Origin of the sequence: Alteromonas sp. KUL150 (assembly GCF_009811475.1) — a bacterium.
GTDB classification, from domain to species: domain Bacteria; phylum Pseudomonadota; class Gammaproteobacteria; order Enterobacterales; family Alteromonadaceae; genus Alteromonas; species Alteromonas gracilis.
In genome coordinates, this window is sequence record NZ_BLIJ01000065.1 from 57,672 (window position 1) to 115,342 (window position 57,671).

Genomic DNA, 57,671 nt, shown 5'->3' on the forward strand with positions numbered 1-57,671 from the left:
CAAGCTGCAATTCGACCAATAACCATGGCGAAGATACTTAAACCAAGCGGTATGACGTAAAGCGCTACAATTAATTTTCCGGCTGGTGTGACAGGAGACAAGTCGCCATAGCCTACCGTTGAGGCGGTTACCGCTAGCCAGTAGACAAAGTCGGTATTGGCAATGAGATCGTTTTCGTTAGCAGCGTACAGCAGCCAGTAACTTGTTACTGCGTAAAAAGCAGTGGCACCAACTATGGTGTACCAACGTGATTCTGCAAAATATTGCAGCATGATTTTTCGCAGTTTTATCCATGGAGACATAAAAGAAACAGCCCTTGTTATGCGTGCCTTTACTCTGCCTTGAAGTGCTTGATTTGTCTAGGTTAGGTTATCACCATAAGGTGAGTTTAACTGTATGATTTTGTAACAAGAATTAAAAATGGGAGCGTTAAAGCTCCCATTTCACATAGTTACTTGCCAAGAATTCGCGCTAGCTCGTCATCGGCTGAGGTTTTACTGCCTTTAATACCCGCTTCGGCTAAGCGCTTTTCAAGATCGCTGCTCGACTCTTCGCTAGCAAGTTCTTCCGCGGCTTGTAGTTCAGCGTTGCGCATCTTTTGCTTATCCTGAATGCGAGACAATGACTCTGTCGCCGTCTTCATTTTGCTATTCGCGCCCATGTGACGTGACGACACAGCAACTTGTGCTTTCTGAACGCTTTCAGTGGCCTTTACCATATCAACCTGTTGTTCAAGTCGACGCAAATTTGCTTTAGCCTGCTGAATATTATGTGCAAGTTGCTTTTCTGACTGCTTAAACTGGTCAAGGTAAGCTTGCTCTTGCTCGCGCTCTTCTTTCAGTTCAGCCACTTTCTGCGCGCAGTCTAGCGCGAGCTGACGATCGCTATCAATCGCCTTGCGAGCGTGCTCTTCATACTCTGCAATCGACGAATTAAAGCTATCGACTTTCTGTTGAGAAAGCTTACACTTCGCCAAAATTTGCGTACGTGCATGATCTGACTTGCGCAATTCTTCTTTGGCTTCTCTGATTTCTTGCTCCAGAATTCGAATAGCCTGACTATCTGCAACAGACTGAGCAGCTTCGGTAGCACCACCTTTTACTGCGGTAATAAGTTTTTTCCACACTGACATTCGCTTCTCCTTAAGAAGTAAATTTTAGTTAAGGTGTGTTTCGTAAGCATCTAGGAACGATGCAACATTCTGAAACAGGGTTTCAACTTCAATAACAATACTTTCGGCTTTCGACTGGGCACTTAGTGCACCAAAGGCGGTGTAGTATTCTTCGCCACCAATGTTTGAAATGCCTACTGTGGTAAGAGGAAATACCATATGGGTAGACAGAATTTCATGGTCTAACGCAGGTTTATCTTTCACATCAGAAGCAGCAAACAAGAGGCTTTCTACTAAAATCTGCTCTCCGCTGATAGCAAGCCATGCATCAATGCCGTCTTGATTAGCAATAAGCAGGCAGTTCTCCTCACGTGTTACCACAAAGTCATCGTGCTCTTTTAAGAAGCTCTCGATGCTCTCCAGTTCCCAGCTCATACCTTTCTCCTTTAATTATTGAAGCGATAATTTTGAAAATGAATGTCGTGTGTGGCGCTAACCCATTGTGCTTCTTTACTTGTTAAAGAGGACAATCAAAGGTGTTGACACCCGCTGTACTGTACCGACTATTTTCACTCTCGCCAATATCTTGACTTGCAGTGTAGACGCATTATGCCATAATCGTCAATATTAAATACGTGCTTTAAGTGTAAAAAAGTGTGTTTTTGTAAAATATACATCACAAATGTGTGGTTTTGGAGGCCGTCTTGACGACGATAAAAGCTAAAAATGCGTGGCGACAAACGGTGGCTAGAGTAGTGAAGTCTGAAATGTCGGTTCGGGGCGTAAAGTATCAAGCATTAAGCCAAAGGCTTGAGGAAATTGGGGTTGAGCAAAGTGCAGACAATCTTAGAAACAAAGTGAACAAAGGTATAATGGGCGCAGATTTACTGTTACAAATTTTGTATGTGTTGAAAGCGCGTCCATTAGATGCAGCACTTTTAGAAGAAATCTTAACTGACCTTGAGCGCTAAAACGCGTAAAATAAGAGGATATCGTTGGGCAGTAGAGATTTTGTTGACACAGGGCCAGGTTTATAACCAGATTTAAATTATGAAAGCGTGGATGATATATCGGCATTGCAGATAAAAAAATACCCAGCAAATGCCGGGTACAAATAATAAGGAATGTTATTGGGAGAACATCATCACTATCTGCGTTTATCTTAAGCGTTTAAGAAAAATGATGCTATCAAAGAATGATGGTCGCGCGTATCTCTTTTGATGCTTAGTTATTTGAAATTATACGAACCTATGTAGCTATCTGAAAAGTATGAGCTTTAAGATTTGTATTGCTTTCATTTCTGTAAGCTTTAGCCAATTCTTTAGCCTTTAGTATAAACTTAACGATACTTAAAATTGCACTTTGGCTTAACATTAACACCTAATATTGTTGTAACTATGAAACTATCAGATTTTAGCTTTGAGCTACCCGAAAAACTTATCGCCAAATATCCCACTCAACAGCGTACAGCTAGTCGCTTATTACACCTAAACGGTAAAAGCGGCAGCGTAGAACACACTATGTTTGCTGACATGCTGAAATTTGTAGAGCCTGGCGATTTGCTAGTTTTTAACAATACACGCGTGATCCCAGCGCGCCTGCTGGGTAAGAAAGAAACGGGTGGCCAAGTAGAGGTGCTCATAGAGCGTATTACGTCTGACCACACTGCGCTTGCCCATGTGCGTGCCAGTAAAGCGCCCAAACCGGGTTCAAAACTTATTTTAGAAGAGAAGGTGAATGTAACGGTCACCGGTAGGGACGATGCATTATTTATTCTGCAATTTGATCACGATGAGACTGTACTGTCGCTGTTAGAAGCTCATGGCCACATGCCACTCCCACCTTATATCGACCGCCCCGATGAAAACTCAGACAAAGAGCGTTATCAAACGGTTTACAATGAAAAGCCAGGTGCAGTGGCTGCCCCCACGGCCGGTCTTCATTTTGATGAAGCTATTCTAGCTGCGTTGAAAGAGAAAGGTGTGAATTTGGCGTTTGTGACTTTGCACGTTGGTGCAGGGACGTTTCAGCCAGTGCGTGTTGATAACATCCAAGAGCATAAGATGCATGCAGAGTTCGCGGAAGTACCGCAAGATGTAGTAGATGCAGTGCTTGAAACAAAAGCCAACGGCAAACGAGTCATTGCAGTAGGTACTACATCAGTGCGTTCCCTAGAATCAGCCGCTAAAGCGTGCGTTGATCGCAAACATAAAGACGTTATCGCGCCATTTAACGAAGACACTGAAATTTTTATCTATCCCGGTTTTGAATTCAACGTGGTGGACGCCATGTTCACTAACTTTCACCTACCAGAGTCCACCCTAATGATGCTGATTAGCGCGTTTGCAGGTAAAGACAATGTGATGAAAGCCTATCAAGAAGCCATAGAAAAAGAGTATCGATTCTTTAGCTATGGTGATTCAATGTTTATTGAGCGCGCTTAAAAAAATAGGCGTTTAATTGCCTCGTACTAGTTTAGTTACAGATAAACATAGATACGGGGCATGATCTCAGCCAAATTACTGGTATAATCTCCGCCAATTTATTTTTATACCCAGCGCAAACGCGCATCAAAGTGGGAATGCTTTCACATGCAATTTGAGTTGTTAAAAACCGAAGGCCGAGCCAGACGCGGTCGTTTGGTGTTTGAACGCGGTGTTGTTGAAACTCCAGCGTTTATGCCCGTAGGCACTTACGGTACGGTTAAGGGGATGACCCCAGAAGAATTAAAAGACAGCGGTGCACACATCTGTCTTGGAAATACCTTTCACCTAATGCTACGCCCTGGTACCGGCATCATTCGCCAGCACGGCGATCTGCACGATTTTATGAATTGGGACAAGCCGATTCTTACTGATTCAGGCGGCTTCCAGGTATTTAGCTTGGGTGACTTGCGTAAAATTACCGAAGAAGGCGTAACGTTCCGCTCTCCAATTAATGGCGAAAAGATTTTGCTTACGCCTGAAAAATCGATGGAAGTTCAGCGTGATTTAGGCTCGGACATCGTGATGATTTTTGACGAATGCACACCGTATCCTGCTACTGAGCAAGAAGCGCGTATCTCGATGGAAATGTCGCTTCGCTGGGCTAAACGTAGTAAGGAAGCCCACGGCGATAACCCAGCGGCACTGTTTGGTATCATTCAGGGCGGTATGTATGAAGGACTGCGAGATGTCTCACTTGCTGGTCTTGAAGCGATTGGTTTTGACGGTTATGCCATTGGCGGTCTTTCAGTAGGCGAGCCGAAAGAAGATATGATCCGCATTATCGACCACACTGCACCAAAAATTCCTGAAGATAAGCCGCGCTACTTAATGGGCGTAGGTAAACCTGAAGATTTGGTTGAGTCTGTGCGTCGCGGTATCGATATGTTCGACTGCGTAATGCCAACACGTAACGCCCGTAACGGTCACCTGTTCGTGACGGAAGGCGTAGTGAAGATTCGCAATGCGAAACACAGAAACGATACCTCACCATTAGATGAGAATTGTGATTGCTACACTTGTAAAAACTATTCTCGCTCTTATCTACATCATTTGGACAAGTGTAACGAAATCTTGGGTGCGCGCTTAAACACCATCCATAACCTTCGCTACTATCAGCGTGTAATGCAGGGTCTTCGCGATGCGATTGACGCAGGTACACTTGATGAGTTTGTACAAGAATTTTATGAACAAAAAGGGTTGCCGGTTCCGGCACTATAACAACGATATTATTTGGGGAATTTTATGAGCCTATTTATCTCTAACGCTTACGCACAGTCTGCTGGTGCGCCGCAAGGTGGCGGCATGGAAATGATCATCATGCTAGCTGTATTTGGTTTAATCTTTTACTTCTTGCTTTACCGTCCACAAGCGAAGCGCGTAAAAGAGCATAAAAATCTAGTATCTTCACTTAGCAAAGGCGATGAAGTGCTCACACAAGGTGGTTTGGTAGGAAAAATCACTAAAGTGTCAGAAGAAAAAGACTTCATTGAAGTTGCACTAAATGAATCAAACAACATTGTTGTTCAGAAGTCTTCAGTAACTGCTGTGCTGCCAAAAGGCACAATGAAGTCACTGTAAGTAACAACCGCCGGGGCCGGGACGCTTCCCGGTTTTGGCACGAAAGGATTATCCAGTGCTAAACAAAAACTCCATATGGAAGGTACTGAGTGTACTCATTGTTGTTGCAATGTGTGCACTCTATGCACTTCCTAATATTTATGGCGAAGATCACGCCGTACAAATCTCAGCAGGTCGTGATGCTGTAGTTACAAACGCTACGGTTGAGCAAGTAAAAGCGGCCCTTGCCGAAAAGAATATCTCACCTAAGCGCGTTGAGTTTGAAAACGAGCAAATTTTAGTTCGTGTTTCTGATTCAGATACGCAGCTTGTTGCTCGCGAAACCCTTGAAAAAGTGCTTGGCGATGACTACTACGTTGCCATGAACCTAGCGCCAGACACACCAGAGTGGCTTGAAGGGCTAGGTGGTTCGCCAATGAAGCTTGGCCTTGACCTTCGTGGTGGCGTTCACTTCCTAATGGAAGTAGATATGTCAGAAGTTATCACTAAGTCGCTTGAAGATGCAGAGAGTGGTTTCCGTACCTCACTGCGTGAAGAAGGTATTCGCTATCGCGGCGTAAAGCAGGTTGATGATCATATCGACATTACTTTTCGTGATGAAGAGACTCTTGATAAGGCTGAATTCTTTCTACGCAATCAAAGCCGTGATCTTACCTTCAATCAAATCGATGACCTAACCCTTCGCGCTGTTTTCGCTGAAAGTAAGCTTCAGGAAATTCGCGACAACGCGGTTAAGCAAAACATCACCATTATTCGTAATCGTGTGAACCAGCTTGGTGTGGCAGAGCCGCTTGTTCAAAAGCAAGGTGCAGAGCGCATTGTGGTTCAGCTACCAGGTATTCAAGATACCGCTCGTGCAAAAGAGATTCTAAACGCAACAGCGACGCTAGAATTTCGCATGGTTGATCAGAAAAACGATATTCGCGACGCATTGAATGGTCGTGTACCTCCTGGTTCTCAGGTTATCGAAGACCAACAAGGCATTCCTCAGCTACTTGAAAAGCGCATTATGCTTACTGGTAGCCATATTATAGATGCAAACAGTGGGGTAGATGAGTACGGTCTTCCAAACGTGAATATTTCACTGGACTCTGAAGGCGGTAACAAGATGTCTCGCTCGACCCGAGGCAATATCGGTAAGCCAATGGCGACTGTATTCATTGAATACAAATCCACGGGTGAGAGAAACAAAGACGGCAAGTTAATCTTTGAAAAAGAAGAGCAGGTTATCTCTGTTGCAACTATTCGTGCGCAGCTGGGCAGTAAGTTTCAAATTACTGGTCTTGATTCTCCGAAGGAAGCACGGGACCTTGCGTTATTACTTCGCGCGGGTGCATTGATTGCGCCAATTCAAATTGTTGAAGAACGCACTGTAGGGCCAAGCTTAGGTAAGGAAAACATTGAGTTAGGTATGCAGGCCATTGTTTATGGCTTAGCGGCAGTGCTTGTTTTCATGTTGATTTACTACAAAGCTTTTGGCGTTGTGGCGAACATTGCTCTTATTACCAACTTGGTAATGATTGTTGGCATTATGTCGATGATTCCAGGCGCAACGCTAACACTACCGGGTATGGCGGGTATTGTTTTAACCGTTGGTATGGCGGTAGATGCGAACGTGCTTATTTATGAGCGTATCCGAGAAGAGCTTCGCGACGGGCGTAGTCCACAGCAAGCTATTCATCACGGGTATGACAGTGCATTCTCAACCATCTTGGATGCGAATATCACTACTTTCATTGCTGGTCTTATTCTGTTCGCGGTAGGTACCGGCCCAATTAAAGGCTTCTCTATTACGCTAATGATTGGTATCGCAACTTCAATGTTTACCGCTATTTTGGTTACTCGCGTTATTGTTAACGCAGTATGGGGCGGCAAACGTGTAGAGAAATTAGCGATTTAAGGAGCGTAAAATGCAGTTATTAAAATTATCCGAAACCGTTAATTTCATGCGCCTTCGCATTCCTGCGATGGTGCTATCGACACTTCTCATTATTGGCTCATTTGTTTCTCTTGGAGTGAACAGCCTTAATTGGGGTCTAGATTTTACTGGCGGTACGCTTATTGAAGTGGGCTATGAAGATTCGGCTGATCTAGAAGCGATTCGCGTACAGCTTAACGAAGCTAACTTTGAAGATGCTATAGTGCAGAATTTTGGCAGCAGCCAAGATGTACTTATCCGCATTGCTCCTCGTGATGGTGTTAAAGCCGTTACTATTGGCGAGCAGGTGCTTGCAGCACTACGTGCTGACGGTACTGCGGTTGATATGCGTCGTATCGAATTCGTAGGTCCAAACGTAGGCGAAGAGTTAACAGAGCAGGGCGGCCTTGCAATGCTAGTCGCACTGTTATGTATCCTCGTTTATGTCGCGATGCGTTTTGAATGGCGATTTGCTTTAGGGTCAGTATCGGCGCTAGCGCACGACGTTATACTTACGCTGGGTTTATTTTCAGTACTTCAAATTGAATTTGACCTTACGGTACTGGCTGCGGTGCTTGCAGTAATTGGTTATTCACTTAACGATACCATCGTTGTGTGTGACCGTATTCGTGAGAATTTCCGCAAAATTCGTAAAGGTGAGCCAGTTGAGATTATCAACATCTCACTAACGCAAACCCTTAACCGTACTATCATCACGTCACTAACGACGGTGTTAGTATTGGTTGCCTTGTTCTATAAAGGTGGTGCACTTATTCATGGTTTCGCCACTGCGTTGCTATTCGGTGTAGTGGTAGGTACTTACTCATCGGTGTATATCGCAAGTTCAGTGGCACTTGCATTGGGTATTAGTAAAGAAGACCTAATGCCACCACAGGTAGAGAAAGAAGGCGCTGACTTAGATCCTATGCCTTAGTTTTACACGCTTGAAACGTACAAAAAACCGTATCTATGATGCGGTTTTTTTATGCTTTAACAAAAGTGGAATTTACTATTGATTGGGGGCTAATGCTTGTTTCAGATCATCTTTATATCGCCTTGAAAGCGCTACTGATTGACCGTTATTGAGCATTATTGTTCCATCCCCTGTTTCTTCATAACTTATAGACACAATGGCAGGTATTCGCACTGCGTGCGACCGGTGCACTCGCATAAAGCCTTGATGCGCTCCTTCTTCACAAAACCGGCCAAGGGTATAACGCAAAGGGTAAACGCCCACGTGAGTATGAAGGTTAATGTAGTTTCCTGAGGCTTCTACTCGCTGTATGTCAGTGACTTGAACCAAAAACTCCTTATTGAGCTTTTTCACCAATAAATAGTCAGGTAAGGTGCTGGCCACGTTGTCATTCGTTATCTGTGATGTGTCGCGTGTAATAGGTGATGCTTCACCAATTAAGCGTTGATAGCCAAACCGTGCAATATAGTAAAAAGTAATCAGAGTAATATAGCCCCATACATCCTTTCGATATTCGTAGATGAACTCATTGAGCCATATCCCAAAGTCATAATTGCGTTCAGAGAATAAATAAACAAGCTTTCGAAACGCTACCATTAATAATACATGGGCTACCGAAAATAAACTGGCGAAGGCAAAATGCCACCCAAGCCATGTCGCTCCCACTTTTACTTTCTGATCGAGTGTACGTATAGCGATAATTAGTGGGATGACGAGTAAAGCGGTGCTCAAAGCACTCGAGTATTCCCAAACGTACGGCTCCCAAAGTGCTACGCTGTTATTGTCGCTTCGAGAAAATTCAGTCCAACTAGACGCAGCATTGATTGAATTGTTAATAAACAAATAGGCTGTAAGCAAAACAAATGCAGCGTATTTATGTTTTGATTCAGAATCCCTAAGAAACTGACTCCATTTTTCATCCCAGTTATTCACCGCTTAACCCTTTTTCCCTTAATCTCGTCACTTAGGCGTTTGCTGTCGGACGTCTATCACATTAGATGCAACACGTTAGTTAAGCACTATTGAATAGGAGTGAGGACATTGACGCAAGCATATGTTGATCAGGAAGCAACGTTTGTTAATAGAACTTCAAAGGGGGAGGCGAGAGAGATGGCCGTGGTCGAGAGTCCTGTCACTCAGCGTTATTTCGAGTTGGATGCACTGCGTGTCACCGCGTTTGGTGTACTCATTTTTTATCACATCGGAATGTATTACGTTTTAGAGTGGGGCTGGCATATAAAAAGCGACGTGCAATTTCCACTACTGCAAGATGTGATGATATTGACCAACCAATGGCGTATGTCTTTATTATTTTTGATCTCTGCCATGGTATTTACTGTCGTGCTGCGCCGCGCTTATGACCAAACGACCTCTCGCTGGCGTGTATCACTTTTACTACTGGGGAAGAGGGCGTTGCGGATATTAATTCCTCTTGTTTTCGGTATGTTTGTTATCGTCGCGCCCCAAGTATACGTAGAGTGGACAGTAAGCGGAGCACTAGCCATGCCGTTTAGCGAGTTCTACGTTGCTTACATTAATCCAAATACTGACTTGTTTATCGACAAACAATCGGTAATTGGCTTACTGACGTGGAATCACCTTTGGTTTTTACCTTACCTTTTTGTGTATAGCGCTTTCATATTGCTGTTTTTCCCGCTTATCAGATTTGTGGAAGTAAGGGCGTTGAGAGTACTCGATAGTTTGGCGCTGTTTAGCGTGTTAGTGGTTACGATCATGACTGCCATATGGCTGGAACTACGAGTAGCATATCCCACGTCGCACGACTTGCTTAATGATTGGTATAGTCATGCAAAGTACTTTTTTGTGATGCTGGTAGGTATTGTGATTGTGCTTAGACCCGCATTGTATGCTGCAATTATGAGGTCCCGTTACGTAAGCTTAACCATTGCGATAGTACTTTACAGCGTCATAATTTTAGACCGGCACGACTTGCTAGGCCCTACAGGGCAGTTAATGGAGTCGTCGCCTGGGTTTCGTGTTTTGGTTGGTGTAATCGTTGTACTTAATCACTGGGCATGGTTGGCAGCAATATTGGGGTTCGGTCGAAAATATTTGTCTTACCCGAGTAAGGTGGTGAGCTATTTGAACAAAGGCGTATTGCCTTACTATATGGTGCATCAAACGATAATTGTGGTGGCGGCATTCTTTTTGAGCTCCCGTGTATCGTCGACACTCGGAGAATTTATTTTAATAACGCTAATAACCGGTGTGGGGTGCGCACTGACATACGAAGTCGCCAAGCGCTTTTTAATACTTAGATTTTTGTTTGGCCTAAAGTTAAACACGAGTCCGCATAGCTCATTAGCCACTCAGCGAGAGGTAAAATGTTCGTAATCGCGGTGTGTTACCGCAGGTATAACGAAACCAATAAGTGAGAAAAAGAAAAAGGCGCTATGCCACGTCATTCGTGTCATAGCGCCTTTACTGTTTAACTGTGCTTGGTTTATCGGCTCAGTTTATGTGCTTACGAGCGATTTATTTTAGGTGCTTAACAAGACCTTGAACTACTTTTGCACTTCCAGCAACAATTTCGCCTTTATATAGCGGGTCATTGTTACCTTTAAAGTCGGTTACCAAACCGCCCGCTTCACGAACAATCAGTTCACCTGCAGCGATATCCCAAGATTTGATCCCGCGCTCCCAGTAACCGTCGTGACGACCAGCAGCTACATAAGCAAGGTCTAGCGCTGCGCTGCCTGCGCGGCGAATATCGCCTACTTCATGGAAAATTTTGTTTAGGCTAAGTGCGTATTCACCGAATGCAGACTTGTTTTTGAACGGAAGACCGGTAGCAATGATGGTTTCTGAAAGATCACGAGGCTTAGAAGCGCGAATACGGTAACCATTAAGCTGCGCACCTTGTCCACGGCTAGCGGTGAATAGTTCACTGCGGATAGGGTCGAATACAACCGCTTGATCTAAGCGGCCTTTGTGAAGAAGTGCAATTGAAACGGCAAAATGAGGGATGCCTTTCACGAAATTGGTGGTGCCATCTAATGGATCGATAATCCACTGATAATCTGTCTCTTTACCATGAACCTCACCAGACTCTTCACCTAGGAAGCAGTGTTCTGGGTATGACTGCTGAATTTTATAGATAATCGCTTGTTCTGCTTCTTTATCAACTTGTGTCACGAAGTCGTTTAAGCCTTTCGACTCTGTTGCTACTTCGTTATGTTTTTCAAAACCGCGAACAATAACTGTTCCAGCCGCACGCGCAGCGCGCACCGCAATATTCAGCATAGGATGCATAGATAAACCACCAATTGTAAAAGACCAATGAAACGAACCAGCTGTTTAAAAAATAGCTAGTTGTTTTCGAAAACGGGCGGAGTCTACCAGAATCACAGTGTGATGCAAATGAAATCCCACAACAGAATGTGTTAATCAAAAAAGTAAGCCTGGATTAGATGACGAATACAGAAAAGCAAGAAGCGGCTGCGTTACAGAACTTTAAAAGGGACTAGCATATACATCCAATTCGTTAGTCTGGAGACAGCTCTGAATAGCCATCTATACTGCCGCTGTGTTAAACTTGCGTAATTGAAGCTAGTTAGGTGATGCGAAGTAAGTGAGTGTCATCTTTTAAAGAAAGTACGTAGGTATTGCAGGCATGCTCGAAAATATTCGCATCATTTTAGTTAACACATCTCACACTGGAAACATTGGCTCGACGGCGCGCGCCATGAAGACCATGGGATTAAGCAGCTTGTATCTGGTAGACCCGGTAAATGAACCCGACGGCCAAGCAAGTGCGTTAGCGGCTGGCGCTGGGGATGTACTAGCAAATGCCAAAATTGTTAGCACATTGGAAGAAGCGGTGAAGGATTGTGGTTTAGTAGTGGGAACATCTGCTCGTTCTCGCACGCATTCATGGCCCATGCTCGGTCCAAGGGATTGTGGTGAAAAGCTTGTTCAAGAAGTGGAAAAGTACCCAGTTGCATTGGTGTTTGGTCGCGAAAACAGTGGTTTAACGAACGAAGAATTGCAGCAGTGCCATTTCCATATGTGTATTCCGGCTAACCCTGAATATAGCTCTCTGAACTTGGCAGCTGCTGTTCAAACCCTGTGTTATGAAATTCGTATGGCATTTTTGAATCGTGAAACCTATCCAAGTGTAGAGGAAGAGTATCCGCTTAATGAAGATCTGGAGCGTTTCTACGTGCATTTAGAGTCGACGTTAGAAAAGACATCGTTCATTCGCAAAAGTCATCCTGGCGTTGTGATGACGAAGCTTCGCCGACTTTTCAACCGCGCTCGCCCTGAATCACAAGAGCTAAATATCTTGCGCGGTATTTTGGCGTCTATCGATAAGTCAGTGAACAATGCTGCCTCAGGTGAATCCCACTTTACTGAAACAAAAGAAGAGAAAAAGTAAACGCGTATGTTTGCCCGTATTAAAGATGACATCAAAGGTGTTTTTCATCGTGACCCCGCGGCTAGAAACACGTTTGAAGTGCTAACTAACTATCCTGGCCTTCACGCAGTCTGGCTGCATCGCATCAGTCACAAGCTCTGGAAAGCTGAATGGAAATGGTTGGCGCGCACCTTATCAACATTTAGCCGCTGGCTGACGGGCATTGAAATTCACCCTGGCGCCACCTTAGGTCGCAGAGTATTCATCGACCATGGTATGGGCGTCGTTATCGGCGAAACCGCCGAGATTGGTGACGACGTTACGCTTTATCACGGCGTTACGCTTGGCGGTACTAGCTGGAAGGCAGGTAAACGTCACCCTACACTCAAAAATGGCTCGGTGGTGGGAGCGGGGGCTAAAGTTCTAGGGCCCATCACCATAGGTGAAAATGCTAAAGTAGGCTCTAACTCTGTTGTGGTAAAAGACATTCCAGACGGCGCGACGGCGGTAGGGATCCCTGGCCGTATAATCATTTCCAAGCAAAAGGAAATCTCTGCGGCTACAAATCCGCAGCGCGACAAAATAGCGCAGAAATATGGTTTTGATGCCTATGCGGTTGCGCCTGATAATCCAGACCCTGTGGCAAATGCCATGGGTATAATGCTAGAACATATGCACCAAATGGACACAAAAGTGGAAGAGATGTGCAAGGTTATTCAGTCGCTCGGTGGTGAAGTGTGTACAGACAATTTACACAATATCAGCGCTGAGGATTTTGCTGAAACGGGTATCGAATTTAACGAGTCAAAACAAAAAGATGGCGAACACGCGTCATTCGACCCGGCGATATAGAATGTGGTAAAGGCCCATCCCAAAGAGTAATTGGGATGGGTATCCTTTGCTATTAGTTCTGAAGCTTTTTCAAAACGTTATGGTGGCATTGCTCGAAGCGTTCTGAATGCTTCTCCGTCATGCTCACTAATAAAATGGCGAGTGTACTCACTAAGAAGCCAGGTATAAGTTCGTAAACATCACTAGTGCTAAGTCCAAACCCTAGCGAAACGTTCATATTCGACCACAAGATAGTCGTTAGACCTCCGCATACAATACCTGCAATGGCGCCGTTTTTCGTCATTTTATTCCAATAAAGGCTGATAAGGATCAAAGGTCCAAATGCTGCCCCAAAGCCTGCCCATGCGTTTCCTACTAATGATAGCACGCTGTTACTTCTATCTTGTGCAAGAATAAGTGCGACGAAAGCTACTCCAACAACCGAAAGTCGTGCAACGATGACTCGTTCTTTTTGACTCGCTTTTTTTCTAATGAAAGCGTAGTAAACGTCTTCTGTTATCGAACTCGATGACACTAATAGCTGAGACGAGATAGTACTCATTATCGCAGAAAGGATCGCCGCCAGTAAAAAGCCCGTGACCCAAGGGTGAAAAAGCGTGGTAGACATCACGATAAAGATTGTTTCAGAGTCTGCTATGGTAAGCCCATTTGCCGCGGCGAAAGCAGCGCCCGTTAACCCTACACCAATTGTCCCTAGTGTGACGGTCAACATCCAGCTCATGCCTATTCGTCTAGCGGCAACCAGGTCTTTCAATCCACGGATTGCCATAAAGCGCACTATGATATGTGGCTGACCAAAATAGCCAAGTCCCCAAGCCATGGCTGAAACAACAGTAATAAGGGCAGTATCTTGAAAGGAGAGTAGGGAGGGTTGCAAGTTTTGTAACTGGGTTATCGTAGTGTTCACACCTCCTATTTCTAAAACCGCCACCACAGGCACTAAAACTAATGCAACCAACATAATACATCCTTGGACGAAGTCAGTAACACTAACCGCGGTAAAGCCACCGAATGTGCTATACGAAACCACAACTAACGCTGTGAGGTAGATTCCTGTCTCGTAGCTTAAACCAAATGAAGATTCAAACAGCTTGCCACCTGCAACTAAACCGGATGTGGTGTATATGGCGAAAAATACAATGATGACGGCGGCACACAGTACGCGGATTATGCGGCTGTTATCGTTAAATCGACGTTCTAAGTATTCAGGTATTGTCACGGCATCATCAAGTTGTTCTGTATACACGCGTAGCCTAGGGGCGAGTAGCCTGTAATTTAAATAGGCGCCTATGGTCAATCCGATGGCCATCCATATACCATTTATTCCGACTAAAAATATGAGTCCAGGAAGACCCATTAAAATCCACCCGCTCATGTCAGATGCACCAGCAGACAATGCTGTCACCGCTGGGCCAAGTTGACGTCCGCCAAGCATGAAGCCCGATACGTCATTTTTTGTAGAAAAGTATCCGTAAGCACCAATTCCTAATAGCACAATGAAATAAAGTGCCAACGATAGATAAACACTATCTAGCATAGTTTTCTCTTCTTTTTTGTATGATTAAATAGGGGCTCTCGAAACGAGCCCCTATGCTATATAGGTATGATTAGAAGTTTGCCGATAGTCTTAAGTAGTAACTACCACCACCAAGTCCAGCAGGGTGGTTAAGGGGATATATAGCACCTAGGAAGCCGCCATCTCTACCCGTAAAACCTGCGGTTTCCCATTCGTCAGGGAACTCGTCAAACAGGTTTTTGGCACCTATTGCAACAGACATATTCTCATTGATGTCGTAGGCTAATTCAGCATCGACAATAAACATACTGGGTGTGACCACCGGCAGCGTTTCATCATTGAAGAGTGACTCATAAACTTCACCGTAGTAATTAACGCGAATCAGTGCGTTAAATGGTTCGAAGCTATGATCAACCGTAAATGTTGTGCGATAGTCAGGCAAGGCGTCTTCTACTTCACGTGCCCTTGCATCTGATACGGTTTCACCGCGATTCGTTACTTTGGTATCGGTGTAATTCAATGCCAATGTGAATTTTGTAGATGAGTTGTCCCAGTTGATAGGGTAGTTTGCAACTACATCTACACCTGAGGTTTCTGTATCGAAGTCATTAACAAAGAAAGAGATTTGGCTTACAGTAGCCGCCTCAGCTACGCCACCTGCGACTAACTGGTCGCGTTGTTCTGGTGTAAGTTCGCGAGTAACTTGTGCAATTCGATCGTCAATTTTTATATTGAAATAATCAACGGTCAACGATAGGTCACCTAAAGATGTGGTAAAACCTAAACTCACGTTGCGAGCGTCTTCAGGCCCTAACTGACCTCCACCAAATAGAGCCGCAAATGGACTTGTAGTCGAAACGACTAATAGCTCTTCTAACTGTCCATTATTAAAGTTAGTTGCTGCTCTTTGTAAGTTAGACTGTCCAACACTAGGGGCCCTGAATCCGGTGCTTACTGCCCCACGTATTGCGAAGTCATCATTAACCATATAACGAGCGGTTAACTTTCCATTCGTCGTAGTACCAAAATCACTGTAGTCTTCGTATCTAATGGCGAGGCCAAGTAGCAAGTCATCGGTAACATCCGCTTCAAAATCTACGTATGCACTTGAACTATTTCTAGAAAAATCTCCAGAGATGCTTGGATTGAAGCCTTGGAAGCCGTTAGAGCCTACTGAAAAGCCTTGTGAAACGAATTCACCCGCCGTATAAGAAGCCTCGTCTCCGGGAGTTATTTCAAACGATTCATCATGATACTGAAGACCGAAAGCGACGTTTAAATCTGATGCGAATGCAGCAACTTCAACAACCTTTGAGAAATCTGCGTTGAAAACGGTTTCATTCTCAATTTGCGCGCCTAAGTAGAACTCAGTAGGAGAGGCAGAACCTAATGATGCGTTAACGGTATTGTAAATTTCATAAGACAAATTATTTTCGCCGTTAACAACACTCACGTCGTAGGTTAAGCCGTTATCTAACTCGCCCTTGAGCCCTAGAGCAATGCTGTAATCTTCCACATTTCCGCCAAAGCGAGGCGTAAATCCACCCGGGAACCATGAAAAGAATGAAAAGCAGTTATCGCCAGCACCATTTACAAAGTTCTGTGCATCGTCAAAGCTGGTCGTTGGAAGAGGTCCTGTAGGACAGCCTTCACCGGTAGAGTCGGCAAAAAGTGCGTCTGAACCGCTAGCGAAAACGCCTTGTCTGTTAGTTGGATTACGGTAGAAAAAGCTACCATCGACGTCACGAGTCGCGTAGTTTGCAAAGCCATAAGCTTGCACGTATTCATTGATGTCATAGCCGCTATTTACAAAAAATTTGTAATCGTCAGAGACTTCGGGGGCACCCCAGACAACCACCGGGTTTTGAATAGGAAAACCTGCAGCATCTAACGCAGTTGCGCCGCTATTGGTCCCTTCACCATCCTGAACGCCTCGGCTAGTTGGGCCTGAATCTTTTGCTTGAAATGATGCGACCAAGAAACCATCGTCACCCAAATGGAACCCATAAGCACCTGAAACCTCAAACGTTTCACCATCGTTATAATATGACTTACCATATTGAGCGGTAATCATTCTTGTTTCAGGATCATCTTGAAGTGCATAGTTTATTACGCCTGCGATTGCATCAGAACCATATTGCGCAGCCGCACCATCTCTCAAGATTTCTACGCGTTTTAGTGCCGCACCGAACAATGGCGTTACGTCTACGCCTTGCGCTCCGCGGTTAACACCAGAAACAAATTCGCCTACTACGGCGCCGCGATGACGACGCTTACCATTCACTAACACAAGGGTTTGGTCTGCTGCAAGTGAGCGAAGGTTTACTGGGCGCACCATACTTGCTGCGTCAGATATGGGTTCTCTGCTTGCGTTTAAGGAGGGGACAACAGCTGTTAATGCGTCAATAGCATTAGTGCTGCCCTGACGCATTAATTCTTGAGAATCCACAATGTCGATTGGACTTGGCGTTTCCATCGCCGAGCGTGCTTGCGCTCTCCTTGAACCCAATACGGCTATTTGTTCATAGTCAGCTGCGTCATCTGCTGCCTCTTCGGTTTGCGCGTATGCCTGTGCAGAAAGGTAAGCTGTCGAAGATAACGCTATAGCAATCGACAGCGGTAAGAACTTTCTTTTGTTGAAGTTATAGTTCATTTTATTTCCTCTACTTGTTGTTTATCATTTTCTTAATTGTTTTAGTTTTGGGTTAGCAGGCAATCGCTAGTAGCGATGCGTTCCCTCCTGCTGCAGTTGTGTTAATACAGACGTGTCGCTCAAAAGTACAGCATTTTTGTACCTCTTCTGGCGAGGTTGTGAGTGATAGTATTGCTCCTTCTCGTAGTGACAATGCTATTCTTATTTCTCTTAATCGATTTTTTTCACAGTGGATAACTACCCCGTAGAAGCCACTCAATTTAGTTAAATCGTTTGCTGAAAGGGTGCCATCGATAGCATTGGCCCCTTTTGCGCCTTTACAGATAATGAGAGGTATCGCCCCAGCTTGTTTAACCGCTTGAGACTGACGAACCGCTTCATCGAAATGTTCTCCAAGACACAAAATAACGCCCTTACCGAATTCTCTAAGTACATTCAATTCGCCTGTAGGTCCTGGCATAGTGGTTTCATTAAGTATGTGACGATTGTGAGTTTGGCCGAGGCTGTTAATCTTGTTTTGGACGACGTCAAAGGCTAGTGTTTCTTTATCAATGTCGTGAGACGCCAAATTCAGCATGGTAGATTCAGACTTAATGAATTTACTTAGGTAATGTGGTCCACCTGCTTTTGGTCCTGTACCGGAGAGGTTCTCTCCGCCGAAAGGTTGTGAGCCAACGATGGCACCAACCTGATCACGGTTCACGTAGATATTGCCAACGTTTAGGCTTGATACGAGTTTTTCTACGCGAGAATCGATTCTGCTATGAATGCCAAACGTTAAGCCGTAACCACTTGCGTTTACACGCTCTACTATTTGACCAATGTGCTTTGCTTTAAACTTTGCAACATGTAAGACAGGGCCAAAAATCTCGGTCTCAAGTGCATCAATTCCCGATGTTTCTATAACAGTAGGTGGAATAAAGTAACCATGATTTGGCACTTCACCTTCAAATGACACAACAATATTGTCTGCGTTATCGTTTATATAAGTACTTATGGTGTTTAGCGCTTGTTCGTTAATTACAGGCCCAATATCCGTGTCTATATGCCACGGGTCAGCGACCTTTAATTCATTAATTGCACCGCTCAGCATTGATATAAAGCTTGCGTAAATATCTTCCTGAATATAGAGCATGCGTAACGCTGAGCAGCGTTGGCCAGCAGATTGAAACGCAGAGCGCACCACGTCTTTTACTGCTTGCTCTAAAAGCGCGGTAGAGTCTACGATCATGCAATTAAGACCGCCCGTCTCGGCAATTAACGGCGCGTCAGGGGCGCAATGTTCAGCCATATTGCGGTTGATGCGTTGCGCGGTGAGCGTTGAGCCTGTGAAACATACACCGTCGATTTTCGGAGAAGCTGTTAACGTATTTCCAACCGTAGCTCCTTCTCCTGGAACCAGCTGAAATACGTCACGTGGTACGCCCGCTTTATATAGTAGCTTTGAGGCAAACCAAGCGGAAATCGTTGTCGTTTCCGCGGGTTTTGCTACAACAGCATTTCCACTCGCCAGAGCGGCGGCAACTTGGCCGATAAAGATCGCTAGCGGAAAGTTCCATGGAGAAACACAAGCAAAAATACCACATGGTTTCGATGCTTTTTGGTTTATCGCTTCCGCCGCATAGTAGCGTAAGAAGTCTACTGCTTCGCGAATTTCAGCGACCGCATCAAACGCATTTTTTCCCGCCTCGCGACAGAGTATGGCAAAAATTTCTCCGCTGTTTTGTTCGAGTAAGTCCGCGGCTCGATTAAGAATTGCACCCCTGGAGCGTACACCTTGTTCCTTCCAAATACGGGCACTATCGATGGCTCTAAGCACGTCAGACTCATCTGCAAAGACAACTGAACCAATAGCGTCATTATGGTTAGCAGGGTTTACGACTTCAAATGATGGCTTGTGAGAAACGTCATGCTTTACCAGTGGGGTAGCCTGCCATTGCGTATTCGAAAAGTGGTATCGCAATTCATTAAATGCATCTTGGTCTATGGGCTGAAAGAGATCGAATCCTTTAGAGTTTTTGCGATGTTCACCAAAAATGGCCTCAGGCATAGCAATAACCGATGTTTTGGGGACTTGAACTTGCGTAAGCGGATATTGTGTAACCTGTGATACTGGCACCGATTTATCGACAATTTGATTGACGAAAGATGAATTTGCGCCATTTTCCAGTAGTCGACGGACTAGGTATGCAAGCAGATCTCTGTGTTTACCTACTGGTGCATAGATTCGGCATTTTATACGCTCTTTTGATACAAGGTAGCGGTAAAGACTTTCTCCCATACCATGAAGACGTTGAAACTCAAAACCATTGTTATCATCTGTCATTTGTAAAATGGCGGCGACAGTACATGCATTATGTGTTGCAAACTGTGGGTAAATTACATGTCGCATATCTAAAAGTTTTTTAGCACAGTATAAATATGATGTGTCGGTTGCCGCTTTAGATGTGTAAACCGGGAAGTTTTTAACACCATTTACTTGCGCTTTCTTTATCTCCGCATCCCAATAAGCACCCTTAACAAGTCTTACTGTTATTTTGCGAGCCAATCGCGTTGAAAGTTCAAATAGCCAATCTAAAACGTGTGGGGCTGCTTTATTATAGGCTTGAACCACAACACCGAAGCCGTCCCACCCTTCTAAGCTAACATCACTTAATACGTCTTGAATAACCTCAAGCGACAGATCAAGTCGATCAGATTCTTCAGCGTCTATGTTTAGCCCTAAATTACCAGATTTGGCAAGTTGAGCGAGCTCCAGCACCTTTGGTGTAAGTTCTTCTAATACCCGTTCTTTGTTTATAGATTCATAACGGGGGTGAAGGGCTGAAAGCTTTATTGATATGCCCGCGTTTTGATGTATGTCGCCACTTCTAGACAGCGTGAGTAGGTGTTCAATCGCTTTTTTGTATTCAGCAAAATAGCGCTCAGCGTCGTGTTGCGTCAACGCAGCTTCACCCAACATATCATAAGAATAACCAAAGCCAGCTTTAACATTCGCTTGCCCGCGCTTCACTGCTGATGAAATAGATTCGCCTAGTACAAACTGATGCCCAAGCTCTTTCATTGCCATTTTTACGGCAACACGAATAGTAGGCGCACCAAGGCGCTTAACAAGTGGCTTAACTTTTTTAGTTATGCGTTTCTGCTCGTTCTTGCTGAGTACTTTGCCAGTTAGCATTAATCCCCATGTTGCCGCGTTAACTAAAGACGAACTAGACTGGCCTAGATGCTTATCCCATTCGGAAGAGGCTATCTTATCTTCGATTAATTCCTCGGCAGTAAAACCATCTGGCACTCGCAGTAATGCTTCAGCCAAACACATAAGAGCGATACCTTCATCCGTTGAAAGACCATACTTTGATAGGAACGTCTCCATTAAGCTTGGCTTCACATCATCGCGAAGGTGATGAACAAGCTTTTGCGCATATTCTTTTGTCAGCGCTTCATGGGCAATAGGCAGAGATAGCTGGTCGAGGAGCTTCTTAATCACAACAGATTCATCTTCTCTAATTGCGTTGTTGATATCGGTTCTCGAATGTAGTTTGCATACGTCAAGCATACAGTTAGGTCTCGTTAAAATGATTAAAGTCTGAGCATGATTCTACGCTTTGAGGTGTGGTTTTATTTCCTTTAATTAATCGATTAAGTGTGGTTTATTAGCTTTTTTATTGCTATTTTTAGTGTGTTTGGTTCGTAAAATGGGGTGTTTTAGTGAATTTGGATGCTTATGATAAAAAGATCATCAAGGAGTTATCTTCTGACGGCCGAATGTCCGTAAGTGAATTAGCAGATCGGATAGGGCTTTCAAAAACACCGTGTCAGAATCGACTAAAGCGACTTATAGAAAACGAATACATATTAGGTTTTAAAGCGATTGTTAATCATGCAAAGCTGGATATGGAAATGGTAGCGTTCACAGAAGTCACTATGTCAGATACAAAAGAGTCAGCGCTTGCAGCTTTCAATACAGCAGTCAGCAAAATACCTGAGATAGAGCAGTGTCATTTAATAGCGGGAACATTCGATTACCTCCTTAAAATACGAACTAGAAACATGAATCAATACCGTAAGATATTAGCGGAAACTGTTTCTGTTCTTCCGTTCATAGAGTCGACGTCAACGTATGTTTCTATGCAACCTATCAAGGAGCAAGGGTAAATAAATTTGGCATAGTCCTTAAGAAAGCGTTCAAGCATTGACGGAAGAACAACGGCAACATAGATTAACGTCATATCTTTTTTGATGACCATTAGAGACAAGCATGCAAAACACAGTGCCATTTTTAGATGTATTGATTGTTGGCGCGGGAATCTCCGGAATTGGCTGTGCTTATCACATACAAAAGAAATGTCCTGACTTGTCCTATTCGATTATTGAGGCACGAGGCGATCTCGGTGGCACTTGGGATTTATTTAAGTACCCGGGAATACGGTCAGATTCCGATTTATTTACCTTTGGTTACGACTTCAAACCGTGGAAAGAGAAAAAAGCAATTGCAGATGGTCGCTCAATAAAAGCTTATATAGAAGAGACGGCAGTAGAAAGCGGAATTAAAAAGCACATACGCTTTTTAACCCGTGTGGTTGATATAAATTGGCAAACTGACAAACAGTATTGGCTGGTAACGCTTGAGTCAGAACAAAGCGGGCAAAGTGAACAAGTAGCTGCAAGATGGATCTTCAATGCGTCAGGTTACTATCGTTATGACAAAGGTTACACGCCAGATTTTTCAGGGCAATCCCGTTTCAAAGGTCAGATTGTTCATCCTCAGCATTGGCCCGAAGATCTGGAGTACGAAAATAAACGAGTAGTTGTAATAGGAAGCGGTGCAACTGCGGTAACACTGGTGCCGGCAATTGCAAAAATAGCCTCACACGTGACGATGCTTCAAAGAACGCCGTCTTACGTATTGCCTGTGCCTGTAGAAGATCCTATCGCAAAGTATTTACGCGCGTTGTTTAACGACGATATCGCATTTAATGCAGCCAGACGGTTTAACATTGCGAAACAGCGCTGGGTATACGCATTTTGTCAGCGCTTCCCGAAACGAGCGCGAAAAATCATTCGTAGCCTAAACATTAAAATGCTGCCGGAGGGTTATCCCGTCGATAAGCACTTCAACCCGCCTTATAATCCTTGGGAGCAGAGACTTTGCGCTGTTCCAGGCGGAGACTTGTTCGAATCCATCTCTGAAGGGAAGGCCTCGGTTGCTACCGATACTATCGATACGTTTACCGAAACGGGTATTCAACTTGAGTCAGGCGAACATTTAGATGCAGATATTATTGTTACCGCCACAGGGCTGAACCTTTTACCGTTAGGGGGGCTTATCCCCAAGATAGATGGCGACCCCGTATCCCTTCCAACATGCGTTACGTACAAAGGCATGTTGCTTAGTGGTGTCCCTAACTTTGCTATTGCAGTGGGGTACACAGCGTCTTCTTGGACATTAAAAATAGGGCTTTTGTGCGAGCATTTTACACGGTTACTGAATCACATGAAGCATCACGGCTTCGTTCAGTGTACGCCTGTGGCAGAACCAGATATGGAGACACAGCCGCTGCTAAACTTCGGTGCAGGATATATTCAGCGTTCATTAGATAAGTTACCCCGGCAAGGCATGCATTTTCCCTGGTCGATGTCGTTCAATTATGCAGAAGATGTGAAGATTTTTCGCAAAGGTCGAGTTGATGATCCTGCGCTGAAATTTGAAAAAAGAAAAGAGCAAGACTGATAATTTTGTCGAAATTTCAAGAGAATAAATATGAGCTTAGCGCAGCATAATGAACAGTATATAACGCTTAAATACGGCGACAAATTTTGCTACGCAGAGCACGGAGCGGACAATAACGACACCTTAATTTTAATAGCTGGGCTAGGTTTACAACTAGTGTATTGGCCCAAGGCTCTTATTGAGCGGTTAGTTGAAAGTGGTTTACACGTAATTTGCTTTGATAACCGTGATGCAGGCCGCTCTGTTCGCTGCAATACTCCTCACCCCAGTTTATTGCAGCAGTTGCGGGGTAAAGCTCCCAAAGGTGCTTATGGTTTAGATAAAATGGCAGAGGACACCGTGCAGCTCATGTCAGCATTAAATGTTGAAAAAGCGCATATCGTAGGCATGTCGATGGGTGGAATGATAGCCCAAACGCTGGCTAGCGAATATCCTAAAAATGTTAAGTCTTTAACCTCGATTTTTTCTACAACAGGTAATAGACGGGTAGGGCAGCCCTCTTATTCAACACTATGGCGAATGGCCAGAGCAAAAGCGCCGATGAATGAAAGCGAGGCCATTAAAAACTATCACGCTATGATGACCCATATTGGCGATGGTGTGGCAGAAGATGCTATTAATCAGTGGCATCAATACGCGCGACTAGCATGGCAAAGAAATGGCGCAAAAAGTGATGCAAAAGCCATGTTTAGACAAATTGGGGCTATTATGAAGTCCGGCGACCGCACCACATCGCTTCAGAGGATCACCGCCCCTACGTTAGTGATACATGGTGATGTGGATCGCATGGTTCACCCAAGTGGCGGGGCCGCTACAGCCAAAGCAATATCAGGGGCAAAACATCAGGTTCTGCGCGGGTTACGCCACCAGATTGATACCCTTCAGTCTCATCGGATAGCCGACAGTATTCTCGCCCACATTCATCTAAACACTAAATAAGATGACCGCTTTTAAAGTAGTTTGGCCATATCAAGGAGTCTGAACTACTTTTTCTAATTTATAAATCCGATTTCACGTATCAATAATATGTCGTTTCCAGTCCAAAGCTGGAATGCGGCTTCTTGTGTTCACGGAAAGTTGATGGCGAGTTTCTAATAGCCCTCTTCAAAAGTTTCTAGAAAAAGACTGGAACGAAGTCATTTCTCCAGAACTGAAGTGGAATGAAGATATATCACTTAAAACCAGCTCAGCACTACGCGCACGGGATGTGAGAACAGGCGTCGCTATCCTTCAATATATATCGATGGCGGCTTGTATGCAAAGTAGATTTTTTTGAGGTGGTCAACAAAATTCAGCAATTTTTGCTGAATTGTCTCAGCGGGAGATAGGCGATCTTAAGTTCGAGTTGAACAAAATTTGATTAGTGAAAAGTGGCTGTTGCTTTAAGTATCATATTTTGAATTGTCAATTTTATCCCGGTGAAGTTTGATGATACGGATTCATCATTATTAGTTGATTTTCTTCACAGCATAAAAAATTCATCGAAACTGGATTTTTTCCATCGGCCTGCTGCATCCCTTCTATAAGCTCAATGACGCCGCTTAAGTACTTTTGAAATGCACTGGCTTGTTTTTCATCTTCTGTGCCAGTGCTCCATGTGAATACAATGGTTAAGTAGCCCGTCGCTTTATTTTCGGTCATCATAAACCTTTCATATGCAACTTCTCCCAGCGTAGTCATCCAATCCAACAGCGACTGCTGAGATTTTTGACATGCAGTCGTCGCTATAAGGTATTTAGTTATACCGGTGCCCATTGCCATCTCCTGAAAAATTGTTAAACAATAATCGAACGTTTTTAGACAAGTCGACCCGAGGTGTTGCAAAGTGCGCGAATCTTTTCGGGACATGTTGCATGCAACAGGGCGACAAGTCTGATTTTTTGAAAACGACAAAATCGGTTTTGGTTGGGTTCATGTATGCAGAAAGTATGGGTTTTACATTGCAACATGATGCAATCTTCTGCGCTATGTTTCGTGACCGACTAAATGTGGCTTTCCGGTTGACTAAGAGGTATTCATCAACAAACTTGCGAATCGAGTCGGCGTCTATCACTTCAGGGTTATTTGGTTTTACGCACAAGAGGCCTTGCTTGACTAAGTCGTTCACAATTTGAATGTTTGTCCGCAATATCTTGGCGGCTTTTGCTTTTGGACAATCTTGCAAGTCATCCCACGCTTTCTTCAGCAATGCTTTAAGACTTTCCGAAGAAACTTGAAGGCTGTTAATGTAGTGAACGGTTGAGTTGACACGAACCACCGATTTCACATCACCGGTCAGTGCTTTGTTGACCAGAGTCTCAGGCGTAAAGTCATAGAGCTCGTAAATGACATTTGGGATATCAGTTACATTGATATAGTCGTTGTTCTGGGGCGAGCCATCAATGTTACGTCCCGATAGTAACTGCTTTAATTCTCTAATATCGAATAATTGCTTGTCCGGTTGCTGACAAACATGAACCCCTTTTAGCGTGCCTGATTTCAGAAGCTCAGTAATTGTCTTCGGGGACACCCCTAATAGTTCAGCTGCCATTACGCCAGATATCAGGAAGCTAAACTCTTCAGGTTGTTGGCAATATTTATAACGTAATTGCTCGGTAATCACCTCTTTTGGGATGGGCGACATATGATAATCCATTAATAAAGTCTCCGGACTACCTTTATCGTCTTCAAAATTACGTTTTGGCCAGCAAGATTGTTTGATGACCGATTGCAAAGATGTCATCTCAATGTTCAATGCAGTCTGTCCGAGCACTGCCACGTCACGGCGATGTTTCACAACGAGATTTTGCCATAGGTCAAATAAATTAGTACTTCCGCCAAGATAGAACGCATCTTCCAATAGCGTGCTGATTTGTGACGGGGCAAGCTTGTTCCATCTGATAGACGTTGTGATAAAGTCGAAGGGTCTGACCATTCGTTCTGCCAGCGCTTTTAACGCGGACGTGAACGCTATTTTTTCCGCATCGCTGCCAAGGTTGTCGAGATAATATTCGTACTTTGGCATCGCTGCTGTCAGTGGCATAGATGTACAACACGCATTGCATTTCATGGCGTCAGTCCAACTCCTGTTTGCGTACATATGGGAGCAGCTTACCGTCAGAGGTGTACTATGTTTATTGCACATTGTTGATTCCACCGCTTGCCAATTAAAGTGGTGAAGTCCCCCTTCTTTGAGACAATATTTGCACACTTTCAAAGACTGAGAATGGGCATTTTTGTCATACACCGAGGCGTAATGCACACCTTTGAGCAGCCCACTAATCTCCATGTCGAGAGCAATGGTTTTATTTGAAAGCAATAAATCAACGGTTTCCTGCGAAAACGCATACCATTTTTTAGGTGTAATGATACCTAGGCTGGAAAGCAATCGAGCCGGGGATGTAAAGCCATAAAAATCCGCAATCGCCGCGCATACGCCCCAAGGAGTCGTCTGCGAGGAGGTTTGATTAGAGCTCATAGTTCACCCCCATATCTTTTTTCAACACGCTAAGCTGACGGCGGAAGGGGTTTACGACTTGTTTCTTTCCTGCGCTTGATGAGGGCACCCAACTGGCCTGAAAGTCATCTTTGATAAGCTTATCACGGTTGGCACGGCGGGCATGTTGGCATGCTTTCACCAGAGTGCGTGTTATGCCGCGTAAATCTCCATTTGTCGCATGTTGTATGGGTAGCACTATCGAAGCATGAGACAAATCAGTGCCAGCAATTTTATGAACGCTCTGTAGAGTAGTAAGGTAGCTAGCCAGTGTCGAGTAACTTTCAGGCGTACTGACCGACATTAACGATTTGTGAATAACGCGGTTACAGCGCGACTTAAATTGTTCGTTGGCATCGAGTATTTCAGTCACGCGCGGTGTTCCAGCAAATACCATGAATACATCGTAGTCATCGAGTAATTCTTTAAGATAATCAGCTTGTTGTCTAACCGATTTTTCACCTAGTTTTTCGACCACTTGTTGGAATTCATCAAATACAATCAGTTTAATGTTCTTATTTTTAATTTGCTGTGAAATACGGTGACGCATTTCATCTTCGGTTCCTCGGATCCTGCCGGGTTCGCCAAAAGCAGAAAGGATTTTACGCAGTAAATCCAAAGGTTTCATGTTCGAGGGCGAACGAACATAAACTCCTTTGTTTGGAACTTCTGAAGACTGATACATTGCATTGAACCGCTCTACGACTTTTTCAAGCAGCACCGTTTTGCCTGTTCCTGAGTCCCCAGAAATAACAGCACAAGCACCCCACTGTGTAATAATCGTATCTTCCGCATCATTAAGAATGTTCGTAATGTCATCGACTAGGGTGCCTGTACTTACCGTGCGATGTGGTAATTCTTTGATGGCATTGAGCATTGGACTGATGTTGCTCATAGTTCTTCTCCTACTTCAATGGAGACAGTAGTGTGGGTGGATTTTGACACTGTTTCAGTCACATTCTCTGTGGTTTGAGATGCCCAATCTTGAATTGCCTTATCTAGCTGCTCTTTAGCATCGAGGGCATCCGTATCGATGACTTGTGTATTATCAAACGTGCTAGGATTGCTCTTCGTCGATTGATCGGAATTAGTGGTATCCTCTGTGGTTGTAGATTTTTTAGATATGTTTTTAACACCTCCAGCGAATGTGTAGCGCACTTTACCTTTCCTCTCGAGATGGCTGTTTACGCCCTCACGAGCAGCATTTAACGAGGAGCGAAGCGACGTTAAAGGTTGATATGAGGTATCACGGCGTTCGGCGATAATGAATGATTTGCCGAGTGCTTTTTGATGTGCGGCCTTGGTGACCGGGATAACAACAGAAGAGGCCCCAATTCTGCTATATTGAACGGTGACCTTTCTAACACCTTTCAACCACAGACTCTTGAGCGCGTCGTCTCGATAAATCTCATTTTCAATTTTGACGTAACCCAGCTCATAGAGCGTTCGCTCAGATACCTGTATACCCCGGTAACTATCCATATCGTTACTGATATTTGGCAATGGAGGCACAAACTTATTTGCAATTTGTTCATTCCAAACATCATTTGGGCTGCGATAATTCAGACCCGCGTGCCCAGACTCGTGGTAATAATCTGTTATGAATTCTTCAAATTTTTCTCTAAATTCAGAAACGGTGAGTGTCGCGTGATTCTTAAGTGTGTCATCAGAATTAAGGTGACGTGTACTTCTAAAGATTTTTGAGCCCAGATAGCCGGGAAGTTCAGACAAAAACTCGATGCGCAAGGTAAGGAAAAAACGCTCAATAAACGGTTTTGCCCATGGTTCATGTGAGCGCACTGTTACTGGATGCGCCCCCAAATCAAATGCGGTTCTTTTAAATAAATTACTGGTGATAGAGGTGCTCGCGTCGTGCATAATCTTGGTCATAAGACCAAACATCGGCCAGTTTGGATTCTCCTTTTCGTAAACCGCATTTTTAATGCATTCAACTGCCAAATCTGCGGATTCGCTGGCTTTTTCGCCTACGTCTAAAGAGTAGCCGACTACCGCTCGCGTAAAAGTGTCGATAGCAACCATAACTACGGCGCTCCCCAGAAACGTTTTGCCATCGTCGTCAAGCAAGCCAATGGCGACATAAATAGCATCCATCTCTACCCGCTCCAGTGGATAATTGCCAACAAGCTCGCCTTTTAGCTTTCTTCGTAATCGCTTCTGTTCTTGCTTACTTAGCTGTTTCTGGGCCGCCATGAGGGGCTCTAGAGTGTCAAAACGGTTGTAGATAGTGGCTTTCGAGGGAACGACGCTGTATTTACTTGGGTCGCATGCCTTTAATTCTCTCAGGCGGGCAATAATAATATCAGCAACTTTGTTTTTTGAGTTTTCTTTCTCGTCTTTGCGAACGAGGTATTTTTCTACAATACATTCTAGAATGACGAGTTCTACGGCCTCCGGCAGTCGACTCTGGCCCTTATCACTCGCGCCACCCCAATTAACGAGAGAGCGAGGGTCTTGTTCAGAATGCACAAACGCTGATATTTTCGCTTGGCAGGTGCTTCGTCCGTAGGGGCTGAAGCCATAAGAATTCCAATTGAATAATTCTATTGATTCGTCTACTAAATCATTGGCCTGTAGTCTGGTCCCGCCACAACGTTCAATATGGAAATAATTGAAATCAAGCCACATCTGTTGTTGCTGAAGTTGCTTGTCCGTCAAACTCATGGAGGTATGGCGATGAGAGCGGGGGTCTAGAAAACAGGCCTGCTCGTTAAAAATCATCCGCTTAAGTTCTGAAGCGCTAAAAATAGGTGCATTTCGTGTATTTTTTGGCTTTCCTGTTTCTTGGTCGTACGGCTTACAGAACAGCTCTGTATCAGTCTTGCCGGGGTGTACGGCTTGAATGATGTAGTATTCATCACCCACTCTAAAAGGGGTGTCAGTTTTAAACATGTTGGCTTGCATAGTCAGTTTTCCTCACATTGTTAATGGATATTGCGGGTCAGTCGGGTGCATGAGCGCAGTGGCTGATTAAGGTCAAATTGATAGAGCTGCTTGTAAAGCAGGTAGTAAAGAACACAGGGATCGATTTGCAGCGCTTTGAGGGCCGTCGTGGCTTCCCCCAAGGTCGTGCAGCTTGGTATACATGAGAGCGCATCGTCAATCAGTGGTGAATTACTGGTAATGTTTCCCACCGATTTGTAGATGATTTCTAGGTTTCTAAGAGCCTGTTCCGACTTGAGGTTTTCTTCTGTGACGACCTCAAATTCGTAGCCCAGTCTTTTAAAGACGCGACGAATTCTTTTGTATTTATTACGCGTCGTTTTGTCTTTCATTGCAGAGCTGTGTTTTACCTCCTTAAACTTTTCTTGTAGCCCGTTATCAGAGCACTGTACTAAACCGATATCAGGTGTATAGAAGCGCTTTTTGCCTTCAAAATAGTAAGAGATTGATAATGGCTGGCTTTCTATCGTGACAATACTTGGGTCGAACTCATATTGATTAAAAAAGGCGTTTTCAAGGTAAGATTCAAAGAAAAGCCAATTTTCACCAAACTTTCCTTTTCGTGTTTTAAAAAGTCCGCTGATGTTGAACTTGCTGTATCTTCCAAGCATACGTCGCATATGCTCTTTACGGTAAATGTCTTTCATGTTTTGCTCCAAAATTATCGATCACGAAGATCAGTTTAGATCTAATTTCCGGATCTAGATCTAACATTTTGGAATCGATTGTCTAGAAATAAAGTGATTATTTTCAGGCTTTAATGTGCAAAATAAAGATAAACTGTCAAAATATGACATTTATCTCTTTTGGTTCTTGTTTAAGTAATTGTTTGTAAAGTTTTTATTGTTTAATTTTTTATGTGATATATCTTTTTTATGGTTTATTGTGCTTAGGAGCGATAGAGTGAAAAGTAATCAGCAGGTTAATGTCTATTTGAATAAAATATAAGCGATAAGGGATCGGGAAGAATCGATTAATAAGTTAGTGAGATTAGCGTGAGTGTTTTTAATCGCTTTCTTGGGTGTCGAATGAGGTGCAATGCGACTGGTGCCGATCTATAAAGAAGAGACACCGATAGTCACATTTGCAGAAACAGCAGCTCTTGCTATGACGACGATTTAACTAATCGAATGTGAAAATTGCCCAATTCAAGCTGTGACTTTTGTACAGTGGTAACCAGAAAAATAAAGAAGTAGGGGAGGAAGAACTTTGAGTTGTTTTAGTTCATGTACTTGTGATTGTAATGATGCTAGTGAGCAATTCGATGCCGTAATATCAGAAGAAACGAAGTTTGGTTTTAGTTTAGAGCAGATTACTAAGTCCAATATTGGCTGGTTCAACGACAAAACAGTTACCGAACACCACTTATCTCTATGGGAGCTTCAGCAGGAGTCAGGGCTTTATATCTTATGGCAAAAAGAGGACTACTGCGAAAAACATAATCGATTCCATATGAAAGGTCTTTACGTCGGTAAGGGAAAAGTTAACGCGCGATTACGATCACACTGGGCACAAAAGGACTTTTCCGAAGAGCTGTTAGTATATTTCTCATTTTTCCCGTGCAGTAACAGGCAGGCAAAGTACTTAGAGCAGCTGTTTCTAGACTTATATAATTTACCTAACAACGTTGCGGAAAATAAGGGGGTTTTACCTTTTTGTCAGCATTGGCGCCAAGAAGATGTTGATTAGTTTGCAATCTGATTTAAGGACTTTTCGTGCATTACAGCATTGAATATAACCAACAACATAAGAAAGCTCTGCAACTCAGGGCTAAAGTCTAATAAGGTGAACACATCTAGGCTGAACAAGTAGTCACTCAGTCCGCCAGATATCATCAACATAAATTAATCAAGTCTGGCTGTTGCGTATGTCCGACAGGCAGCTGTTCAAACTTTAGTGTTTAGACGGCCAAAACTTACGGATTACATTCACTTAGTTCTTTTCAAAAAAAATAGAAAATATAGTTTTTCAGCTGAAACGGATGCTACTATGAAATCTTAGGAATAAGATGTTAGCTTTTGCGGGTACTTGAGGAATATATTTCATATGGATGATTATCAGAATCCAAAAGCTGGAAAAACATACATAAGCCCAAGGCTTAAAGCTTTTGGCGATTCTGATAGAACGGTCCGCATCGCCTCGAAGGTGATTGATTCGCCTGATTCATATGCTTTTGCCAAGACCAAAGATGAAATTGTTCTTCGCCACAAAGAAAACGCGAAATCGTATATAGCCGCTAAGTTTCTCGAAGATACTCGAGGAATTTTCGTTTTAAATATACAAGGCTACACAGTCGCTACCGACAAGCCTCACAATGCAAGCTTTTCGTTTGTTGGAGAGGAAATTGGTAAGTTGCTTGAGTTCATTCGAAATATCCAATCGATTAATCTCGATAGTCCGTCACGGATAAATATTACCGACGAAGAGCTGAGTAGACTAGTCCTATCGAATAGCCAAGCAAAAAGTATTCTTCATGAGAACCAAGAGCTCTTTACCGAAGTTCTTCGTTCCGAGATTACAACTGAAGACATCGTCGCTGTTGGGTATCGAAAGAAGCAGCTTGACGTGTATGAAAAGCTACTAAATGATTCAATATTCTTTAACGACCTTAAAGAAAAAAAGAGAACCACTAATGAAGGGCTTTGGCAGAAGTACTTCGAGAAAAACCCATGGGTTTTCGGGTATGGTCTTGGCTACATATTTCTATCCGGCCTAGATAACAAGAAGTTAGAACAAGTTGTTCAGGGACATAGTGTTAATACGAATGGTAAGCGTGTCGATGCTCTCATGAAGACTAAAGGCATTATATCTAATCTCTGTTTTGTAGAAATCAAAACTCACGCGACTGAGCTACTTGATTCCAAACCTTACAGGTCAGGATGCTGGGCTCCATCAAAGGAGCTGGCAGGTGCGATATCTCAAGTGCAGGGAACAGTAGCGTCAGCCGTTGAAAACCTTTCAAGTAAGATTAGCTTAGACGATAAATCCGGCAATCCTACCGGAGAGGAGATATATAATTACCAGCCAAAATCCTATCTTGTGATCGGTAGTATGGCTGAGTTCTCAACAGAGAATGGCGTCAATAGAGATAAGCTTAGGTCGTTCGAGCTGCTAAGAAAAAATATATCAAATCCAGAAATTATAACCTTCGATGAACTATATGAACGTGCAAGGTTCATCGTGCTTCATAATCAAAGCTAACAAGCGCTGTTGTTGGACAAGTATCACGCTTTGCTCCATATTTGACGCAAATCGCGGCGTTATGCTTTAAGGAGAGAATTATTGGCCGAAGTTAATATTATAAAGTCCGTCACTTCTTCATTGGAGAGTGTTCCAGCACTATTAACGGCTTTAGAAAAGACGTTACAGACGCCATTTGGCTGGATTGTCTTGGCTGGAATACTGGTTTGGTTCGCATTCAATAAAGATGTTCTTTACCTATTCCGGCTTAAAGAAGAGATACAAAAGCGAAAGATTGACAGCTTTGAAAATTATTTAAAAGACTTTGATAATGCAGATCCAGAGACAAAGCAGGTTATAGCTGATTTTCGGAACTCTTATTATTTTAGGGTTGCGACAGAAATCTACGCAGAAGGAAAGTTAAGACGTCGTTTGATAAAGCTGCATGATATCACTTCAGCGGATGTTAACTGGAAAACAATTAAAAGAGCATTACCATTTCTCTCTTTAAATGGTGATGAAATTAAAATCAGACCGCCTAAAAAATCTGAAAAAATTGGAAAGTACTATAATGCTTTTGTTGGCTGGTTGTTTCTAGCGCTTTCAGCATCAATGTTTATAGTCATGATTACGGTAGCGAACAATGGATTGCTGACATTTCTTTCTTTTATGTGTATTTCTTTGCTTCTCCTAGCATTTGCACTTTTTGCTTTTTCACAGAACTTCCCGTTAAATGCGGCTTCAAAAATAAAAAAAGAGCTTGGTACTATCAAAAGTCAGTCAAATGAAACATAACAGCCGAGGGGACGATTACGCGTGGGCTCCCATGAATTTATAGTAGGAGTGAAAGAACGGGTTCTAATAAAGAAAATTGTTAATTTATTAGATATCAATGGGTTGAAAAGCAGTTTTTTTAACGTTATTTTGTTCATCGGCTTATGGGCAGATATTGGGTCGCGCTTCGCGGCCAGTGATAAAATTGTTAGAGGGGATTGCCCTCAAATTTCCTTGTGACGTCTTTAAGTACCTGATGTCCGAGCGTAGGAGTGCCCATAAGCCAATTCGACAAGGAATAATAAGAGTATGTCGCGGTTAGACAGGTTAAAAGCAGTCAACACAAAACCCCAATTCGCCAGACTGTTGGGCATTCATCCCTCACTTCTCACATACACGCTTTATAAGAAACGACCCGAGCACTGCTATCACGAGTTCAAGATACCTAAAAAATCTGGTGGTAAGCGCACTATAAATGCTCCTGATGAAAAGCTGAAAAGTATCCAACGAGCACTAGCGGATTTGCTGCTTGATTGCCTAGACGAGATAAATGCCGTTTACTTTCCATCCGCTGAAACGCTTAAACCGAAAGCCAAACATGCTGATATTTTGAAAGTAAAGTGCAATAGCGCACTGTCAAAACAACCTGCACTGTCTCATGGATTTGAAAGAAAACGATCAATCCTTACAAACGCTGTCATGCACCTCGACAAAAAACATCTACTCAACATTGACCTTAAGGATTTTTTCCCTAGTTTTAATTTTGGCCGTGTCAGGGGCTTTTTTATAAAAAATAATCACTTCAAGTTACATCCAAGTACTGCAACATTAATTGCCCAAATCGCAATCTTGAACAATGAATTACCGCAAGGCAGTCCTTGTTCACCTGTTATAGCCAACTTAATCACACATCATTTGGACATTAGGCTTGCTTCACTCGCAGCCAAGTATTCGTGCACTTATACACGCTACGCAGATGACATAACTTTCTCTACGAGACGCGCTGCATTTCCACGCCAAATAATGAACGAAAAAGATGGCGGTTACATTCCAAGCAAACGACTCGCGTCAGAAGTAAATAGAGCTGGGTTCAGAATTAATTCCCAAAAGACACGAATTTTATACCGCGACTCACGACAAGAGGTCACCGGATTAGTTGCAAACAAAAAAGTAGGCGTTAAGAAAGAGTACTGGCGCACACTTCGTGCTCAGTGCCATTCGTTGTTCACAACAGATAGTTTTACAAAAATTGTTGATGGGAAGAAAGTCGAAGGTAACATCAATGAACTTGAAGGTCAGTTAAACTTTGTCGATCAGGTAGATAGATACAACCGCTTGAGACAAAAACAACCCTTAAACCCACTTTTAGCACTAAGAAGTGAGCAGAAAAATGGCGATAAGAAGTCAAAACGTCATTTATTAAACAACCGCGAACGGACATTGAGTGACTTTTTGTTCTATAAGTTGTTTATTTCCAACAGTAAGACCACGATTTTGACTGAGGGTAAGACGGATAACACCTACTTAAAATCTGCAATTCAAGCTTTAGCAAAACGGTTTCCCACATTAGCTGAGACAAAGCCGTACCAGCCTTTAGTTCAATTTATGAATTACAGTGAAAGGACGCGATTCTTATTAGAGTTATTTGGAGGTTGTGATTATCTGAAAGCCTTCGCAGAAAACTACAGTTCTCGACGTAAAAAATATTTAAAAGAGAAGCCAACCAGTCCAGTGATCTTGCTGTTAGACAACGATCAAGGACCGAAGGACCTTATCAATAGGTTCAGCAAAGATAAATCCATCACGCTTTTACCGTCTACGAGCAAGAACATTAGAGACGCTGAATTTGTTCATGTTTGTGACAACCTTTATCTCGTTCTTACTCCAATTTCACCAAAGAGAAAGGAAACCGATATAGAGTACTTTTTTATGGCTAAAACTCGCCTTCTAAAAGACTCAAAGACAGGTAAGTGTTTCAATACAATTTCAAAAAGAGATGAAAAAAGAGACTTGAGTAAAGAAGCTTTTGCACAACTTGTGAAAACTAACAAAGGGTCAATTAACTTTAGCCGCTTCGGCCCACTTTTGACACGAATCACAAAAGTACAGAAGCATTATGCGGCCTTATGATTACCCAAAATTAATTGCCAAAATGCATAAATGTTTGAGACCGTCTGTTGTTTGTTTCCAACAGACCGTCCCAAGTGAGTTAGTCGATGTTCACAATTAGCTTGTATTTGTTTGTCAGTTGAAGTCCAAATCTATATACCGAAACTCAATATCAGATATTAGTTACTTCAGCTAAGCTATGTAATTATTAGCGTTTATTGAGCATTTTGACTGCTTCACTCTCGATGCTCTCCCAGCTACCTCGGTCAGAGATATAGCTTCGAAGCGGAATACCTTGATTTTTAATTTCTGGCCATAGGACTAATCCAGCATCAAGTGCATCTACGAGCTCGTTGTCGTAAACCCAGATACCAATATGAGCTCCCTTCTCTTGAAGTTTAGACACGAAATCTTTTGCGAAGGATAGGCCACCACCTGCCCCCTGTAATGCAATATTCCCTTTCGCCATAACGAACCACTCACGTGTTTTCTCGGATTCGATAACGACACAGGGCAAGTTGTAGGCGGTAGAAGGCTCGCGTTCTATGAGGATTGATACCAGAGGTTCATCTTCACGACTAATTACCTCGGGAATACCGTATCGGGCATCAAATGTTCTAAACATCCTAACTTTTTCCGCGCTATCATTTTTATCATCTGCTTTGATTTCAGGAATGATGGTCGCGTCGCTGTTATTATTAGGTTTGATTACATCAAGTTTGTTAGCGATGTAGCTCGCCAAAATACCCGTTACTAAGTCAATTGGGTTCATATCTATCCTTCTAAGATACTTAACGTTTAAAAATTTAGGCTAAAGAACGAAGAAGTGTTTTCCCCCTAGCCCAATCTTTATATGTGTATTTATACAGTGTATTTCAAGTGAAGTGGCATACAAAATTTAATCATTTGATACTAGGCGTGAGGTCTTAACTCAAGTTTTAACTAATCGTGCCTTACAATAATAACCAGTAAAGTCAACACAATGTGTTTACTGATGGTCATCATTATTTGTTGAACAAACCTTATTTACTAACGGTCATCAGAAAGTATTTACCAAAGGGGAGTCCTAGTTTTTTGGAGACATCGCTGCTTGCTTTTATTCAACCGAGAGGACGAGGCCTAAAAGGCGGGGGCTTACTTTATTGAGACGAGTATTTGTCTATGAGCGACTCTATTTGAAGTTAACTAATACTTTAATGCTAATGCAACAGGGAGTGCCTGAGTCAGGGAGTTGAGCATGTCAGAAGAATGTCGACGGCGCGTTAAGAGTGCCTGAACCACTTACAATTATTTTCATGTGTTGCTCATGGCACCGTAAGCTGCGTTAAATTGATGGAAATCATCATAGGTTAAATATATCATCGTTGAGTAAATTTATGATTAATATATAAAAATATGTTTATCCAGAGCTAATGCTATTTTTAAGCTGTCATTTCTAGAAATGTAATTTATCGTTTATATGACAAGGACTTTACAAACAGCTTCGCTGAAGACGTGCTAAATAGGGATATAGAAATGTGGTCTGATAAAGAATCAAAAATAGACTTTCTAAACTTCAATGAAACTGCCGAATCAATCAAAGACCTGATCACAGAAAAAAAACTAATGCCGATAAGTGTTGGCGTGTTTGGTGATTGGGGCGCAGGTAAATCAACAATTCTGGAATTGACAAAGTCTGCTCTTGCAGATGACGAGGAAGATTATATCCAAGTAAGTTTTGATGCATGGATGTTTCAAGGTTACGACGATGCCAAAGCGGCATTACTAGAGACAATCGCTGCAACACTCGTCAAACGAGCTGAGACTGATAAAAGTTTAAGCGCGAAAGCCAAAGACTTTGCTGGCCGAGTTAACAAGATCAGACTTATGGGGCTTTTAATGGATGCAGGAGGCCTCGCAGCAGGGGTTCCTACATTTGGTGGATTCCAAAAGTTTTTCGGAATGTTTACTGGTGGAGATGACGGTGAGTTTGATTTTGAAGATGTTAAGAATGGAGTTGAGGGTGCGGGAGAGGTTTCGAAGAAAAACAAAGATCTTCTAAAAAAGAAAAAAGGTTTCTCTCCGCCCAAAGAAATCAAGGAATTCAGAAAAGCGTACTCTGATCTACTTGCTGGATTTGGTAAGCCCTTGATTGTCTACGTGGACAATTTAGACCGTTGCTCACCCTATAATGCCATTTCAACGCTAGAAGCTATACGTCTTTTTTTATTTCTACCCAACACGGCATTTGTAATTGCAGCCGATGAAGACATGATCCGACTGGCTGTAGGTGAATACCACAAAGGCTCCTCGCAGAGGCACCAAACAGACTATCTGGACAAACTAATTCAAATACCTATACATGTTCCGCGCCCCGGCACTTTAGAAATAAGGGCTTATCTAATGTTGCTGGTTGCAATAGATCATGGTGTTACGGAAAAACCACTTGAGGCACTTCGGCATCAACTTGAACTCAATCTCAAGATGTCTTGGAAAGAGGATGCCGTCGCAATTGATGACTTGCTAGAAGGGAAAGAACTTAAGGATGTGCCTGAACTGAGGAATAAGTTCGTTGTTGCACAGCAACTTGCGCCGCTGCTAGCTGAATCATCCAACATTAATGGTAACCCACGTATAGTCAAACGTCTTCTTAACCAAGTCAGAATACGAAGAAAAACAGCTCTCCGACGCGGTATGCAGTTAGATGAAAAAACCATAACCAAGCTTGTAATCTTTGAGCGCTGCCTCGGAACAAGAGCTACTAATAAATTCTACGAAATGATTGATTCCGAAGATGGAAAACCGAAGATTTTGGCTGAACTTGAAGCGGATGGAGCAGACATCGACGAGATCGAACTACCTGAAGAGTGGAAGGCGGAGAAAAACTTTTTGGCTCAATGGTCAAGACTAACACCTAAATTTTCTGAAGTTGATTTAACCCCCGCTCTTTATCTCAGCAAAGAAAATGTGCCGATGGGGGCATTTGGAACGGTGATGTCAGGCGCAGCCCAAAAGCTTGTTATTGCATTGTTGAAACAAAGCCAAAGAATAAGTCCAGCAAGCAGTAATATGATTGAAGATACTCCACCTGATGATTACGTGCCAGCAATGGATGCTTTGCTTGAAAAACTGAGACCGATAGGCGATTGGAGTAAGCGCCCAGATGGGATATATGGAGCGAGATTGCTCGCTGAAAAAGACGTTAGGTGCAAGGCTACATTTTTGGATTTTATGAAACAACTGCCGCCTGCACGTTGGATGACTCCAATCATCGAAGAGTTAGAAGGAGCTAAATAATGGGAACATCAGCATCATCGAGAGGACCAAAAGATAAAAACCCCCTAGTGCCACCGTGGGCTGAAGGTGGAGATGGACTATCAATCGGTCCAGATTCTGACGCCGATGGAGAAATAGACCTCGGAGATGGCGGAGGAGAGCAAGACAACGATGACAAAGATAATAGCCAAGAGTTTGATAACGATAAGGTACAACAATTAATTGGTCCACCGGATCATGCTCAACCGCCTCCAAGTAGATTCAGGAGTGCAAGACAAGCCTTTGGCAAGTATGCGGGTACGGGAGGTTCAACCTCAGATCTGAGGCGTTCACTAAAGAACTACGCTAAAAAATCGTCTGGTGGCGGAAAAGGTACAAGCCGAAGATTAGCCAGCGGTATAACCGCAGGTTCGGGCTTGGTAGGAATAATGCGCGGTGGCAAAGTTACCGTAGGTGAGCAAACTCTTTCTCTAAGTGACCTTCGTGGCCTTTCTACTGATCAGGCGATTGATCGCATTGCTTCTCACCTTGCGCCAGATAATTCTGATTCAGATTCGGTGCGTATTGCACTGAATTATGCATTGGAAGAAGCTCTTCCTGATACACAAGACTTCGACCCTGCAAGTTTTACTGACGAGGTGATTCAAGATGCAATTTCTTGCTATCTAACTGACCTGATTTTTCAGGATGTTGTCACTGGAATGGGGGAAGCTTGGTTTAAAGCGGAATTGGCGACAAAACATCACAAAATGGAAAGTGAATTGAGGGAGCTGATAAAAGTGATAACGCAACAAGAAATGGACAAAGCGACAAACGGCAACCCCTGCGATATTACCAAGAGCAATATTAAGAAAATTCAGATTGATGCAATATCAAAAACTGTAGGCTATTGGGAGAAATTCAATGACTGATTTTTACTTCCATCACAACCCCGATGAACTACCTGAATATTCTGACGAATGTCATCCGGTACAAATTTTTGATAGCTATCCACTAAATAAGTATAAATGTAGCCATGCATCGAAAGAATTACTCACAAAAATTAGAAAGCTTGGAGTTGAAATTGACCCCAATGCGTTTGATTTGGTAACAATCGCAACTGCGGTGACTTCGGCGGAGACATTTGAGCCAAGAGACAATGCACCAAATTCTTGGTCTAGAATCTTGAATCTCCACATACCCCTCTTAGATCCAGCTAAGTGGGAATCGGTAGGTACAAGACTTGAGTCACTGTTAGGTTTCTTAACTGGAGATCAATGGAAGTTATCTTTTAGTAAATCTGACTTTGCTCTGCCAAAGCCTATAAATAGCAAACAGTCCAAACTTACTGCTGAATCGCTCAAAGGACTCAATGCGGTCTGTCTTTTTTCCGGAGGGTTAGACAGCGCAGTTGGAGCGATCAATATCCTTAATAGTAATAACTCAGATATTCGACCAATGCTCATAAGTCACGCGTACAGGGCTGATGGGGCGAAGCAACAAGCAATTAAAAAATTACTCAAAAAGCCATTTGGTGAATTGTCCTACTCAATAGCCCCTCAACTATCCAGTCAGGCTAATTATGCTAATGACACCAGTATGAGAGGAAGGAGTTTTAATTTTTTGGCGATGGCAGTATTGGGAATAACTGCACTTAGAAGCGCAAATAATGACAATACTATTTCCCAGATTATTGTGCCCGAAAATGGATACATATCGATCAACCCGCCATTAACTCGAAGGCGTATTGGTAGCCATAGTACCCGTACTACTCATCCTAATTACCTCTCTCAACTTGAGGAATTACTCAATGAAATTGGGTTCAATATACATATAGTAAATCCATATCAGTTTAAAACCAAAGGTGAGATGCTTGCTGAATGTGTCGATCAAGATGCTGTAAAAGAAGCAATACCTTTGAGTGTATCTTGCAGTCATTGGCATAGAGAGCATATCCAATGTGGTTATTGTCTTCCTTGTTTAATAAGACGAGCCTCAGTCTTTCATGCAAGCTTTAACAAGGATGCTTCTTATGCGGTTCCTCGACTTAAAAGTATACTTAAAGAATATGAAAAAAGAGACGATGTACACGCGGTACAAACCGCAATACTTAGATTAAAGCAACATCCAAACTACATGGCTTGGTTACGTCAGTCTGGACCCTTGCCACAAAATAAAGAGATACGTGAAAAACTGGAGTCTACGGTGAAAAGAGGTTTGGCCGAAGTTGAAGAATTTTTGAAATCGGTCAACCTCTCATGATGGATTTGCATTGCCATGTCGATTTGTATCCAGATCACAGTGAGGTACTTAATGATTTGAGAAAATGCAATTATTATGTGCTGTCTGTCACTACTGTGCCTTCCGCTTGGCGAGGCACAGTTAAACTCACTGAAGGAATTACCCGTTGTAAGACTGCGTTAGGACTCCATCCACAGCTTGCCCATCTGAGAAAGAATGAATTAGCCATCTTTGATGAATTAGTAGGTGAAACTAGATATATAGGAGAGATAGGACTCGATGGTTCAAAGGGTTACATACCGTACATCGCGGATCAACTTTATGTCTTAAACCATATTCTTGAGAAGTGTGCACAGTTTAATGACAAAATCCTTTCTATCCACAGCCTTAACGCTACAGAAAAAGTACTCGAATGCTTAAAAGCCCACCCGTTTGCAGGAATACCAATACTTCATTGGTTTTTAGGAACCAAAAAGCAAGTTTTAGAAGCAACGGAACAAGGCTGTTTTTTTTCTGTTGGACCAGCTATGTTGAAATCAAATCGGGGACTGAAAGTTGCTTCGTGGTTACCTCCTGATCGTGTGTTGCTCGAGACTGATGGTCCATTTGCGAAAGTAGACAATTCCCCACTGTTACCTTCACAAGCCAAGCTCGCGATTCAAGAACTGGCCATATTGTGGACAGTTACTACCGAGGATGTTGTTGCCCAACTTAGACGAAACATGGCTTTGTTGTTAAATAGCGGCATTACATGAACTGTTATTCATAAAACATTATTTGAATCGACTGAGTTGGCCGCAATTCCAGCAGGTATTTTTCATTACGAAGCTTGTTTCAATATAATGCTTCAGTAATAAATATTTTAAGTGAAAGGAATTTCTATTGAGACAGGTAGTAATATCAATTGAGACCACGGGAACTGAACTCTCTTTGGGGCATCGTGTAATAGAAATTGGTGCTGTAGAGCTGATTGATGAAAAGCTTACGGGACTTCGCTATCACGTATATATTAATCCCCAAAGATCTGTCGAAGAGGTAGGAGTATCTCGCCACGGCATAACAAACGAATTTTTGGCTGACAAACCAACTTTTGCAGACATAGCCCGAGAGTTTCAAGATTTCATTAGAAATGATGAGATCGTTACCTACAACGCTAGATTTGTTTTATCGTTTTTAAATAATGAATACGCTCTGGTAGAGAGAAAACTTAATAGTTGTAGTCTAAATAATGACGTAGTTGACGTATTGCTTATAGGCAATGAAAGACATCCGTCGCAAAACAATAGTCTACACAATTTGTGTGAACGATATTATGTCGACACATCGCAGTCAGAGTCATATGGTTCGCTGTTAAGGGCAGAAATAATTGCCGATTTATTACTTGCGCTAATTGATGAAAGTACCAAAAAAATAACTTCTGATTTAAGCCAGTACGAGATAGGCGACAACCTAGTTGTTGTAGAATCTTTTTCCGATTTCGATAGGGCGATTGATGGGATCAGCAAAACTGCCTTATGTCGTGGTGTGTCAAATCATGAATACCCATTACTACCATCCTTATTTAGACATGCAGATGTAGAGTCCGCAGACGTCCGCGAACACAACTTAATGTGGGTGTTTAAAACCCATGCGAAAGCCCATCTTGATAGTTTACCCGTGAACGAAATTGAATGGATGGTTATTGCTCAGCATCATGGACTTCCAACTAGGTTGTTGGATTGGAGCCTTAGTCCATTAGTGGCTTGTTTTTTTGCGGTGCAAAGCTTGAGCTCCGATAATGCCGCTATTTATGTATATGACATCGGTAAGTTTAGGAAAGAAGAAGAAATTGAACCCACTAAGTTGAACGATATAGTAGCGTTCTTTCCTTCACATGGGACTAAGCGAGTAACGGCCCAGTCTGGCATGTTTACAATACATCCGACAAAAAATATGAAGCTAGAGTCCGAGTCTATTAAGAAAATTCTTATACCAGCATCGAAGAAGAAGTACTTTTTAGAGAAGCTGGTTAAATATGGTATTCATCAAGGCACAATTTTTCCAGATCTCGATGGTCTTTCTAATTATATACGATATCTAAATGATTACAGGTAAAGTTCTTATGAAGTAGCTTTACCAGAACTGTGATATTGGAAACTTTTTCCAACTGAATATTTACGCATCGTTCAGCTGGGGTTATACATGGGCTGACATTCCAGACTCGTTAGAAACCATTCCAGCTTTGGAATGGAAACCACAAATACTTGACTATTTTACTAGGTTTTATACTTGACCAATTTAGTCGGGTATGTGAAAATTTCCGTCATTATAAAACGGCGGGAGAATCCAATGAAACTCACTTCTAAAGGGCGCTATGCGGTTACCGCGATGCTTGACGTCGCTTTGCATTCAAAGCGTGGTCCAGTGCCTCTTGCCGACATTTCAGAACGACAAGAAATCTCCTTATCCTATTTAGAACAGCTTTTTTCTCGTCTTCGTAAAGAGAAATTAGTTGATAGCGTTCGTGGTCCAGGCGGAGGTTATTTATTAGGCCGTGAAGCCAGCGAGATAGCGATAGGTGAAGTCATTCGCGCAGTGGATGAATCAATCGATGCTACACGCTGTCAAGGCCAAGCTGACTGTCAAGGCGGCGATCGCTGTCTAACCCATAGTTTGTGGCAGGATTTAAGTGATCGCATCGCTACGTTTTTAAATTCAATCACGTTAGGTGAGCTGATGGCAAAGCGGGATGTACAAGAGGTGGCTGGTCGACAAGACAGTAACGCATCCCTGCGTCACATAACTAGTGACATTGAAGTAAGTATTCAACTTTAAGTAGGTTTTGACTAACCCATGGCTTTATCAACACCCATTTATTTAGACTACGCGGCAACCACACCGGTGGAGCCACTCGTTGCCGAGGCAATGGCAAAGTGCCTGACACTTGACGGAAACTTTGGCAATCCAGCCTCTCGTAGCTATCGGTTTGGCTGGATGGCAGAAGAAGCGGTAGATGTCGCAAGAAATCAAATAAGCGACGCCCTCAACTGTGACCCAAGAGAAATTGTACTTACCTCAGGTGCCACCGAGTCGAATAATCTTGCGATAAAAGGCGTAGCCGAGGGATATGCTGAGAAGGGTAAGCATATTGTTACCGTGTCCACTGAACACAAGGCAGTCCTAGACACTTGCGAGTATCTGGAAAGCCAAGGCTTTGAAGTTACTTATCTTAATGTACAAGAAGACGGGCTGATAAAATTAACAGATCTAGAAAATGCGCTGCGCGAAGACACTATTTTAGTGTCCGTTATGCACGTGAATAATGAGCTAGGTGTAATTCAAGATATTCAAGCTATTGGTGATATTTGCCGCGGGCGTGATGTCCTTTTTCATGTGGATGGAGCGCAAAGCGTGGGTAAAATTGCAATGGATTTGGCGGAGTTACCCATAGATTTGCTGTCGATGTCGGCTCACAAGATGTATGGTCCGAAAGGAATGGGGGCACTTTACGTCCGCCGACGTCCTAAAATTAAGTTAGTTTCACAAATTCATGGTGGCGGGCACGAACGGGGCATGCGCTCGGGTACGCTAGCTACTCATCAAATTGTTGGAATGGGTGAAGCGCTTTCTTTAGCCGTATCGAAGATGGATGATGATAATGCGCGCATACTCGCGCTTAGAAATTCACTTTGGCAAGGCTTGCAGCAACTTGACGATATTTATCTTAACGGCCATGCGACACAGCGTATAGCAGGCATTCTTAATGTTAGTTTTGCTGGTGTTGATGGTGAAAGCCTAATGATGGGGTTGAACGATATTGCTGTATCGTCTGGCTCGGCATGTACATCGGCTAGCTTAGAGCCTTCATATGTTTTAAAGGCTATCGGCCGAAGCAACGAACTTGCCCATGCGGGCATTCGGTTTAGCGTTGGACGTTTTACGACCCAAGATGACATAGATTACGTAGTAAGGAAGGTTGTTGACGTAACTACCAAGTTACGCGCTGCAATTACCGCGTAAATCACCATTCAGAGTGAGTCTTCATGTGAAGACTATGAATTAAAATTAATAGCCATGGGGCGTCGAAAATGCCACATGTAGCGTCAAAAGAGTATTTACCGCTGTAAAATAGCGGCTGAATATTTGAGTGAAATAGTCGGGTATTATATACTACGGCACCAAAATTTTAGGCTGTCCTCAATGTAACTGGCAGTTTCGGCCGTTTAGGTAAGCGAGTAGATGCTTAATAGATTAAAGGTCGAACAAAAGTGAGTGCTTAAATTACCAAGACCGTGGGGTAATTTAATCGTCAGGAAAGCAAAGTGGCAGCAAATGCAGGCAAACAAGTGAGATCCCAACATGAGTGAACAGATCGAACAGGCGTTAGAAAGAAAGTACGATGCGGGTTTCTATTCAGAAATCGAATCAGAAACGTTTGAAAGCGGCCTGGACGAGTCGGTTATCCGCCGCATATCAGCAATGAAAAACGAGCCAGAATGGATGCTTGAATGGCGCTTAAAGTCTTATCGTGCATGGCTCGAAATGGAAGAGCCAGATTGGGCACACGTTGACTATCCTAAAATCGACTATCAATCAATTTCTTACTACTCGGCACCAAAGAGTATGAAGGATAAGCCGAAGTCGCTAGATGAAGTTGACCCTGAGCTACTGCGTACCTATGAGAAGCTGGGTATACCGCTACACGAACAAGAAATGTTAGCGGGTGTTGCAGTTGACGCTGTATTTGACTCGGTATCTGTTGTGACCACTTATCGCGAGAAACTTGAAGAAGCGGGCGTTATCTTCTGTCCGATTTCTGAAGCGGTTCACAAATATCCAGACCTTGTTAAGAAATACATTGGCTCAGTAGTTCCGCGCACGGATAACTACTTCGCTGCGCTAAACAGTGCGGTATTTACAGACGGTTCATTCGTTTATATTCCAAAAGGCACACGCTGCCCAATGGAGCTTTCTACTTATTTCCGTATTAACGAAATGAACACGGGTCAGTTCGAACGTACGTTGATTGTTGCCGACGAAGGCAGCTACGTAAGCTATCTAGAAGGTTGTACTGCACCGCAGCGCGACGAAAACCAGCTGCACGCTGCGGTGGTTGAATTAGTTGCGATGGACGACGCCCAAATCAAATACTCAACGGTACAAAACTGGTACCCGGGTGATGAAAACGGTAAAGGCGGTATCTACAACTTCGTAACGAAACGCGGTATTGCGCATACCAACGCGAAAATATCGTGGACGCAGGTTGAAACGGGCTCAGCGGTAACGTGGAAGTACCCAAGCTGTGTACTTAAAGGCGATAACAGTGTGGGTGAGTTCTACTCAGTCGCGCTAACACGCGGTCGTCAACAGGCCGATACCGGTACGAAGATGATCCATGTGGGTAAAAATACCAGGTCGACCATCATCTCTAAGGGGATCTCAGCGGGTAACAGCAACAATGCTTATCGCGGACTGGTTCAAATGGGTCCGCGCGCAGACGGTGCACGTAACTTCACCGAGTGCGACTCGCTACTTATCGGCGACAAGTGTGGCGCACACACGTTCCCTTATATCGAAAGCCGTAACCCTTCGGCCATTGTTGAGCACGAAGCAACAACATCGAAGGTGAGCGACGAACAATTATTCTTGTGTCAGCAACGCGGTCTAGACACAGAGAAAGCCGTTTCTATGATTGTTAACGGTTTCTGTAAAGAAGTATTCAAAGAGCTGCCAATGGAATTTGCCGTAGAAGCCGGCAAACTGCTCGAAATTAGTCTTGAAGGTTCAGTGGGGTAATCAATGCTTAGTATCAAGAATTTACATGCCAGCGTGGAAGAGAAAAACATCATTAAGGGTCTTAACCTTGAAGTTAAACCTGGTGAAGTACACGCTATCATGGGCCCTAACGGTGCCGGTAAAAGTACACTAGGTTACGTGCTCTCTGGACGTGACGGCTATGAAGTAAGTGAAGGTGAAGCGACCCTTAACGGTAAAGATTTGCTAGAGCTTGATGTTGAAGAGCGTGCACGAGAAGGCCTTTTCCTTGCGTTTCAATACCCAGTAGAGATTCCTGGCGTTAGCAACATGGAATTTATGAAAGAGTCGGTAAACGCCATGCGTGAAGAGCGCGGCGAAGCGCCACTGACTGCTGCTGAGTTCCTTAAAAAGGCGAAAGAGGCCTGTAAGCAAGTTCAGCTGCCACTCGACTTTCTTAAGCGCGGTGTAAACGAAGGTTTCTCAGGTGGTGAGAAAAAGCGCAACGAAATCATGCAGATGATTTTGCTAGAGCCAAAACTTTGTATTCTTGACGAATCCGACTCTGGCCTTGACGTTGACGCCCTGCAGGTTGTTGCCGATGGCGTAAACAGCCAACGCGACGGTGAGCGCAGCTTCATCGTTGTTACTCACTACCAGCGCCTTCTTGACTATATTAAGCCTGACTTTGTACACATTCTTGCTGACGGCAAAATCGTGAAAAGCGGAGATGCGTCATTAGCGCTAGAAGTAGAGAAGAGCGGATACGCATTCCTAGGTAAGGCGTACGAGGAGGCTGAGGCATGAGTCAATGGCTAGAACAGGTCATTGATACAGCGCAGCGCGACGACTATTTATCGCCCGTGCGTCAACAGGCCTTAGCACAGTTAAAAGCCGACGGTTGGCCAGCTCGAAGAAGCGAAAGCTGGCGCTTTACGCCACTCACGCCTGTAGAAAAGCGTGAAGCAAAACAAGCTGTACAAGCAGAGAACCTGCCAGTACCGGCTATAGATAACCTTAATGCTATAGACTTGATTTTTGTTGATGGCGTTTTGGTTACACAGGTTAATACGTTAGACGTACCAGCTGGCATGACAATTACGTCACTTAATACCGATGATGCCGCAACACAGCAGGCCATTAGCAGCGTGTATGGCCAGGTTAAACCTGCCCGTCATATGTTTGGTTTGGTGAACGATGCATTATGCCAACACGGTATATTTATAAACGTAGAAGCAAACGCGAAAATTGATACGCCAGTTCGTATCGTTAACATGGCCTCACAAGATGTAGATGCCCATACCCGCGTAGTCGTTAAAGTAGCCGAAGGCGCACGCGCTACCGTTATTGAACAAGGTTTCGGTGATACCGAAAGCTTAACAACCGCGTTTGCTGAGTACGATTTAGCTGATGATGCGCATCTAGAGCATTATCGCTTTGCCATGTTTACTGGCAAAGCAAAACAGTTAGGTGGTAGCCACTTTAAACTTCACAACCGCACTACGCTCAACAGCACTATGGTGGGGTATGGCAGTGAGCTATCGCGTTTAGACGTTGATATCCATCACGCTGGCGAATTTGCCGATGCGAAAATGAACGCCATTTATCTTCTGGCTGAGGGTGAGTTATTCGATCTTCACTCAACCATTGAGCATGCTATGCCAAACGGTACAACAGAAGAAAACGCGCGCGGCATCGTAGGTGACAAAGCCCGTGCTGTCTTTAATGGTCGTATTCATATTCATCGTGATGCACAGAAAACGTTAGCAGAGCTTAACAACCGTAACTTGTTGCTATCTCGTCGTGGCGTTATTAATACGAAGCCAGAGCTTGAAATTTACGCTGATGACGTTAAATGTGCCCACGGCGCAACGGTTGCCGAGATTGAAGAAGAAGCGCTGTACTACATGCTAACCCGCGGGATTTCTCGTAGTAAAGCGTTGGTCATGCTTAATTTTGGGTTTATTCAAGAGCTTATTAACGACGTGCCCAATGCGGCGGTACGTGAATGGCTAGCGCCCATCTTGAGTGAGCGTTTTTCCCAAATGGAGGTTAAATGAGCTTAGACGTTGCAGCACTTCGTGCCCAGTTTCCTATTTTATCTAAAACGGTAGACGGCAAGCCGCTTGTCTATCTTGATAATGCAGCGACGACTCAAAAGCCTCAGGCTGTGATTGACGCGCTTGTCGACTTTTATACAGGGACGAATGCGAACGTGCACCGTGGCGCGCATCATCTATCGGATGAGGCGACCCGCCGCTATGAAAATGCACGTACCAGCGTAGCTAAGTTTATTAACGCGACAGTTCGCGAAGAAGTGATCTGGACGGCCGGCACCACCGAAGCCATTAACATAGTGGCGAATGGAGTAGGGCAGCTTTTGAGCGAAGGCGATGAAGTAATGGTGACTGAGCTTGAGCATCACGCCAACTTGGTTACTTGGCAGCAGGCCTGTCGACGTGCGGGCGCAACGCTTAACATTGTCCCAATCTTCGATAGCGGAGAACTTGATGTTGAAGCATTTGATCGATTGCTGTCTGAAAACACCAAGATGGTGGCCTTTCCGCATGTTTCTAATGCACTAGGCACCGTTAACCCTATCAAATTACTTACCCAAAAAGCCAAAGCTGTTGGCGCATGGGTTTTAGTTGATGGCGCTCAGGGCATAGCTCACGGCGGCGTTGATGTTCAAGATATCGGCTGCGATTTCTACGCTTTTTCTGGTCACAAATTGTTTGGCCCAACGGGCATCGGTTGCCTGTGGGGTAAAAAAGACGTGTTAGAAACCTGGCCGGTGTGGCAGGTGGGCGGCGAAATGATTAAAGATGTCACGTACCATGAAGCTACATGGGGAGCGTTACCAAATCGTTTGGAAGCAGGCACGCCTAACATTGCCGGTGCTATTGGCATGGGAGCCGCAGTAGATTGGTTTAGTGGCCTTGATGTAAAAGCCTTGCACGAGCACGAGCAAAAACTGCTTGCTTATGCGACACAGCAGGCTGAAGCACTTGAAGGCATGCGTATCATAGGAACGGCCCCTAATAAGGTGGGCGTCCTCAGCTTCGCACTTGATGGCGCACATCCGGCTGATATTGGGTTTATTCTAGACAGGCAAGGCGTGGCAATTCGTACAGGCGATAACTGTGCACAGCCATTAATGAAGCGTCTTGGTGTTCCCGGAACTGCTCGTGCATCGTTCTCAATTTATAACACGCTTGAAGAAGTGGACAGCCTATTTGCTGCACTTAAAAAAGCAAAAATGATGTTGGCCTAAGGAGGCATTATGAGTGTTGAAACTTTCGTACCTAGTACAAAGCTCATTACGCTAACTGACAGTGCCGTTAAGCATTTCGAAAGTAAGCTTAAAGACAAGCCTGGTCAGTTAATTCGTTTATCAACAAAAGTCAGCGGCTGTACGGGTTATGCTTACGTGCTTGATTTTGCTGATAGTGCGCAGACGGGTGATGAGATAGTGGAAATCTCTCCTATTGTGAATGTGGCAGTTGCTGCAGATGCTACAGACCTTTTGCGTAACACCGAAATTGATTACGTGACGGAAGGCGTAAACGGCGTTATTAAATATAACAACCCTAACGTGGTTGATGAGTGCGGGTGTGGTGAGAGCTTTAACGTAGGCTAAGCGCCGCGATGAAGACCATCAACAGTAGAACAAAGAGTACTAAGTAGTTTATGAAGCAAAAAATGGTGACCACCGAGCGCGACTGTAAAGCGCGCTTAGTTCCTGCGGGTAACCCTACCGTGATCCCTGAAGGCGAGTTTGTGAATATCACCCAAGAACTCGGTGGTAACTATACGGTAACGTGGCGCGGTAATATGTACCGTATTGATGGTACAGATGCTGGTGCAATTGGCCGCAAAGCCATGACGCTGAGCTTTGACGCCCCCGAAGATGGAAACATCAGCGAACAGCAGGTGTGGGACGCTTTAGAAACTATTTATGACCCCGAAATTCCGATAAACCTCGTGTCTCTTGGTCTCATTTATAAAGTGGTGATAGACCAGGCATCAGGCGCTGTAAATATCGATATGACGCTTACTGCACCCGGGTGCGGCATGGGGCCGGTATTGGTTGGTGACGTTGAGTATCGAGTTGCTATGGTGCCACACGTTAAGAATGTAAACGTAGAACTCGTATTTGACCCTGCATGGTCACGCGATATGATGAGCGAAGAAGCTCAGCTTGAGGCGGGTTTATTCTTTTAAGCGGTTAAGGTAACTTACCGTCCGACACATTTTCTCTTTACAAAATTACGGAAATAGCAATGCAACTACCTAGCAGTGACGAAATTATTGATGATTTAGCGTTCTTCGATGATTGGGAACAGCGTTATCAGTACATCATTGACTTAGGCAAATCTATTCCGGGTTTACCTGAAGATGCAAAAACACCAGACCGCCTAGTTAAAGGCTGTCAGAGCAGTGTCTGGTTGGTTGAGTCTTATGATGGCAATAAAATCAACTTTGACGTAGACAGCGACGCCGTTATCGTTCAAGGCCTGCTTGCGTTAGTGCTTGCCGCCTACAACGAAAAAACGCCAAAGGATATTCTAGCATTTGATATCGACGGCTACTTTGAAGCGTTAGACTTAGAGCGCCATATCACCCCAACAAGGGGAAATGGTTTGCGCGCGATAGTTGGAAAGATCCAAGAGTTAGCAAAAGCGAACGCTTAATACTTTATAGTTGTTAACGCCATACCTATATAGGCGTTAATTACTTGAGATACTTGGCTGAATAGGCGTTTTGTTATTCCATCGTGGTTCTTTGCTAAGGGAAGATATTATGGCTATTACATGTCTGCCAGTGCAAAATAAAGTATACACTGTCATCAAACTGTCATGGCCTATGCGCTAATCTGACGATACATCCTAATAAAAAACAACACGTTACGCCTGTTTTAAAAAGGCGCTGGTCAAGCCGTTATTAATTGCCTATAATTCGCGGCCAAAATTTTAAAGATACATACACTAATTGTTTGGAGAGAGAACATGGCTCTTGAGCGTACTTTTTCGATTATCAAGCCTGATGCGGTAGCTAAAAACGTTATCGGTGCAATTTACAACCGTTTCGAATCTGCAGGTCTTCGCATCGTGGCATCTAAGATGATCCACATGAGCAAAGAGCAAGCAGAAGGCTTCTATGCAGAACACAAAGAGCGTCCTTTCTTCGGCGCACTTGTAGACTTCATGACGTCTGGTCCAGTTATGGTTCAAGTACTAGAAGGCGAAAACGCTGTTCTAGCTAACCGTGAAATCATGGGTGCAACGAACCCAGCTGATGCAGCTGCAGGTACACTTCGCTCTGACTACGCTGCGTCAATCGACGAAAACGCAGTTCACGGTTCTGACGCTCCAGAATCAGCAGCGCGTGAAATCGCATACTTCTTCTCTGAAGAAGAAATCTGCCCACGTACTCGCTAAGATTACGTAAGTAGAAAGAAACGAGGCTACAGCGCCTCGTTTTTTTTGCGCTGAAAAAGAGGAGGTGTGCGTTTTATGTGCTCTGCGTATTTCTCATGCAGGTAAGCTAAATTGTGCATTTCAAGTATAGCCAAACTTAACGATACTCTGCGTTAAATCGGCTTTTTCTCAAATCTCATCTGTGGTAAAATCCGCGCAAATTTTAATCAGCAGCCATTCGCTGTTCTAGCGATACTCAAGTTGCCTGATTTTTACACCATTTTTAGCAGTAAGAGGGGCATCCCTCGAAGGTACAAGGGTCATCGTATTCATGGCAAAAACTAACTTATTAAATCTAAATCGCGAAGGCTTGCGCAGTTTCTTTAAAGAAATGGGCGAGAAACCATTTCGTGCCGATCAGGTCATGAAATGGATTTACCAGCACGGAGTAAGCGATTTTGAGGAAATGAGTAACCTCAATAAAAACCTTCGCGCGATGCTCATCGAAAATTGCGAAATTAAAGCCCCAGAAATTGCATACTTTCAAGAAGCTAGCGATGGAACTATTAAATTCGCGCTTACCTTAGAGGGTGGTCAAGAGGTTGAGTCGGTTTGGATCCCAGAGACCGATCGAGCAACCTTGTGTGTTTCTTCACAAGTGGGTTGCGCCCTTGAGTGTACTTTCTGTTCAACGGCCCAGCAGGGTTTTAACCGTAATCTCAGTGTAAGCGAAATTATCGGTCAGGTATGGCGCGTTGCGACCTTCCTTGGGCTTTCTAAGGATACAAGCAAGCGTCCAATTACGAATGTTGTGATGATGGGAATGGGCGAGCCGCTGTTAAACCTTAAAAACGTGGTGCCAGCAATGGATATCATGTTAGACGACTTTGGCTTTGGTTTGTCAAAACGCCGTGTTACGTTAAGTACCTCTGGTGTTGTACCAGCCCTTGATATGCTTGGCGATCAAATTGACGTTGCGCTTGCTATCTCGCTACATGCGCCAACGGACGAGTTGCGTAACGAAATTGTACCTGTGAATAAAAAGTACAACATCGAGGCATTCTTAGCGGGTGTGAGACGTTACCTTGCCAAGTCTAAAGCTAACCAAGGTCGTGTGACGGTTGAATACGTAATGCTTTCGAACATCAACGACAGCACTGAGCAAGCTCATCAGCTGGCAAAGGTATTGAAAGATACACCTAGTAAAATAAACTTAATACCTTTCAATCCATACCCAGGTTCTCCATACACCTGTTCGAGCAATTCTCGCATCGATAGGTTTGCTAAAGTGCTTATGGAATATGGATTTACCACCGTAGTGCGTAAAACTCGAGGTGATGATATCGACGCTGCATGCGGTCAATTAGTAGGCGATGTAGTGGACAGAACGAAAAGAATGTTAAAAAAACAGGTGAAGGGCGAGGCAATTTCAGTAAAAATGGCCCAATAATCATTAAGATATTAGGGTAAGACTATGGTTGCAGGATTGCGCACTTCACTTCGCGTTGGTTTTTTAAGTGCGGTTCTACTAGCGACTGGCTGTGTAAGCAACAGCCAGTCGGGCTTGTACAGTGGTAATTTCGACCACGAGGAAGCGGCACGAACACGTACATCTTTGGGTCTCACCTATCTTAAAAACAATAACTATACGCAAGCAAAAAAGAATCTAGACAAGGCGCTAGAGTTCAATCCACGCTCTGCGGACGTTCAATTTGCTATGGCCTATTATTATCAGTTGGTTGGTGATAACCGTCGTGCCGAAGAGTTCTATCAAACCGCTATCGACATAGCCCCTGACAATGGTGACATTGCCAATAGCTATGGTGCGTTTAAATGTCAAAACGGCGAATATGACGACGCAAAGCGTTATTTCTTTAAAGCCATAAATAACCGCCTTTATGCAAATGCGGCCCAAACCTACGAAAACCTTGCGCTGTGTGCACAAAGCCAAGGCGAATTAGAAGACGCGATTGGCTACCTTCAAGAGGCGCTCAATCATCAGCCGGCGCGAGGCAAATCCCTTTTCTTGTTAAGTGAGTTGTATACTATTACAGAACAGTGGGATCTAGCCGAGTCTTCTTTACGTAAATATGAGCGGGTAGCGAGAGTATCTCCAGACTATTTATGGCTAGCGTATGAAGTTGCGAAAGGTAAGGGCGATTACCAAGCTGCTAATGAATACGGTGATATGATGATTGCCGTCTATCCCGAGAGCGAATTAACTCAGCGCTATCTTGCCGAACGAAAAACGATGCAAAGTAAAGTGGTTAGAACGGTGAAATCTGCCAAAGCAGAACCAAGTGATGGTCAAGGTTCAAGTTTGGGAGAAGGAGTTAACGCAGAGGGAAAACGTCTAGCGCAAACGTCGCAGGCTGAATCGAGTAGCGGTGAAAGTGAACCGAATCAACAGGCTACACTTTACAGTAATGAAGAAACGCCTGAAGTGAACGACGCGTTGGACAATGAAACAAACCAAAACACTGAATTATCTGCCCAAAGTAATAAATTCCATGTAGTAAAAGACGGTGAAAACTTATATCGTATTTCTTTACTGCACAATATCAGAATGGCGACACTGCAGAAGTGGAATAACCTAGAGAATACTGGCGCTATTATTGCTGGTCAGAAGCTTTGGTTAGTACCACCTAATATGCAGGAGGAATAAGGTTTAATGGTGTCAGAAGAAAACGCGAATCAAGAAGTCATTTCGCAACAAGAAGAAAATACGCCAAGCCCTGGGGCAATGCTAAAAGCACGCCGAGAGAAGTTGGGTTTATCTCAACAGGATATTGCTGATAAGCTTTTCTTAAAATCAAAACAAATCAATGATTTAGAAAACGATGTCATTGACGAAAAGTCATCTGTGACGTTTACGAAGGGATACGTGAGAAACTATGCCAAACAATTAGGCATGAATTCTCACGAAGTCATTGAGGCATTTGAACGGTATCACAATCAAACATCGGTCCCATCTTCAGAAAAACTTCAAAGTTTTTCAAAGCGTGTCGCCAAACAGACACACGATGACCGCTGGATGATGGTTACCTATGTTATTTTGCTGCTCATCATTGCTGGTGTGGTTATGTGGTGGTATCAGCAGCCAAATGATGAGGCGGTTTCAGACATTCCGCTCACTGAAGCAGTTAAGCGAGAGGCGGCTAATACACCTATCACATCTGAGGGTGGTGCATCGAATCGAACTCAGCTAAATGGCAGTGATTTATCAAGTGACCCTGCATCATCTACCTCTACAAATAACGATTTGTTGAATTCAAACGCTTCTTCAATTGATGAGCCAGTCATTGATGAAGAAAGTGATGAATTTGCGCAAGACGGTAGTATAAACGAGGGGGCTATTTCAGCCCCTGATACGGACATCAACGAAAGCAATAACCTTACGGCATTAGTAAGCAGCAATAGCCAATCTGAGCCTAATCTTGAAATTGCCGCAGAAAGTAATGCAGCGCCCATTTCTATGGTTTTTACTTTCGTTGACGATTGCTGGGTTAATATAAAAGACGCGTCTGGTGAAGCAATAGCCTACGGGGTTAAGCAAAAAGGGCGTGTGATGGAAATTCAGGGTGTTCCTCCTGTTGAAGTTACGCTCGGCGCACCGGATAATGTGCGTATATCAGTTAACGGCGAGACTGTTGATATTTCTTCATACCAGAACGGTAAAACAGCTCGGTTCGCACTTCCTTTATAGGTAATCAGATGTTTGCAGATAGTCCTATTAAACGCAGAAAGTCTACGCGTATTAATGTAGGTAACGTTCCCATTGGCGATGGCGCTCCCATTGCTGTTCAGTCTATGACAAATACTCGCACCACTGACGTGGCGGCGACTGTCGATCAAATTAATCGCATTGTTGCCGTAGGTGGTGAGATCGTTCGCGTATCTGTTCCCACCATGGAAGCGGCTGAAGCGTTCAAAGAAATTAAAAAGCAGGTAAGTGTGCCGCTCGTGGCTGATATCCACTTCGATTATCGTATTGCGCTCAAAGTGGCAGAATACGGCGTGGATTGCTTGCGTATAAACCCTGGTAATATCGGTAACATGGAACGGGTGCGTTCTGTTGTTGATTGTGCGAAAGATAAAAATATTCCTATTCGCATTGGTGTAAACGGCGGTTCTCTAGAAAAAGATTTACAAGAAAAGTATGGCGAACCTACGCCAGAAGCACTTGTTGAATCTGCCATGCGTCACGTTGATATTCTCGACAAGCTTAACTTCGATCAGTTCAAGGTAAGTGTTAAAGCCTCGGATGTGTTTCTTGCTGTAGGTGCATACCGTTTGTTGGCGCAAAAAATTGATCAACCTCTTCATCTGGGCATCACTGAAGCTGGCGGTCAACGGGCGGGCGCGGTTAAAAGTGCGGTAGGGCTTGGTATGTTATTGGCTGAAGGTATAGGCGATACTATTCGCGTGTCTCTTGCAGCTGATCCAGTAGAAGAAATAAAAGTTGGCTTTGATATATTGAAGTCACTACGCATTCGCTCGCGTGGGATCAATTTCATTGCGTGCCCGAGTTGCTCAAGACAGGAGTTTGACGTAATCGGCACAGTGAATGCCCTTGAACAAAGACTGGAAGACATCCTTACTCCAATGGATGTGTCTATCATAGGTTGTGTGGTTAATGGTCCTGGTGAAGCGGAAGTGTCTGATTTAGGCCTTACCGGTGCGCGCAATATGAGCGGCCTTTACGAAGACGGCAAACGTGTGAAAGAACGCCTTCCTAATGACGATTTGGTCGACAAACTTGAAGCTAAGATTCGCGCAAAAGCATCGCGTATAAGTGAGCAAAATAAAATACAGGTCTCGGTAAAAGACTAAGAGGTTTTTTGTTCATTGTTGTTTATTCCTAAAGCCCCTATAATGCGGGGCTTTTCACTATATAGCAGTATGAGAATTTCACGTGGCTAAGACTATTCAGGCAATTCGAGGCATGAATGACTGCCTACCGGAGATTTCCGGTACGTGGCAAAAGGTAGAATCTGTACTTCGTCAAGTGGTGGCGAGTTACGGTTACCAAGAAATACGTACTCCCATCGTTGAAAGCACCGACTTATTCAAGCGTTCCATCGGCGAAGTAACCGATATCGTTGAAAAAGAGATGTATACCTTTGAGGATAGAAATGGCGACAGCTTGACGCTTCGTCCAGAAGGCACAGCAAGCTGCGTGCGTGCAGGTAACGAACACGGTTTATTGTATAACCAACAACAGCGTTTGTGGTATATGGGCCCGATGTTCCGCCACGAACGTCCACAAAAAGGTCGCTACCGCCAATTCCACCAGTTTGGTGTGGAAACCTATGGCATGGATGGCCCGGACATCGATCTAGAGG

General features: G+C 43.7%; 50 protein-coding genes (2 of these 50 cut by a window edge). 36 read left to right on the forward strand and 14 right to left on the reverse strand.

The window, feature by feature from the left end:
* The 3 genes from GVO62_RS15215 to GVO62_RS15225 all read right to left on the reverse strand — a co-directional run.
* Positions 1-302, reverse strand: the beginning of a protein-coding gene (locus GVO62_RS15215; RefSeq protein WP_173359997.1) for a potassium channel protein. Its footprint begins 754 nt before the window's first position; 302 of the gene's 1,056 nt are visible here — the first part of the coding sequence; the start codon lies at positions 300-302; its stop codon lies beyond the left edge, outside the window.
* A 149-nt stretch (positions 303-451) separates the two neighbouring features.
* A complete protein-coding gene (locus tag GVO62_RS15220) occupies positions 452-1,132 on the reverse strand; it encodes a PspA/IM30 family protein (RefSeq protein ID WP_105931621.1) in 681 nt (226 codons plus the stop codon).
* Between the two features lie 24 nt (positions 1,133-1,156).
* A complete protein-coding gene (locus GVO62_RS15225; protein WP_159119962.1) occupies positions 1,157-1,546 on the reverse strand; it encodes a DUF2170 family protein in 390 nt (129 codons plus the stop codon).
* A gap of 332 nt (positions 1,547-1,878) precedes the next feature.
* Between GVO62_RS15225 and GVO62_RS15230 the strand changes: the two genes are divergently transcribed.
* The 6 genes from GVO62_RS15230 (at position 1,879) to secF (ending at position 8,027) form a co-directional block, all read left to right on the forward strand.
* The gene (locus GVO62_RS15230; RefSeq protein ID WP_233095149.1) at positions 1,879-2,082 is read left to right on the forward strand and encodes a DUF6471 domain-containing protein; all 204 of its coding nucleotides are present in this window, start codon (positions 1,879-1,881) and stop codon (positions 2,080-2,082) included.
* A gap of 426 nt (positions 2,083-2,508) precedes the next feature.
* Positions 2,509-3,555 (forward strand): tRNA preQ1(34) S-adenosylmethionine ribosyltransferase-isomerase QueA, encoded by a 1,047-nt coding sequence (gene queA, locus GVO62_RS15235; RefSeq protein WP_159119963.1) that lies wholly within the window; start codon positions 2,509-2,511, stop codon positions 3,553-3,555.
* A 147-nt stretch (positions 3,556-3,702) separates the two neighbouring features.
* A complete protein-coding gene (gene tgt, locus GVO62_RS15240) occupies positions 3,703-4,815 on the forward strand; it encodes a tRNA guanosine(34) transglycosylase Tgt (protein ID WP_105931623.1) in 1,113 nt (370 codons plus the stop codon).
* A gap of 24 nt (positions 4,816-4,839) precedes the next feature.
* Positions 4,840-5,175, forward strand: a complete 336-nt coding sequence (yajC, locus tag GVO62_RS15245; RefSeq protein ID WP_105931624.1) for a preprotein translocase subunit YajC — start codon at positions 4,840-4,842, stop codon at positions 5,173-5,175.
* A gap of 55 nt (positions 5,176-5,230) precedes the next feature.
* A complete protein-coding gene (gene secD, locus GVO62_RS15250) occupies positions 5,231-7,075 on the forward strand; it encodes a protein translocase subunit SecD (RefSeq protein ID WP_159119964.1) in 1,845 nt (614 codons plus the stop codon).
* Positions 7,076-7,085: 10 nt separating this feature from the next.
* Positions 7,086-8,027 (forward strand): protein translocase subunit SecF, encoded by a 942-nt coding sequence (gene secF / locus GVO62_RS15255; protein WP_159119965.1) that lies wholly within the window; start codon positions 7,086-7,088, stop codon positions 8,025-8,027.
* A 75-nt stretch (positions 8,028-8,102) separates the two neighbouring features.
* Here secF and GVO62_RS15260 read toward each other — a convergent pair whose 3' ends face one another.
* Positions 8,103-8,999, reverse strand: coding sequence for a LytR/AlgR family response regulator transcription factor (locus tag GVO62_RS15260; protein WP_159119966.1), 897 nt, complete (start codon positions 8,997-8,999; stop codon positions 8,103-8,105).
* A gap of 99 nt (positions 9,000-9,098) precedes the next feature.
* Between GVO62_RS15260 and GVO62_RS15265 the strand changes: the two genes are divergently transcribed.
* Positions 9,099-10,421: an acyltransferase family protein gene (locus tag GVO62_RS15265; RefSeq protein ID WP_236547193.1), complete on the forward strand. Its 1,323-nt coding sequence runs from the start codon at positions 9,099-9,101 to the stop codon at positions 10,419-10,421.
* A gap of 141 nt (positions 10,422-10,562) precedes the next feature.
* Here the strand turns inward: GVO62_RS15265 and suhB are convergent, their stop codons facing one another.
* On the reverse strand, positions 10,563-11,339 hold the full coding sequence (suhB, locus tag GVO62_RS15270) for an inositol-1-monophosphatase (protein ID WP_159119968.1): 777 nt from the start codon (positions 11,337-11,339) through the stop codon (positions 10,563-10,565).
* Between the two features lie 361 nt (positions 11,340-11,700).
* Here suhB and trmJ point away from each other — a divergent pair, with 361 nt between their 5' ends.
* Positions 11,701-12,465, forward strand: a complete 765-nt coding sequence (gene trmJ / locus GVO62_RS15275; protein ID WP_159119969.1) for a tRNA (cytosine(32)/uridine(32)-2'-O)-methyltransferase TrmJ — start codon at positions 11,701-11,703, stop codon at positions 12,463-12,465.
* 6 nt (positions 12,466-12,471) lie between these two features.
* Positions 12,472-13,296, forward strand: coding sequence for a serine O-acetyltransferase (gene cysE, locus GVO62_RS15280; RefSeq protein WP_159119970.1), 825 nt, complete (start codon positions 12,472-12,474; stop codon positions 13,294-13,296).
* Positions 13,297-13,348: 52 nt separating this feature from the next.
* Here cysE and putP read toward each other — a convergent pair whose 3' ends face one another.
* The 3 genes from putP to putA form a co-directional block, all read right to left on the reverse strand.
* A complete protein-coding gene (gene putP, locus GVO62_RS15285; RefSeq protein ID WP_159119971.1) occupies positions 13,349-14,833 on the reverse strand; it encodes a sodium/proline symporter PutP in 1,485 nt (494 codons plus the stop codon).
* A gap of 70 nt (positions 14,834-14,903) precedes the next feature.
* Entirely contained in the window at positions 14,904-17,465 is a 2,562-nt protein-coding gene (locus GVO62_RS15290) for a TonB-dependent receptor plug domain-containing protein (RefSeq protein ID WP_159119972.1), read from the reverse strand.
* Between the two features lie 52 nt (positions 17,466-17,517).
* Positions 17,518-21,024: a bifunctional proline dehydrogenase/L-glutamate gamma-semialdehyde dehydrogenase PutA gene (gene putA / locus GVO62_RS15295; protein WP_159119973.1), complete on the reverse strand. Its 3,507-nt coding sequence runs from the start codon at positions 21,022-21,024 to the stop codon at positions 17,518-17,520.
* A 152-nt stretch (positions 21,025-21,176) separates the two neighbouring features.
* Here putA and GVO62_RS15300 point away from each other — a divergent pair, with 152 nt between their 5' ends.
* The 3 genes from GVO62_RS15300 (at position 21,177) to GVO62_RS15310 (ending at position 24,138) form a co-directional block, all read left to right on the forward strand.
* Complete coding sequence (locus GVO62_RS15300) at positions 21,177-21,623, forward strand: Lrp/AsnC family transcriptional regulator (protein WP_236547194.1); 447 nt, start codon at positions 21,177-21,179, stop codon at positions 21,621-21,623.
* A gap of 103 nt (positions 21,624-21,726) precedes the next feature.
* A complete protein-coding gene (locus GVO62_RS15305) occupies positions 21,727-23,199 on the forward strand; it encodes a flavin-containing monooxygenase (protein WP_159119974.1) in 1,473 nt (490 codons plus the stop codon).
* Between the two features lie 30 nt (positions 23,200-23,229).
* On the forward strand, positions 23,230-24,138 hold the full coding sequence (locus GVO62_RS15310; protein ID WP_159119975.1) for an alpha/beta fold hydrolase: 909 nt from the start codon (positions 23,230-23,232) through the stop codon (positions 24,136-24,138).
* Positions 24,139-24,609: 471 nt separating this feature from the next.
* Here GVO62_RS15310 and GVO62_RS15315 read toward each other — a convergent pair whose 3' ends face one another.
* Genes GVO62_RS15315 through GVO62_RS15335 form a run of 5 tightly spaced genes read right to left on the reverse strand, consistent with a single transcriptional unit; the run spans position 24,610 to position 30,282 of the window.
* The gene (locus GVO62_RS15315; protein WP_159119976.1) at positions 24,610-24,954 is read right to left on the reverse strand and encodes a hypothetical protein; all 345 of its coding nucleotides are present in this window, start codon (positions 24,952-24,954) and stop codon (positions 24,610-24,612) included.
* A complete protein-coding gene (locus GVO62_RS15320; RefSeq protein ID WP_159119977.1) occupies positions 24,935-26,656 on the reverse strand; it encodes a helix-turn-helix domain-containing protein in 1,722 nt (573 codons plus the stop codon). Before GVO62_RS15320 ends, GVO62_RS15315 begins: the two co-directional genes overlap by 20 nt.
* Complete coding sequence (locus tag GVO62_RS15325; RefSeq protein ID WP_159119978.1) at positions 26,646-27,569, reverse strand: ATP-binding protein; 924 nt, start codon at positions 27,567-27,569, stop codon at positions 26,646-26,648. Before GVO62_RS15325 ends, GVO62_RS15320 begins: the two co-directional genes overlap by 11 nt.
* Positions 27,566-29,596, reverse strand: coding sequence for a DDE-type integrase/transposase/recombinase (locus GVO62_RS15330; RefSeq protein WP_159119979.1), 2,031 nt, complete (start codon positions 29,594-29,596; stop codon positions 27,566-27,568). Before GVO62_RS15330 ends, GVO62_RS15325 begins: the two co-directional genes overlap by 4 nt.
* A gap of 20 nt (positions 29,597-29,616) precedes the next feature.
* Positions 29,617-30,282: a TnsA endonuclease N-terminal domain-containing protein gene (locus GVO62_RS15335; RefSeq protein WP_159119980.1), complete on the reverse strand. Its 666-nt coding sequence runs from the start codon at positions 30,280-30,282 to the stop codon at positions 29,617-29,619.
* A gap of 562 nt (positions 30,283-30,844) precedes the next feature.
* On the opposite strand from GVO62_RS15335, the gene GVO62_RS15340 reads away from it, so the two are divergent.
* The 4 genes from GVO62_RS15340 (at position 30,845) to GVO62_RS15355 (ending at position 35,719) form a co-directional block, all read left to right on the forward strand.
* A complete protein-coding gene (locus GVO62_RS15340; protein WP_159119981.1) occupies positions 30,845-31,324 on the forward strand; it encodes a hypothetical protein in 480 nt (159 codons plus the stop codon).
* 357 nt (positions 31,325-31,681) lie between these two features.
* Positions 31,682-32,836: a Shedu immune nuclease family protein gene (locus GVO62_RS15345; protein WP_159119982.1), complete on the forward strand. Its 1,155-nt coding sequence runs from the start codon at positions 31,682-31,684 to the stop codon at positions 32,834-32,836.
* Positions 32,837-32,917: 81 nt separating this feature from the next.
* On the forward strand, positions 32,918-33,610 hold the full coding sequence (locus tag GVO62_RS15350; RefSeq protein ID WP_159119983.1) for a hypothetical protein: 693 nt from the start codon (positions 32,918-32,920) through the stop codon (positions 33,608-33,610).
* Between the two features lie 288 nt (positions 33,611-33,898).
* Entirely contained in the window at positions 33,899-35,719 is a 1,821-nt protein-coding gene (locus GVO62_RS15355) for a retron Ec67 family RNA-directed DNA polymerase/endonuclease (RefSeq protein WP_159119984.1), read from the forward strand.
* Positions 35,720-35,906: 187 nt separating this feature from the next.
* Here the strand turns inward: GVO62_RS15355 and GVO62_RS15360 are convergent, their stop codons facing one another.
* Complete coding sequence (locus GVO62_RS15360) at positions 35,907-36,470, reverse strand: hypothetical protein (protein ID WP_159119985.1); 564 nt, start codon at positions 36,468-36,470, stop codon at positions 35,907-35,909.
* A gap of 743 nt (positions 36,471-37,213) precedes the next feature.
* On the opposite strand from GVO62_RS15360, the gene GVO62_RS15365 reads away from it, so the two are divergent.
* The 20 genes from GVO62_RS15365 to hisS all read left to right on the forward strand — a co-directional run.
* Entirely contained in the window at positions 37,214-38,974 is a 1,761-nt protein-coding gene (locus tag GVO62_RS15365) for a KAP family P-loop NTPase fold protein (protein WP_159119986.1), read from the forward strand.
* Complete coding sequence (locus tag GVO62_RS15370; RefSeq protein ID WP_159119987.1) at positions 38,974-39,864, forward strand: hypothetical protein; 891 nt, start codon at positions 38,974-38,976, stop codon at positions 39,862-39,864. The genes GVO62_RS15365 and GVO62_RS15370 overlap by 1 nt, the downstream gene beginning before the upstream one ends.
* Positions 39,857-41,194, forward strand: coding sequence for a Qat anti-phage system QueC-like protein QatC (gene qatC / locus GVO62_RS15375; protein ID WP_159119988.1), 1,338 nt, complete (start codon positions 39,857-39,859; stop codon positions 41,192-41,194). Before GVO62_RS15370 ends, qatC begins: the two co-directional genes overlap by 8 nt.
* Positions 41,191-41,928 (forward strand): Qat anti-phage system TatD family nuclease QatD, encoded by a 738-nt coding sequence (gene qatD, locus GVO62_RS15380; RefSeq protein WP_159119989.1) that lies wholly within the window; start codon positions 41,191-41,193, stop codon positions 41,926-41,928. The genes qatC and qatD overlap by 4 nt, the downstream gene beginning before the upstream one ends.
* Before the next feature lie 127 nt (positions 41,929-42,055).
* On the forward strand, positions 42,056-43,267 hold the full coding sequence (locus tag GVO62_RS15385; RefSeq protein ID WP_159119990.1) for an FRG domain-containing protein: 1,212 nt from the start codon (positions 42,056-42,058) through the stop codon (positions 43,265-43,267).
* A gap of 234 nt (positions 43,268-43,501) precedes the next feature.
* A complete protein-coding gene (gene iscR / locus GVO62_RS15390) occupies positions 43,502-43,987 on the forward strand; it encodes a Fe-S cluster assembly transcriptional regulator IscR (RefSeq protein ID WP_105931634.1) in 486 nt (161 codons plus the stop codon).
* Positions 43,988-44,005: 18 nt separating this feature from the next.
* Entirely contained in the window at positions 44,006-45,172 is a 1,167-nt protein-coding gene (locus tag GVO62_RS15395; RefSeq protein WP_159119991.1) for an IscS subfamily cysteine desulfurase, read from the forward strand.
* A 339-nt stretch (positions 45,173-45,511) separates the two neighbouring features.
* Positions 45,512-46,948 carry a Fe-S cluster assembly protein SufB gene (gene sufB, locus GVO62_RS15400; protein ID WP_105931636.1) on the forward strand — a complete coding sequence of 479 codons (1,437 nt, stop codon included), beginning with the start codon at positions 45,512-45,514 and terminating at the stop codon, positions 46,946-46,948.
* Between the two features lie 3 nt (positions 46,949-46,951).
* The gene (gene sufC, locus GVO62_RS15405; RefSeq protein WP_105931637.1) at positions 46,952-47,713 is read left to right on the forward strand and encodes a Fe-S cluster assembly ATPase SufC; all 762 of its coding nucleotides are present in this window, start codon (positions 46,952-46,954) and stop codon (positions 47,711-47,713) included.
* On the forward strand, positions 47,710-48,966 hold the full coding sequence (sufD, locus tag GVO62_RS15410; protein WP_159119992.1) for a Fe-S cluster assembly protein SufD: 1,257 nt from the start codon (positions 47,710-47,712) through the stop codon (positions 48,964-48,966). The genes sufC and sufD overlap by 4 nt, the downstream gene beginning before the upstream one ends.
* On the forward strand, positions 48,963-50,180 hold the full coding sequence (locus GVO62_RS15415; protein ID WP_105931639.1) for an aminotransferase class V-fold PLP-dependent enzyme: 1,218 nt from the start codon (positions 48,963-48,965) through the stop codon (positions 50,178-50,180). The genes sufD and GVO62_RS15415 overlap by 4 nt, the downstream gene beginning before the upstream one ends.
* A 9-nt stretch (positions 50,181-50,189) precedes the next feature.
* A complete protein-coding gene (locus tag GVO62_RS15420; protein WP_159119993.1) occupies positions 50,190-50,546 on the forward strand; it encodes a HesB/IscA family protein in 357 nt (118 codons plus the stop codon).
* Between the two features lie 50 nt (positions 50,547-50,596).
* Complete coding sequence (gene sufT / locus GVO62_RS15425; RefSeq protein ID WP_105931641.1) at positions 50,597-51,130, forward strand: putative Fe-S cluster assembly protein SufT; 534 nt, start codon at positions 50,597-50,599, stop codon at positions 51,128-51,130.
* Between the two features lie 59 nt (positions 51,131-51,189).
* Positions 51,190-51,600 (forward strand): SufE family protein, encoded by a 411-nt coding sequence (locus GVO62_RS15430; protein ID WP_159119994.1) that lies wholly within the window; start codon positions 51,190-51,192, stop codon positions 51,598-51,600.
* 315 nt (positions 51,601-51,915) lie between these two features.
* Positions 51,916-52,347: a nucleoside-diphosphate kinase gene (gene ndk, locus GVO62_RS15435; RefSeq protein WP_012519000.1), complete on the forward strand. Its 432-nt coding sequence runs from the start codon at positions 51,916-51,918 to the stop codon at positions 52,345-52,347.
* A gap of 310 nt (positions 52,348-52,657) precedes the next feature.
* On the forward strand, positions 52,658-53,776 hold the full coding sequence (locus tag GVO62_RS15440; RefSeq protein ID WP_159119995.1) for a bifunctional tRNA (adenosine(37)-C2)-methyltransferase TrmG/ribosomal RNA large subunit methyltransferase RlmN: 1,119 nt from the start codon (positions 52,658-52,660) through the stop codon (positions 53,774-53,776).
* Positions 53,777-53,800: 24 nt separating this feature from the next.
* Entirely contained in the window at positions 53,801-54,991 is a 1,191-nt protein-coding gene (gene pilW, locus GVO62_RS15445) for a type IV pilus biogenesis/stability protein PilW (RefSeq protein ID WP_159119996.1), read from the forward strand.
* A 6-nt stretch (positions 54,992-54,997) separates the two neighbouring features.
* Positions 54,998-56,032: a RodZ domain-containing protein gene (locus tag GVO62_RS15450; protein ID WP_159119997.1), complete on the forward strand. Its 1,035-nt coding sequence runs from the start codon at positions 54,998-55,000 to the stop codon at positions 56,030-56,032.
* Between the two features lie 8 nt (positions 56,033-56,040).
* Complete coding sequence (ispG, locus tag GVO62_RS15455) at positions 56,041-57,159, forward strand: flavodoxin-dependent (E)-4-hydroxy-3-methylbut-2-enyl-diphosphate synthase (RefSeq protein WP_105931646.1); 1,119 nt, start codon at positions 56,041-56,043, stop codon at positions 57,157-57,159.
* Positions 57,160-57,241: 82 nt separating this feature from the next.
* Positions 57,242-57,671 carry the start of a histidine--tRNA ligase gene (gene hisS / locus GVO62_RS15460; protein ID WP_159119998.1) on the forward strand. It continues 854 nt past the right edge of the window, so only the first 430 of its 1,284 coding nucleotides appear in the window; the start codon lies at positions 57,242-57,244; its stop codon lies off the right edge, out of view.

Excerpts from the sequence above, each read along its gene's own strand:
- GVO62_RS15310 (WP_159119975.1), top strand. The coding sequence starts at position 23,230 with ATGAGCTTAGCGCAGCATAATGAACAGTATATAACGCTTAAATACGGC.
- GVO62_RS15315 (WP_159119976.1), bottom strand. The coding sequence starts at position 24,954 with ATGGGCACCGGTATAACTAAATACCTTATAGCGACGACTGCATGTCAA.
- GVO62_RS15450 (WP_159119997.1), top strand. The coding sequence starts at position 54,998 with ATGGTGTCAGAAGAAAACGCGAATCAAGAAGTCATTTCGCAACAAGAA.
- iscR (WP_105931634.1), top strand. The coding sequence starts at position 43,502 with ATGAAACTCACTTCTAAAGGGCGCTATGCGGTTACCGCGATGCTTGAC.
- yajC (WP_105931624.1), top strand. The coding sequence starts at position 4,840 with ATGAGCCTATTTATCTCTAACGCTTACGCACAGTCTGCTGGTGCGCCG.
- putA (WP_159119973.1), bottom strand. The coding sequence starts at position 21,024 with ATGCTTGACGTATGCAAACTACATTCGAGAACCGATATCAACAACGCA.
- GVO62_RS15370 (WP_159119987.1), top strand. The coding sequence starts at position 38,974 with ATGGGAACATCAGCATCATCGAGAGGACCAAAAGATAAAAACCCCCTA.
- GVO62_RS15440 (WP_159119995.1), top strand. The coding sequence starts at position 52,658 with ATGGCAAAAACTAACTTATTAAATCTAAATCGCGAAGGCTTGCGCAGT.
- sufT (WP_105931641.1), top strand. The coding sequence starts at position 50,597 with ATGAAGCAAAAAATGGTGACCACCGAGCGCGACTGTAAAGCGCGCTTA.
- GVO62_RS15225 (WP_159119962.1), bottom strand. The coding sequence starts at position 1,546 with ATGAGCTGGGAACTGGAGAGCATCGAGAGCTTCTTAAAAGAGCACGAT.
- ispG (WP_105931646.1), top strand. The coding sequence starts at position 56,041 with ATGTTTGCAGATAGTCCTATTAAACGCAGAAAGTCTACGCGTATTAAT.
- sufD (WP_159119992.1), top strand. The coding sequence starts at position 47,710 with ATGAGTCAATGGCTAGAACAGGTCATTGATACAGCGCAGCGCGACGAC.
- GVO62_RS15220 (WP_105931621.1), bottom strand. The coding sequence starts at position 1,132 with ATGTCAGTGTGGAAAAAACTTATTACCGCAGTAAAAGGTGGTGCTACC.
- GVO62_RS15360 (WP_159119985.1), bottom strand. The coding sequence starts at position 36,470 with ATGAACCCAATTGACTTAGTAACGGGTATTTTGGCGAGCTACATCGCT.
- GVO62_RS15395 (WP_159119991.1), top strand. The coding sequence starts at position 44,006 with ATGGCTTTATCAACACCCATTTATTTAGACTACGCGGCAACCACACCG.
- GVO62_RS15320 (WP_159119977.1), bottom strand. The coding sequence starts at position 26,656 with ATGAGCTCTAATCAAACCTCCTCGCAGACGACTCCTTGGGGCGTATGC.
- GVO62_RS15420 (WP_159119993.1), top strand. The coding sequence starts at position 50,190 with ATGAGTGTTGAAACTTTCGTACCTAGTACAAAGCTCATTACGCTAACT.
- secF (WP_159119965.1), top strand. The coding sequence starts at position 7,086 with ATGCAGTTATTAAAATTATCCGAAACCGTTAATTTCATGCGCCTTCGC.
- GVO62_RS15305 (WP_159119974.1), top strand. The coding sequence starts at position 21,727 with ATGCAAAACACAGTGCCATTTTTAGATGTATTGATTGTTGGCGCGGGA.
- qatC (WP_159119988.1), top strand. The coding sequence starts at position 39,857 with ATGACTGATTTTTACTTCCATCACAACCCCGATGAACTACCTGAATAT.
- putP (WP_159119971.1), bottom strand. The coding sequence starts at position 14,833 with ATGCTAGATAGTGTTTATCTATCGTTGGCACTTTATTTCATTGTGCTA.
- qatD (WP_159119989.1), top strand. The coding sequence starts at position 41,191 with ATGATGGATTTGCATTGCCATGTCGATTTGTATCCAGATCACAGTGAG.
- GVO62_RS15290 (WP_159119972.1), bottom strand. The coding sequence starts at position 17,465 with ATGAACTATAACTTCAACAAAAGAAAGTTCTTACCGCTGTCGATTGCT.
- trmJ (WP_159119969.1), top strand. The coding sequence starts at position 11,701 with ATGCTCGAAAATATTCGCATCATTTTAGTTAACACATCTCACACTGGA.
- queA (WP_159119963.1), top strand. The coding sequence starts at position 2,509 with ATGAAACTATCAGATTTTAGCTTTGAGCTACCCGAAAAACTTATCGCC.
- GVO62_RS15355 (WP_159119984.1), top strand. The coding sequence starts at position 33,899 with ATGTCGCGGTTAGACAGGTTAAAAGCAGTCAACACAAAACCCCAATTC.
- tgt (WP_105931623.1), top strand. The coding sequence starts at position 3,703 with ATGCAATTTGAGTTGTTAAAAACCGAAGGCCGAGCCAGACGCGGTCGT.
- GVO62_RS15325 (WP_159119978.1), bottom strand. The coding sequence starts at position 27,569 with ATGAGCAACATCAGTCCAATGCTCAATGCCATCAAAGAATTACCACAT.
- pilW (WP_159119996.1), top strand. The coding sequence starts at position 53,801 with ATGGTTGCAGGATTGCGCACTTCACTTCGCGTTGGTTTTTTAAGTGCG.
- GVO62_RS15430 (WP_159119994.1), top strand. The coding sequence starts at position 51,190 with ATGCAACTACCTAGCAGTGACGAAATTATTGATGATTTAGCGTTCTTC.
- GVO62_RS15230 (WP_233095149.1), top strand. The coding sequence starts at position 1,879 with ATGTCGGTTCGGGGCGTAAAGTATCAAGCATTAAGCCAAAGGCTTGAG.
- GVO62_RS15415 (WP_105931639.1), top strand. The coding sequence starts at position 48,963 with ATGAGCTTAGACGTTGCAGCACTTCGTGCCCAGTTTCCTATTTTATCT.
- GVO62_RS15330 (WP_159119979.1), bottom strand. The coding sequence starts at position 29,596 with ATGCAAGCCAACATGTTTAAAACTGACACCCCTTTTAGAGTGGGTGAT.
- cysE (WP_159119970.1), top strand. The coding sequence starts at position 12,472 with ATGTTTGCCCGTATTAAAGATGACATCAAAGGTGTTTTTCATCGTGAC.
- suhB (WP_159119968.1), bottom strand. The coding sequence starts at position 11,339 with ATGCATCCTATGCTGAATATTGCGGTGCGCGCTGCGCGTGCGGCTGGA.
- ndk (WP_012519000.1), top strand. The coding sequence starts at position 51,916 with ATGGCTCTTGAGCGTACTTTTTCGATTATCAAGCCTGATGCGGTAGCT.
- GVO62_RS15335 (WP_159119980.1), bottom strand. The coding sequence starts at position 30,282 with ATGAAAGACATTTACCGTAAAGAGCATATGCGACGTATGCTTGGAAGA.
- sufB (WP_105931636.1), top strand. The coding sequence starts at position 45,512 with ATGAGTGAACAGATCGAACAGGCGTTAGAAAGAAAGTACGATGCGGGT.
- GVO62_RS15345 (WP_159119982.1), top strand. The coding sequence starts at position 31,682 with ATGGATGATTATCAGAATCCAAAAGCTGGAAAAACATACATAAGCCCA.
- GVO62_RS15365 (WP_159119986.1), top strand. The coding sequence starts at position 37,214 with ATGTGGTCTGATAAAGAATCAAAAATAGACTTTCTAAACTTCAATGAA.
- sufC (WP_105931637.1), top strand. The coding sequence starts at position 46,952 with ATGCTTAGTATCAAGAATTTACATGCCAGCGTGGAAGAGAAAAACATC.